Below are 57377 nucleotides of genomic sequence, written 5' to 3'. Positions count from 1 at the left end.
CCATCACTCCCGGCGGCTACACGGTGCACCGCCCCGCGCAGGGCCCGGTGAGCCGCCCCGTGAGCCACGTGGACTGGGACCTGAGCGAGGTGGAGCGCGGCGGCTACCCGCACTTCATGCTCAAGGAGATCATGGAGCAGCCCAACACCCTGCGCGAGACGATGCGCGGGCGCCTCCTTCCCGAAGAGGGCGGGGTGAAGCTGGGCGGCCTCACGGGGATGGACGAGGAGCTGCGCGCGGTGGAGCGCATCATCATCCTGGGATGCGGCACCTCGTGGCACAGCGGGCTGATCGGCGAGTACATGCTGGAGGACATCGCCCGCATCCCCACCGACGTGGAGTACGCCAGCGAGTTCCGCTACCGGCGGCCGGTGGTGGAGCCCAACACGCTCACCATCTCGATCTCGCAGTCCGGCGAGACGGCGGACACGCTGTGGGCGATGCGCGAGGCGAAGCAGCAGGGCGCCACCACGCTGGGCGTGGTCAACGCCGTGGGCTCCACCATCGCGCGCGAGACGGACGCGGGCATCTACCTGCACGCCGGCCCGGAGATCGGCGTGGCGTCCACCAAGGCGTTCACCAGCCAGGTGCTGGTGCTGGCGATGCTCACCGTGCACCTGGGCCGGCTGCGCGGCACCCTGTCGCCGGCGCGCGGCCGCGAGATCGTGCGCGCCATGCAGCAGATCCCCGAGCAGGTGTCGCACCTGCTGGAGATGGACTCTGCGATTCAGAAGCTGGCCGAGGAGTACGTCGATTCCAGGAACTTCCTGTACCTGGGGCGCGGCTACAACTTCCCGGCGGCGCTGGAGGGTGCGCTCAAGCTCAAGGAGATCAGCTACATCCACGCCGAGGGCTACCCCGCCGCCGAGATGAAGCACGGCCCCATCGCCCTCATCGACGAGGACATGCCGGTGGTGGTGATCGCGCCCAAGGACGCCGTGTACGACAAGGTGCGCTCCAACATCGACGAGGTGAAGGCGCGTGGCGGCTGCATCATCGGCGTGATCAGCGAAGACGACCACGAGCTGATCGACGTGGTGGACCACGCCATCTGCATCCCCCGCACCCACGACGCGCTCACGCCAATCCTGGCGAGCGTGCCGCTGCAGCTGCTGGCCTACTACATCGCCGTGCTGCGCGGGACGAACGTGGACCAGCCGCGGAATTTGGCGAAAAGCGTTACAGTCGAGTAATTCGGCCCAGGCGCTTCGAAGTCGTCGTCATGGCCGGTGGAGAAGAGACGCGCGGGCGCGACCGAATTGTCGCGCCCGCGTCGCATGAATGCGGTGCGCGATACTGGATCCGCGTGCCCGCGAGCTTCAGCGCCGTAGCTTCCCGGGCGAGCGGGGGTGCCCGGGAAGCCGGGACACGATCCTGTCGACGATTTGTATGGAACACACTTCCACTCTGGACGTGCCACAGCACCGACCACGTTCAGGGGTGGCGCTCAAGACCGAGATCGTGGTCATGGGGGCGGGGCAGGCGGGGCTCTCGGCGGCGTACCACCTGAAGAAGCGAGGATTGGCCGCGCACCGGGGCTTCGTGGTGCTGGACCAGTCGCCCGCGCCGGGAGGGGCGTGGCAGTTCCGGTGGCCGTCGCTCACGCTGAGCACCGTCAACCGCGTCCACGATCTGCCCGGGATGCCCTTCTCAGAGGCGGTGGACACGTCAGACCCCGAGGTGCAGGCGAATGTGGCCGTGCCGCGGTACTTCGCCGCATATGAGAAGGCGTTCGATCTTCCGGTCTACCGGCCCGTGGCGGCCAGGGTCGTCTGCGACCGCGGCGACCGGCTGCGGGTGGAGACGGATCGCATCGAGGTCTCGGCGCGCGGGATCATCAACGCGACGGGGACGTGGGAGACGCCGTACATCCCCGAGTACCCGGGCGCGGAGCGGTTCGGCGGGCGGCAGCTGCACACAAAGGATTTCCGCACCGCCGATGAGTTCGTGGGGCGGCACGTGGTGGTGGTGGGCGCCGGCATCTCGGCGATCCAGCTGCTGGACGAGGTCTCGCGCGTCACGACCACCACGTGGGTCACGCGCAAGCCGCCCGAGTTCCGCTCCGGCCCTTTCGACGAGGCGGCGGGGCGCGCCGCCGTGGCAATGGTGGAAGACAGGGTGCGCCGCGGCCTCCCGCCCGTCTCCGTCGTCTCGGTGACCGGTCTTCCCGTCACTTCCGCCGTCGAGGCGATGCGCGCGCGCGGCGTCCTGAACCGCCTCCCGATGTTCAGCGAGATCACCGAGGACGGCGTCCGCTGGCCCGACGGCACCGAGCTGCGCGCCGGCGTCATCCTGTGGTGCACCGGCTTCCGCAGCTCGCTCGACCACCTGGCGCCGCTGATGCTGCGCGAGCAGGGCGGGGGGATCACGATGACCGGCCGGCTCGCGACGCAGGTCGCCCGGGACCCGCGCATCCACCTGGTCGGCTACGGCCCCTCCGCCTCCACCATCGGAGCCAACCGCGCCGGCCGCGCCGCGGTGGACGAGCTGATGGCGTTCCTCGGGCTTCGCTGAGCGGCCGCGTGTGAGCCCGCGCCGGGCGCTACCGCAGCAGCGGATACGGGTTCTGCGCGACGCCACCCCAGTACTTGGCCGGGTCCTTGGTGGTAGAAACTTCGAAGTGCAGGTGGTAGTTGCCGGGGCCGGCGTCCCCGGTGTTCCCCACGTACCCCAGCACCTGGCCGCGGCGCAAGGGACGCCCCTCCGCGATGCCGGCGGCGTAGTGATCCAGGTGCGCGTAGTAGTAGATCGTGCGGCGGTCCGGCGCCAGCTGGTACAGCGTGATGCCGCCGCGGGCGCTCTGGAACAGCTTCATCACCACGCCGTCCGACACCGCCACGACCGGTGTGCCCTGCGCGGCCATGATGTCGATGGCGTCGTGGCGCCGGCCCTGTCCGCGGGCCTGGTCGTAGGTGTCCACCAGCTTCGCCGCCGCGACGCCCTGCACGGGGATCATGAGTCCCAGCGCCCCCACCGCCGTGGGTGCCACCACTACAGGCAGCTCCACGCCAGCGGAAGGAACGACGGCGACCTGCGCGGGCGTAGCAGGCTGCGCGACGCCGGGCACCGCCACGGGCGCGACGGCGACCGGCACGGACTCCTCCGGCCCGAGTGCGACCTGCACGCGGTCCAGCGTGCCGGGAGAGGCGCGGTCGACGGCAAGCACGGTCGCCAGCATCGCGACGGCGCCAAGGGTGAAGGTGAGGAGATACCGGAGGATTCGCATCGGAGCACCGCCCGCGTGGAAGGCTGCCGGCAACGGTGCCCGGCGGGCGGGGGCGTGTTCGCGCCGCTGCCACGATCAATCTAACGGCGTAGAGCGTTGCAAGCGAATCACTTACGATCGGCCCTGGCGAGATGGGTCGCCAGGGCCGCTGTTCTATCGTGCCCATCGACACCTGGATGGCTTCGGCCCGGCTGCACTTACCTCAGCGGTACTCCAACCTTCTCAGGCAGGGCTACGCTCACCTCGTCGAACCGCCGATGCAGTGGTGGCAGTTGTCGTAACCGTCGTCATTCGCCTTCTTCTGCGAGGTGTACGGCTTGTCGTGATCAGCCTCGATGATCTCGTCGATCTGGCAGTCTTTTTCCTTCTCGTTGTCGAGATCATGAACTTCCATCTTGCTCGGGCTGGTGTTCGCGAGATACCGCTCCCCATTCATGTTGCCCGTGTATCGCCTGGCCATTGGTCCCTCTAGCGCTGCAGATGAAGTGAACCTCCCGCAGAGCTCTGTCGGACGTAAGGCGAGGTTTTCTCACGAGATGTGTATTTCGTCGGAGAAAGCCACCGCGCACGTGGGGCGGAGTTCCCACTCTCTTGCCCTTTGTTACGGACGATTGGCGGCGCGCGGTGTCGCCTCGTAGCTTGGTCGCTGCCTTCCGCCGCCAGGAGGCGGACCCACTCCCCCCGCACACCCACGAACATGCGCAACCGACACTTCGTTCTGCTGCTTCTCCCGCTGCTCGCCGCCTGCCAGCCGCAGACGTCACCCGCCCCCTCCCCGGCGCCGGCCGCGACGGCTGGCGCGCGCGAGACGACGGAGCAGGACCGCGCCGCGGTGCTCGCGTCCATTCAGAGCTTCATGGACGCGCTGCGGACCAGGGACACCACGGCGATGAACCTGCACGTGGACTCGCTCACGCGCCTCACACTCATCCGCCCCACCCGCGACGGCGGTACGCGCGTGATGGTGATGACGGGCGCGCAGTTCATCCGCGCGGTCACGCAGCCGGGCCAGCCCGGGATCGACGAGCCCATCCGCAACCCGGTGGTGCACGTGAGCGGCGACCTGGCGTCCGTGTGGGCCGAGTACCAGGTCCGCCGCGACACCACCGTCACGCACTGCGGCTTCGACGCCTTCCACCTCGCCCGCCGCGACGGCCGCTGGAAGCTCCTCAACATCAGCGACACCTACCAGCAGACGGGGTGCGGGCCGGCCTGGCCGCGCTGACACCAGTCCGCCGACGGGCACCAATCAATTGGGCGCTCCGGCTTTCCGGAGCGCCCGATTGATTTGCGGAAGGGCCCGGCGAACGGGCGAACGCCGATCTTGCCCGCACGCTCGGCGCGGAGTAGCCTTCGGTCGACGCGGAATCCGAGCGGCGGCTCGGCCTCACCCACCCGCCTGCATCACGCCGACCCCCCCCGACGCACATGCCCGAACTGCTGCGCTGCCCCACGTGCTCCGCGCCGCTGAACGCGCCCGCAACGCTGGACACCACCGCGCGATGCCCCTACTGCGGCGGGAGCGTGCTGCTGGCCGGCCGCGCCGACGGTGCCGCTGGGCCGCAGGCCGCCGTCGCGGAGGTGCTGCGGCTGCTGCGCGCGGGGGACAGGGTCGCCGCCGCCAAGTTGTACCGCGACCATTTCGGGGGCGGGCTGAACGAGGCCGTGGACGCGGTCCTCCGCCTGGAGGCGACCCTGCCGCCGGGCACCGTGGTCCGGAAGAACGCCGCCGGTCGCGTGGCCGGCTGCGCGGTGCTGCTGGTCGCGCTGGTCATCGGGGTGGTGGTGGTGGCCACGCGGAGCGGATCGCCGCCGCCCGCCCCGGCCGACCAGCCGCGGGCGGTGGCCGGGAGCGCACCGTTGAGCACGCCCGCACCCAACACGCCCCCCGCGTTCGCGGACGTGGTGCTCCGCTTTGGCAGCGAGGGCACGGGCGCCGGGCGGTTCGAGGACGCGCGGAGCGTGGCGGTGGACGGCGCGGGGCGGATCTACGTGGCCGAGTACAGCGGAGGCCGGGTGCAGGTGTTCGACTCGCTGGGCACCTTTGTCACCCAGTGGACGGCAGACCCGCGGATGCCGCTGGTGGACCTGGAGGCCGACCGCGGCGGCACCGTGTACGTGGTGCAGAGCGGCCGCATCCGCCGCTATGAGGGCGCCACCGGCCGCCCGCTGGGCACGGTGGCCGGCGCGGGCCAGAACGTGAACGACCTGGTGCTGGCGCTCGATGGAACGCTGTGGGTGGCCAACCACTCGGCCGACGTGGTGCACCTCTCGCGCGACGGCAAGGTGCTGCGCCGCGTGGACCTGCGGCAGGCGGTGCAGGAAAACGCCGCGCCGGCACGGCTGGCCGTGTCGGGAAAGGGCGAGGTGTACGCGCTGGACCAGTGGACGGGCGAGATCTACCGGCTGGATGCCTCGGGGAGGTTCGTGGACCGCTTCGGGGGGAAGGGCGACGGGCCCGAGCAGTTCCGTTGGGCCGTGGGGCTCGCCATCGACGGGCGCGGCCGCGTGTACGTGAGCGACGTGGGGCGCGGCATCCGCGTGTTCGACGCCGCCGGCCACTTCGTCGACGCGTTCGGCGAGGGCACAGTGGGGTTCGGGCTGGCCTTCGACGACCGCGACGGCCTCTACACCGCCCAGCGCAACAGCCACGAGATCGTCAAGTTCCGCGTGAAACGCTGACGGCGAGCCTCGCATGGGTGCCTTCCAGCGCGCCCGCCGCGGCGGCCGTTGGAAGCTCCTCAAGTCTCACGCAGAGGCGCAGAGACGCAGGAGAGAACCGCAACCGCATGGCTCCCACAGAGACACAGAGCAAACCGCATCAAGGTTTTTTCTGTGGCTTTCAGTTCCTTCCGTGGCCTCTGTGTGAGGCTTTTCTCTGTTGTTCTCTCCCTGCGTGTCCGCGTCAGCGATCCACGTGCGCCTGCTGGGCGGGGTTATAGCGCGGGCCACTGATCTTGTCGGGGGCGAGGGCGGCGTCGAGGGTGGACATCTCGTCGCTGCTGAGCGAGACGTCGGCGGCGGCCAGGTTTTCTTCGAGGTAGGGGCGGCGCTTGGTGCCGGGGATGGGGACGAGGTCCGGGCCCTTGTGGAGGAGCCAGGCGAGGGCGATCTGGCCGGGGGCCGCGCCCTTGCTGGCGGCCAGCGCGCGCACCGACTCGGCGGCGCGGAGGTTGGCGTCGAAGTTCTCGCCCTGGTAGCGCGGGTCGCCGCGGCGGAAGTCGCCCTGCGGGTACTCCTCGGCGCGCTTCACGGCGCCGGTAAGGAAGCCGCGGCCGAGCGGCGCGAAGGGGACGAGGCCGATCCCCAGCTCGCGCAGCAGGGGGATGATGCGCGGCTCCAGGTTGCGCTCCCACAACGAATACTCGCTCTGCAGCGCCGAGATCGGGTGCACGGCGTGCGCGCGGCGGATCGTCTGCTCGCCCGCTTCGGAGAGGCCGAGGAAGCGCACCTTTCCCTCGCGCACCAAGTCGGCCATCGTGCCTACGACGTCCTCGATGGGCACGGCGGGGTCCACGCGGTGCTGGTAGAGGAGGTCGATGCGGTCCGTCTCCAGCCGGCGGAGCGAGCCCTCCACCGCCTCGCGGATGTGCTGCGGCCGGCTGTCGAGCCCCGCCATGCGGCCGTTCTCGATCCTGAAGCCGAACTTGGTCGCGATCACCACCTGTTCGCGCCGGCCGCGGAGGGCGCGGGCGAGCAGCTCCTCGTTGGCGAACGGGCCGTACACCTCGGCCGTGTCCAGAAAGGTGCATCCGAGCTCGATGGCCCGGTGGACGGTGGCGATCGACTCCGCTTCGTCGCGCTCCTCCGCGGTGCCGTAGGCCTGGCTCATCCCCATGCAGCCGAGGCCTAGCGCGGAGACGGCGAGGCCCTGCGTGCCGAGTGTGCGGGTGGTCAGCATGAGTGCTATTTGATCATCGGGTGGATGAGGTTGCGGCCGCGGCGTCCAGTAATCGGATGCCGCGGCCGTTTGCACGTCAGATTCGTACCGCGCCAGGCGCAGCCTTCCGGCGAACACGATCCTTCCTGACACGCTCCCGGAACTACATCTTGCCAGAGACCGGTCGAGTTAATGTCCAACAGGAGCGGGTGCGATGACGTTTACGCCTTCCACGTACGCGAACTTCGTTTCGGAAACGAGTGCGGCCCAGGAGCGGCTCTTCCTCCGCTACATCGGGCCCAGGGACGACTTCGACATCGTGATCGTCGGGTCGGGAATGGGGGGCGGGATCCTGGCGGACGATCTGGCGGATCGCGTCGGGAAGGAGAAGCGCATCCTGGTGCTGGAGGCCGGGTCGTTCATCTATCCCACGCACGTCTACAACCTCTGCCGCTTTCCCAACGCGAAGATGGCGCAGCACTTCGCGTGCGACACCTTTTGGCAGGACGGGAATTCCGGAACCCAGAACTTCATCGGCGAGAAGCCGCAGATGAACTTCGGCGGGCGGTCGATCTTCTGGTCCGGCCTGATCCCGACCGTGCAGGACTGGGAGCTCGGCTTCTTTCCCGAACGGGTGCGGCGGGATCTGGCGTCGGGGGGCCTGCTGCGGGTGGCGGGCGAGGTGATGAGCGAGTCGCGGTCGATGGGGTCCAGGGCGAAAGCCGTCGTCGAGCGGCTGCGGCAGTCGCCGCTCGGCGAGGACTTCGACATCCATGAGACCCCGCGCGCGCTGCATCAGCCTTACCTGAAGCCAGACGGCACGGCGAACGACGAGTTCTTCACCGAGCCGACCGGCGTCTTCAACACGGCCGAGCTGCTGGTGAACCAGGTCGGCCTTACGCCGGGAGTCAGCCACGGCGACTGGGCGGGGCTGCAGCTCCTGCTCAACCACTTCGTGGAGGACGTGCAGAACCACGGCGACCACATGCGGCTGGTGGCCCGCAACACCCTGACCGGCCAGGCACGGACGTTCCGGGCGGGAACCGTGGTCCTGGCCGGCGGCTCCATCGAGAGCCCCAAGCTCCTGCGCCGCGCCAGCATGTACCCCTGGCTGCCGCAATCCACCAAGGATCTGCTCGGCCGCGGGCTGACGGATCACCCCACCTCCGACGAGATCACCACCTTTGCCCGCGGGATCGGCGACGTCCGGCTGGACCGGGGCGACCACGCCAAGATCGTCTTCTACTCCAGGGGCAGGCGAGACGGGGGCCAGATCCGCTTCCCGTTCAACGTGGAGATGAACATCAACCACGAGTACTGGCACCTGCGGGAGAACGACGAGGGCGCGGCGGGGACCCGGGCCGCGGACGACCCCGCCCGGATCGACATCAAGTTCAGCTTCGGGAACTGCCTGGACGAGAACAACGTGGTGAAGCCGGCCCGGCCGTTCGAGTACGTGCCCGAGATCGCCTTCCGGAATCAGAAATGGGTCGACTACCTCGCCCAGGAGCGCTTCCCCGCGCTGGCCGGATGGCGCAGGAGCGCCGGCGAGGTGTTCGAAGTGCTCAACGGCGTGACGGACCGGATCTTCTCGCAGTTCCACAACGACGGCCAGCCCGCGCGCGCCGGGGGCCGGTACGGACAGGGTGGCAAGGGCTTCGGCTGGGGGACGGTGCACCACGCGGTCGGCACCCTGCGGATGCCGTACAGGCCCGGGCTGGATGCTCCCTTCGCACCGCATTCGGTGGTCGATGAAGACCTTCGCGTGGTGGGCACCGAGCGCCTTTACGTCTGCGACATGTCGGTGCTCCCGTTCAGCTCCGCCGCCAATCCCGTGCGGACGCTGGCAGCCCTCGCCCTGCGCCTGTCGCATCGTCTCGGCTGACAGGCGGGAATGGGGCGGGTGCTTGGGGACTCCAGGGCGATGCGACCGTACCGCATTCGGCCGCTAGGGTACGCCTGACGCTCATTGCACGCCACCCGGGAGAGGAATTTCGAGGTGCATGGCCGACTAGTCGGCTGTGCACCTCTCATCTTCCCGGGCGAACATGAAGAAAACCAAAGTCCTCTTTTTCGCGGCCGATCCGATGTCGGTGCTTCCGGACAGGCCGCAGCCGCTCCAGCTCGGTGCGGACTTTCGTGGGATTCGCAAGCGGGTGGAGGAAGACGGCCGCCTCTCCGTGATGGACTTCGACTGCCAGTTCGACGCGCGTCCGGAGGACCTGATCGATCGGTTGCGCCTCACGCGCCCGCAGATCCTGCACTTCAGCGGACACGGGAACGTCCAGGGACTGAAGTTCACTTCGCCGCACGGGGCCGGCCCGCAGCTGGTCACGGGTGCCGCGCTGAAGCAGATGTTGACGGTGTTCCGGCACGAGATCCGGCTCGTGGTCCTGAGTGCCTGCTTTTCGAGGGACCAGGCCGCGGCCATCGCCCAGGTCGTGGGCTGCGCTATCGGCACTTCCGGCGGGATCGCGGACGAGGATGCGATCCGGTTCGACGCCGCGTTCTACGGCTATCTCGCCGGCGGGGAGTCCGTGCAGACCGCCTTCGACATGGCCAGCGCGGAGCTGGAGGTGCACGGTTTGAGCGGAACGCGCCCCGAGTTGCTCGCGCGCAAGGACGTGAACCCCGCCAAGCTGTTCCCGGTGCCGAGGTTTCGCCGCGCGAAGCAGCGCGGAGCGGTCGGCGGGATTCTGGCGATCTCCGCGTTGGTCGTCGCGAGTATACCACGGGATACCGCTCCTCTTCCGTACGTTCCAGCGGGATTGCAGTCGATGGCATGCGCGCCGACGAGTGCGTTCTCCTCGCCGGCTGAGGCATCTGCGCCAGAGGCCGTCACGTTTTCCTCCGCGGGTTCGTCGACGGCGGATCTCGACGAGGCGAAAGCGCTCTGCGCCGCGGGGGCCGCGGACAGTGCGTTTCATCTGTTCAAAGAATTGGCTCAGGCTGGGAATGCCGAGGCGCGGGGCCTGGAGGCGATTGCGTACATGACTGGCCGGGGCGCCCAACACAATCCGGAGCTGGGCTTCAAGAAGCTGCGCGAGGCGGCGGGCAAGGGCGACCTCCGCAGCATGACCGCGCTGGCTACCGCGTACGAAACCGGGTACGGAACGACGCGGGCGAGCAAGTACCACGCGCGGCTCTGGCTCAACAAGGCGGCGAGGCGGGGCGACGCGGAGGCGATGCGCAGGCTCGGCGTCGTCCACCGCCAGGCGGAGAGCGACTCCGCGCTGTACTGGCTGACCCGCGCCGTGGCGGCCGGCTCGGCGGATGCGCGCGTGGACCTGGGCTACATGTACGACGCCGCCATCCTGGTCGCGCGGGACACGGCGAAGGCCGTCCAGCACTACGCCGCGGCGGCAAGGGCCGGCTCGGCGCGGGGGATGTACGCGGTCGGACGCGTGTACCAGGCGGGCATGGGGGTGAAAAAGGACCCGGTGCAGGCGCATCGCTGGTACCGCAAGGCAGTGTGCGCGGGCTCCCCGGACGCCATGGCCGCGATCGGCGAGCAGTTTCTGCACGGCGACGGCGTTCCCGCGGACAGCGGCATGGCTACACGATGGTTCCGCCTGGCCAGCGCCGCGGGCTCGCCGTCCGCGGCGGGGAAGCTCCACGCGCTCAAGGCGCCGGAGCAGCCGCGGCAGTGGAGGGGCCTCGTGGGCTGGGGGCTGGCGCGGCTGGGGTTGGCGGAGACGCACCCGCAGCTGTCCTGCTCCTCGGAGGTAGGCGCGGGGCCAGCCTGATCGGGCACCTGCAGCCGAGCGGGAGCACCACATTGGTGCCCAGGGTGCGGGCGTGCACTACTCTGGGACGCACCGCCGCGGGGCGAAAAACGCGCAACGACAACCCGCGCAACGACTAAGCGGCGGACGCCCCGTGGTCCGCCGCGTGCCTGCACCGGGGTAGTTGTACGCCTTCCTTCCCCACGCCCCGGAGCACCCATGGCACGGAGCACCCCATCGTGGCTTCACGCGCTCACCCTAACGGCCGCGCTCGCGGCCGGGGCGTGCGGCGAGGTCACCGGCACCGGCCCCGCCGGCGAGCCGCGTGCCAACGTCGGCATCACGGCCACCACCGGCAACCCGATGCTCCCGGGCGACAGGCCCGATCCCCACATCGCGGTCCTCGACGGCAAGTACTGGCTCTATCCCACGGGGGGCGGGGCGTTCCGCGCCTACTCGTCGTTCGACCTGACCAACTGGGTGGACGAGGGCGTCGTGCTGGACCTCGGCCCCGGCGTGAGCTGGACGGACCGCAACGGGTGGGCGCCGGCCATCGTCTTCCGCAACGGCAAGTACTACTTCTACTACTCGGCCAACGGGCCCGCGCCGGACAGCAAGATCGGCGTGGCGGTGGGGAATTCGCCGCGCGGGCCGTTCGTGGACAAGGGCGTGCCGCTGGTCCACAGCACCTCCACGGTGGAGGCGATCGACCCGATGGTGTTCGTGGACGACGACGGGCAGGCGTACCTGTACTACGGCGGCTCGGCGGGAAGCAACCTGGCCATCGTGAAGCTGAACTCCGACATGACTTCGCTGGCCGGCACGCCCGTGGTGCGCACGCCGTCGTACTTCACCGAAGCGCCGTTCATGCACAAGCGCAACGGCATCTACTACATGACGTACTCCAACGGCCGCTGGTACGACGCGAGCTACAACGTGCGCTACGCCACGGCGACCGGACCGATGGGGCCGTGGACCTACCGCGCGCAGATCCTCTCCTCCAACACCGAGGACAAGGGCCCCGGCCACCACTCCGTGCTGCAGCGCCCCGGTACCGACCAGTGGCACGTCGTCTACCACCGCTGGGAGAACGGCAACTTCAGCGCGGGGCGCAGCACCGCCATCGACCGCCTGACCTACGCCACGGACGGCCTTCTCCAGCGCGTGGTGATGACCAACACGGGCGTGGGCGCATCGCCGCTGGTGGTGCCGGACGGGCGCTACCGGCTGATCGCCAAGCACAGCAACAAGGCGCTGGACGTGGCGGGGTGCTCCAACGCGGACGGCGCGGACGTCATCGTGTGGCCGTACGCGGGGCGCCTGTGCCAGCAGTGGGACTTCGTGAACCTGGGCACCGGCTACTACAAGATCACCGCGGCCAACAGCGGCTTCGCCCTGGAGGTGGCCGGCTGCTCCGCCGCCGACGGCGCGGACGTGGTGGTCGGCGCGTACTCGGGCGCCGGGTGCGAGCAGTGGCAGGTGGTGGCGACGGGTGACAACGCCTGGCGCCTGGTCGCGCGCAACAGCGGCAAGGCCCTGGACGTCGGCGGCTGCTCCACTGCCGACGGCGCCGACGCCATCCTCTGGCCCTACTGGGGCGGCGACTGCCAGCGGTGGAGGATCGAGAAGCCCTGACCGGCGGCGCCCAGGCCGAGCTGGGGCGCGAACGACCTACAGGAACGAGAGAGGCGCTCCCTGCTGGGGGGCGCCTCTCTTCCGTTCCACTCATGCTAAACGCCTCCCATGATGCGGCGAGCGCCTTGATCAAATCAGGGTTTCTGCATGCATCTTCCTCGGCTCGCAGCGATGCTTCGTTGAATGCCAGCGCAGCCGTCGTCGGTGCCCGCCGATGCACGGCCGCCGCCGGCCCACGCCCGGAGCGCGTCCCCGACCCCGCCGCGCGCGCCGAACCACGCCAGCACCGGTTCCCGCTCGTCGGCGAGCAGCTCCAATGCGCGGCCGGGGAAGAGGAGGACGCCGGGCGTTCCCGCGACGCGGGCCCTCAGGAAGAGGAGCTCTTCGTGCCGAACCACCTCCACCCGCAGATCCGCCCTGAGGTGCTCAGTCGCCGGCATCGCCCCCTCCTCCTCCCCCTGCCTTGGGACGGTAGGTGTCGAGGAGCGAGCCCACGCCACCGAAGGTGGCGAAGGCGTCGGTCCCTACCTTGTGCAGCCCCAGCCCCCAGAGAAACGCCGCGATCACGTCCTTGAACGAGCCCCAGATGAGGTTGTCGACCCAGAGGAGCGAGAGGCCGAGGAGCACCGCGATCCCGGCCGCCAGGGCAGAGACCGCCATGTCGCCGCGCCCGATCTCGCGGGTGCGGGCCGCCACGCCGCGCCGCCACCCCTTCGCCTCCGGGGTCCACGGAAGGTCGGTGTACCCGCCCCCGCCCGGGACGCCGCCGGGGAGCGCAGCGCCCGCCGCCGTCCGCGAGCCGTCGGGCGCCACGATCGCGGCGACCCTGCCGCCCACTCCACCGCCGCCAGGCTGCACGGGGAAGCGGGTCTCCACCTCCTGGAAGTCGGCCTGGGCCGTCTCCAGCGCACCGGAGGCGGCGTGCGCGTCGCCCAGCTTCACCAGGCGCAGCACGCCGTCCAGCTTCTCGGTCACGGACACCAGCGCGTCGCGGTGCTCCTTGGCAAGCGCCGGGTCGGCCGCACGCTTGCGGACCTGGGCGCGGAGCGCCGACGCCAGCTCGTGCAGGTAGACCGCGCGCGCCGCGCCGTACGCCGCAATCGCCTCCGCGGGCGTCGCCGCGGCGGTCACGCGGGCCAGCTCGGCGCGCACCCGCGAGGCGAACGCCTCCCAGGCCGCGGCTTCCATCCACGCCGGCGCGTCGTCGGGCTCCAGGCGCGTCCCCAGGTCGGCGGCCAAGAGGCGCGCGTACGCCCCGCGCGCGGCGTCGAAGGCCTCGCGCGCGGCGGCCAGACGGCCGGCGTCGGCGTGGGCGCCGGCCCCGGCGGCGCGGGCCTCCACCTCGTCCTGGAGGAGCTTGAGGAAGGGGGCGTCGGAGGGGCGGGCGTCGCGCTCGGCCTTCACCTCGCCCGTGAAGGCGTCGATCACCCGCCTCAGCTCCTTCGCCTGCGCGGCGTCGATGGCGGCGGGGAGGCCGTTCAGCGAGATCTGCACGGCCTTCCGCTCCTCGTCGGTGCTTCCCGTGCCCTCCAGGTAGGCGCGGACGGCCCGCAGCGTCTTCGCCGGCTCGTCGCGCAGGGCGGGCTCCAGCGCGGCCACCCGCGCGGCGAGCGCCGCCCAGCGGGGGAAGAGCTCCAGCTTGCCCTCCACCTCACCCAACACGGCCGGGGCTGTCGTGCTCGTCCCCAGCTCGGGGTCCGCTGACAGCGTCTCGACCCGGGCGCGGAGCGCGGCCAGCACCTCGAGCTCGTCGGCCGTGGCGCCGGGGCGCGCCGCCAGGACGTCGGCACGGTCCACCAGGCGCTCGGCGTCGCGCAGGCGCTCCAGCCGGGGGCGCCGGTCCCGCAGGTACCTGCGCAGCCACTCGGAGAGCGCCACTCCGGCCAGAATGGCCAGGAGCGCCAAGAACCACGAGCGGCGGACGTAGACGGCCACCTTGTGCGCCGACGCGGCCACGTCAGGCCCCGCCACGCGCACCTCGCCGGTGTAGCGCCCCGCCCGCGTGAAGCCGCTCAGACGCACGGTGCAGCGGAGCGTGGAGTTCGCCTGCACCGTGAACCCGCCGGCGCACTCGGAGCTGACGACCTTGTGGGGCGCCTGGAACGCGGTGTCGCCGTTGCCGGCGCGGGTGAGCGAGACCATCGCGGGGGCGTAGATCTGCACCGGGAGGCGCGTGCTGTCCTGCACCGTCAGCAGGATCTCCAGGCCGCCACCCAGGAACAGCTGCTTCTCCAGCGCCCCCGGCGCCTTCACCACCAGCGCCCGCCCGGGAGTGGTGTCCCAGACGACGCGGTACCACCAGAGCTCGCGCCCGCGGTTGGTGACCAGGGCGACGTTTCCGCGGTAGGTTCCCGGGTTGGGGAGGCTGGCCGCCAGCTCCATGCGCGCCCGTCCGTGCGCCGCGACCTCCGCCTGTACGGTGCTGTCGCCGCCGTTGAGCCGCACCGGGACCTCGCTCCCGTCGGCGTTCGTCAGCGGCGAAGCCGTGACCGCCACCACGCGCGCGGTGTCGCCCGGCACCTCGAAGTTCAAGGCGCGGCGGAAGGACGCGCCACGGACGGGGAAAAGGGTGTCGGCGCCGATCACCTGGACGATGCGGGCGGACCCGCCCTGCTCGTCCTGTGCGGCGGCGCTCCGCGCGGCAAGCGGCGCACTTGCCAGGAGGAGAAGCGGGAGGATGGACGCGCCGCGCATGAACGGTGGGAGCATGATGCATCCTGGGAAGCGGGACAAGAAGGAGGTGCAGCCTCAGAAATTGCGGGGCGATGATCGGGCGGCGGATAGGGGTCGCGCCGGCGCAAGCTAAGAGCACCTCCCGGCTCCAACAAGAAACCTCGCGCGTCCCGCGGACGCAGCGCCATCGGTTAGAGGGACACCGCGCGGGAAATTCACGCCACCGGCCCGCGCCGGCTGAGCTGGGAACCCGAACTCCTCGGACAGGAACGGCGCAGCCGAGGACGGTCTCCCGCGGAAAGAGACCGGTGGAGCGGGAGATCGTACGGGTGCCGGTCGACTGAGCGGCGCCGAGAGCGGACCGGGGCGGGGAGAAGCTCGCGATAGGGTGCCGCGCGGCTCGCGTGTCATAGGTGCGACGGCTGCCGTGCAGCACGCGGGAAGGACCCGCGAGGCCGGCGCCGCGCAACCTCATGCGGAGAAGCTCCCATGGCCCGGATCGTACCCCTCGCACTCATCGGAGCGATCGCCGTGCTCGGTGCGGCCTGCTCTGACTCCACCAGCACCACGCAGGACGCGCTCGACGTGGACGCGGCGTTCGTCTCCACGCCCACCGGCTTCGCTTCCACCAGCAACAGCTTCTCCTCGGACACTTCCGGCTTCTCCTCGGACACTGTGCGCCGCGACTCCGCGCGCCGTGACTCGGCACGCGGCGACTCCACGCGCGACGGCTACCGCCACGGCGGGCGGCGCGGGGGCAGGGGCGGCGACCACGGCCGGCGCGGTCCCAATGGCCTCCTCCACGGCTTCGACTTCATGGGCGGCGGGCTCCGGCTGGACTTCCTGGGCGGGCCGCGTGACGGCCGGCGCCCGTTCGACTTCGGCGGAAACTCGGGGAACTGCGCGACCGCCGGCGGCGTGACCACCTGCACCAGCACGCACCGGGGCCTCACCGTCACCCGCACGCTGGCCTTCACCAGCGCGAGCGGCGCAACGCAGACGGCGTTCGACAGCTCCACCAACACGGTGCGGGCGCGCACCACGGTGAGCGGCACCACCACCCGGCGCGACAGCGTGACCGCCGTCGTGAGCCACGCGAGCGATCAGACGGTCTCCGGGCTGGCCCGCGGCAGCACGCAGCGCACGGTGAGCGGGACCTCGGCCGGCACCGAGAACCTGGCGGGCAAGGACTCGGCGGGCGTCGCGTTCACCGCCATCCGCGCGATCGGCGACACCATCGTGGGGATCGTGATTCCGGTGCAGACCGGCCGTCACAGCTACCCCACGGCCGGCACGGTGACGCGTTCGCTGCGCGTGAGCGTGACCTCGGCGGGGACCACGAAGAGCTCGTCGCGGCGTGAAGTGATCACGTACGACGGCTCCAGCACGGCCAGGCTGGTCATCACGCAGGACGGCACCACGCGCACCTGCACCCTGCCGCTTCCGCACGGGCGCCCGACCTGCCAGTAGAACGGATGGCCTCACACAGAGCCACAGAGGGAACGGAAAGAACAGAAAAGAGGTTCTCCGTGCCCTCGCCTTACCCTCTGTGTCTCTGTGTGAGGCTTTTTACCACCCGCCTCCGGTCGGGAGCCAGGGTGCGAGGCGGTCGCGGAGGGAGCGGAGGGCGCGGCCCATGCGCGCCTCCACCGTCTTTACCGACACACCCAGGGTGCGGGCGATCTCCGCGTAGGTGAGGCCGTCCACGCGGCTCATCTGGAACGTTTCCCGCACATCGTCCGGAAGCCCGCCCACCGCGGCTTTCATGGCGATGTCCAGTTCGCCGGTCAGCGCGGCGGCGTCGGCGGGGTCGGAGGCGGTGGGGAGGGGGAGGTCCGGCTCGGCGCGGCGGGCCACGCGCAGGTGGCGGATGTGGTTGAGGGCACGGTTGCGGACGGACTGGTAGAGGTAGGCGCGGATGCGGGTGTCCGCCGGGAGCGACTCGCGGCGGCGCCAGAGCTCCAGCATCGTCTCCTGCGCCACGTCCTCCGCCGCCGCCCGGTCGCCCAGCATCCGGTCCGCGGCCACCACGAGCGCGGCGTAGTGCGCCCGGAACGCTTCCGCGAACGCCGCGTCGTCGCCTCGCCGGAGGCGGGCCAGGATTTCCGGATCGTCGGCCGTCAACGTAGCTTTGCCGGTGTGCTCGGGCGGTGGCGGAGTGTTTCCGTCCGGATCAGCATGGCAGATAGGGTGCCTGCGCCGTGGAGTGTCTATAGATCATGAGCGACGTGAACCGATCCTCCAGCTCGTCCGGCGAAGCCGACTGGGACGCCATCGCCCGCGCGATGACGCACGAAGGTGCGCCCGAAGAGCGCGAGGCGCTGCGCAGCTACCTGGCCGATCACCCGGAGCACGCGGAGCTGGTGGAAGCGCTTGACCACGCCACCCGCCGCATGGCTGCCGATGCGCACGCAGGGGTGGACGTGGAGGCGGCGCTCGCGTCGGTCATGGCGCGTCGGGACCTGGCCGCGGCGGGCACACCGGCGATCCCCTTCCGCGCGCGAAAGCCCGCCCCGGCGCGCCGCTGGACGATGCCGGCGCTCTCCGCCGCCGCCATGCTGCTGCTCGCGCTGGGTGGGGCGCTCGTCTGGCGCACGACGACCCGCGTTCCGGAGGCGCGGTACGCCACCGCCGCGGGTGCGCTGCGCGACGTGCGCCTGGCGGATGGTACGCGCGTGAAGCTGGGAGGATCGAGCGTGCTGACCGTCGCGGCGGGATACGGTGACGCGGCGCGCGAGGTGGCGGTGCAGGGCGACGCCTTCTTCGAGGTGGTGCACGACGAGCGGCGTCCCTTCGTGGTGCGCACCCACGACGCCCGCGTGCACGACCTGGGGACGGCGTTCACGGTGCGCGCGGACAGCGCGGCGGGCACCCGCGTCGTCGTGACCGAGGGCGTGGTGACGCTCGGACTCGCGGGCGGCAGGCAGGACACGCTCCGCGCAGGCGACCGCGGCCACACCGCGGGCCGGCGCGTGCGGGTGGAGCGCCGCGCCGCCACGGGCGACGACGTGGCGTGGACGCGCGGGGAGATCGTCTTCCGCGACGTGCCGCTCGCCACCGCCGCCGCTGAGCTGCGCCGGTGGTACGGCGTGATGGTGATCGTCGACGATCCGGCGCTCGCGCGGCGCCGCATCAACGCCACCTTTGAGAGAAGCCAGAGCGTGGACGACGTCCTGCGCGTGCTCGCCGCCACCACGGGCGGGGCGGTGGAGCGCCGGGGCGACCGGCTCTTCATCGCGCGCGCGGGGCCGTGACGCCCAGCGCGTGGTTCGGGAGGATGATGGCCGCCGCCGGGCTACTTGCCTGTGCGGCGGCCGCCGCGCATGCGCAGGCCCCGTGCGCGGCGGCGGGGCCGTCCGGGCGCTCGTGGGCGGCGCCGCTGGACCGCGAGGTGACGCTCCGCGCGAGTGACGTGCCCCTGCGCGACGCGCTGGACCGCGTCTCGGCGGCGGCGCGGGTACGGCTCTCGTACGCGTCCGACCTGGTTCCGCTCGACCGGCGCGTGTGCGTGCAGGCGTCGCGCGCCCCGCTCGGCGACGTGCTTGCGGCGCTGCTGGCCGGCTTCCGCGCGGAGCCGCGGGTGGTGACGGGGCAGGTGGTGCTGGCGCCTTCCGCGCGCGCCGACACGCTCACGCCGATGCAGGCGCGCGTCAACGTGCTGGAGGGGATCGTGGCGACGGGGAGCCCCGCGGGCGCCTCCCGCCGCTCCGTGACCGTCGCGCTGGACGCGGTGAGCGGGCGTTCGCTGGAGCGGCGCGACGCGCGCACCATCGCGCAGGTGCTCAACGCCGCCGCGCCCGGCGTGTGGGCGTGGAGCGCGTCGCCCTCCAACCTCCTCGCGCAGTACGGGAGCGTGCGCGGGGCAAGCTCGTTCGGCGCCACGTATCCCAAGGTGTACGTGGATGGAGTGGAGGCCGCCAACCCGCTGCTGGTCACCGAGATCGACCCGGAGGGTGTGGAGCGCGTGGAGGTGATCCGCGGGCCGCAGGGCGCGGCGCTCTACGGATCGGATGCCATCAGCGGCGTGGTCAACATCGTCACCCGCCACCCGGGCGCGGAGGGGGAGGGCGCGCGGGTGGAGGTGCGCAGCCGCGGCGGGGTGACGGCGAGCGACTACGCGCCGTCGCCGCCCCCCACGCACGAGCAGCGCGTCGCCGTGCGCACTGGCTCCAACCTGCGCTCCGCGGGGGCCGCGCTCACCGTCGGGGGGACGGGCGAGGTCTTTCCGGGGGCCGATTCGAGGCGCGTCTCGGCGGTGGCGGACGGCCGCTGGGTGGCGCGGAGCGCGATCGCCACGGCGACGCTGCGCTTCACGGACCGGCGGGCGGGGAGCGGAGAGAACCCGCTGGTGAGCGCGATCGTCACCGCCCCGGACAGCGCCGGCCTCACCTCGGCGGGGCAGTCGCTGCAGCGCTACACCCTCGGCACCACGGCGGTGCTGACGCCGGACGGCCCGTGGACGCACACCTTTCTCGCGGGGGTGGACGGCTACCGGCTGGACCACGTGGAGGACGCGGTGAATCCCTTTCCGCTCACCACGGACCCGGCGCTTCGTTCCGCGGCGGGGAGCGGGCACCGGGGCAGCCTGCGCGCCAGCAGCACCCTGCGCCTCGGCCGCGGCGACGACGCGCAGGGGACGCTCACGCTCGCGGCCGAGCACTCGGCGCTGCGCCAGCGCACCGACGCCGGGGTGGCGGCCGATTCCGCGCTCGGCGGACGCCTCCCCACGCGCCTGCGCAGCGAGATCACGGAATCGTGGCGCCACAGCACCGGCATCCTGGCGCAGTCCAGCGGCGCCTGGCGCAACACGCTGTTCGGGAGCGCGGGGGTGCGCGTGGAGCGCAACGACGCATTCACCGTCAACACCGTCGCCGTGCTCCCGATGCTGGGCGCGGCGTGGGTGCAGGGCGTCGCGGGCGCCGAGGTGAAGCTGCGGGCGGCGTACGGGCGCGGCATCCGGCCGGCGCGGAACCCCGTGCGCGCTCACATCCGCCACGACGGGCGCGGCGGCATCGTCAACGTGCTGGAGCCGGAGACGCAGTCCGGAATCGAGCTGGGGGCGGAGCTGTACGCGGGGCGCGGGTTCTCCCTCCAGGTCACCCGCTTCGACCAGCGGGCGAGCGGGCTGATCCAGGACGTGGCCGTGGGGGTGGACACGATCGCGCGCGACGGGCCCGCCCCGCCGGAGCGCCGGGTGCGCTTCGCGCTGCAGAACGTGGGCGCCATCGACAACGCCGGATGGGAGATGCAGGGTGCTCTCACGCGGGGCCCGCTCACTCTCTCCGGCACGATGGCGCTGGTGGACAGCCGCGTGCGCCGCATCGCCGCGGGCTACCTGGGCGACCTGCGCCCCGGCGACCGCGTGCTGGCCGTCCCCGCGCGCACCGCTACCCTCGCCGCCGAGTGGGAACGCGGGCGGTGGACGGCGGGGCTCACCGCGGCGCGGGCGTGGGACTGGATCAACTACGACCGCCTGGCGCTGGCCCGCGACTTCAGCGAGCAGACGCGCATCCCGCGCGAGATGCTGGGCGCGGCGCTTCGCCAGTACTGGCGCGAATACGACGGGAGCACGGACCTCCGCATCACCGCCACCCGCCAGGTCGGTGCGCGCCTGTGGATCACCGCCGCGGCCGACAACCTCCTCGGCGGCCAGCTCGGCGAGCCGGACAACGCCACGATCCGGCCGGGCCGCTCGTCGATGATCGGGCTGCAGGCGCGCTTCTGATACCGATTCTCACGAATCCGAGTGCAGCGGAGAAAATTGTCTCACGCGAAGGCGCGAAGACGCAAAGAAAGTGTTTCCGTGTCTTTCCTTCGCGTCTTCGCGCCTTTGCGTGACATCCTGTTTCTTTCCCCCTGGCGCCTTCGCCTCGCGCCGGCCCGCCCCAGATCCATCCGCCGATTCCGCGACGTATCTCGATAGGGTCTCGCCGCGCTGCGGTGTCCTGGATGTGAGAGCCCGTGCAGCCCCGTTCCGGGCGAAAAGATCCGAACCACAAGCGAGCCGATGAACCCGATCTCCATCCCCGCCGAAGCTCCCGGGCTCGTGGCGGAGTTCCTTTCCGTGACCGCCCGCATGCCCGAAGACCGGGCGGCGGGGCTCGCCGGCGTCTCCATCCCTACGCTGCAGCGCTGGATCCGCCAGTCGCCGCGCATCCTGCGCCCGCCCGTGCGCGAGCGCATCACCCGCTTCCTTGCGGACCCGGCGAAGCACGGCTGACTACGAGTATATGGCGGTGCGCGCTCCCATCGGGAAGTCGTTCGACGAAATAGACACAGCACCCCCCGTCGCGCAAGGAGGAACAACTTTTCCCGAATTAATTTCTGGTTCCAGGCACCTGCAATCTTGATGCGCATTGGCTGTTACTCCAGCGCAGGCTTCATCGAAGGAGTCACAGGCGCATGATGCTTCAAGGAAATACCGGTGGACGAAAATCGTTTTAGGACGTTTTCATTGACAAAGAGCCCCGGCGCGGGTACAGTGCGATAGCCGTGTTTCTGACCGGAAGCGCGCGCTAGGCACTCTTTTCGGGATGGTGGATAATGAGGCACACGTTCCAGATCTGGTATATGCTCCCGGCCCTTGCGATTTTCGCCGCCGCGTGCGGCGACTCGCCCGCGGGCCCGGTGGACGCTGCACCGGAAGCGCGCGCGAGTGCCGAGACGTCGGAAACCGCCCGGCATGCGGGCGTAGCTGTGCGCACCGGGTCGCTCGCCGAAGCCGTTCGGCAGGATGCGCGCTCGTACGCGGCGCAGTTCAACGTAGGCATCGACGAAGCGGTGCGCCGCCTCCACGCGCAGGAGCAGCAGGGAGAGGTCGTATCGCGGCTGAGGGCGGCCAACCGTGGCCGCTTCGCCGGCCTGTGGGTGGAGCACCAGCCCGAATTCCGCATCGTCGTACGGCTGACGGGCAATGCTCCCGCCGGGCCGGAGTTCCGGAATCCCGCCGCGAGCTCGCCGACCCCGGTGGTGTTCGTCACCGGTGCCGCCGCAACGGAGTCGGAGGTTCTCGGCCGCATCCAGGCGTCGCTGCCTCGGTTCGCCGCGGCGCTCCCGCGGCTGATGGGCACGGACCACGACGTGCGGACGGGCGAGATCGTGCTGACCGTGCACGCCACCGGCGCCGCGGCTGACGCGGCGAGGAGCACGGCCGCGGCTCTGGCACGCGAGGCGGGGCATCCTGTGCGGGTCTCGTTCATCGACACACCGCTGCAGAACCAGCACACGCGCGGAGGCGCAAGCCTGAGCACCTGCACCGCGGGTTTCGTGGTGGCGAACAGCGGTGGCACCCGCGGTGTCACCACGTCCGCGCACTGCGGGTCTACGCAGACCTATTTCGAGTTTGGCGGAACGAGCTATGCAGCCACGTTCGTCGCGGAGCGGTTCGATGCCGATGAGGACGTGCAGTGGCACACGACCACGCACGACGAGTATCCGGAGTTCTACGCGGATCTCACCACCAGCGCGCGCGTGCTCACCGGCCGCAGGCTCCGCAGCAGCACGGCCGCGGGCAACACCACCTGCCATCGCGGTATGACGACCGGCTATAGCTGCGGCTCAGTGCAGAGCACGACGTACCAGCCCACCTACGCCGGCGCGTGCAACGGATTCACCTGCACCGCGACGTACATCACCGTCACGGGGGCGGGCCTGGCATGTGCGGGTGGCGACAGCGGCGGGCCGTGGTTCAACGGGCAGACGGCTTTCGGCATCCACAAGGCAGGCGCGAGCTCCGGCACCGGTGCGGGGCAGTGCAGCCTCGCGGTGTACATGTCCACGGACTACCTCACCGGACTCGGGGTCTCGCTCGTCTATGGCGTCTAGCTTCGCGCGGCCTCCGCTGTTCGGCGCGCTGTTCCTCGTGGCCGCCTGCACGCCGTCGAAAACCATCGAGCCGCTCGCGCTCTACCCCGCAAGTGCGGAGTCACACCAGGCGCGGCTCCTGGGCAAGCTCTCGATGGAAGGCTCCTGCCTGTACATCATCGGCGAGGGAGGGGAGCGCTGGCTGGCCGCCTTCCCGTCGCCGGGGTCGCGCTGGGATGCCGGCGAGAACGGTGTGTGGGTGGGAGCGCGGCTGCTCCGCGTGAGTGAGAGGGGAGCGTTCGTGGGTGGAGAAGTATCGAACTCTCGTGGTACGCTTCAGTGGGTGCAGGCGCCCGCCGCCTCGTGCGACGACGCGAAGCTCTGGATCGTAAGCGCCCTCACAGATCTGTAGCCCACGAAGTCCTCGCCTTCGCCGTCAGGTAAATCACTCGACGAAAGACGGCCGCGTTCAGCAACGACGCGGCCGTCTTTCTTTGGCGCCCGGCGGAGGCGGGGGATGCGGCGGGGCGGGGGATGCGCGGAGCGGCTTGGATCGGGCCCCGCCGAGCAACCCGCTATCCGGTATTCGATCTGGGCTGCCGATGCGGGCGGGTGTGCGGGTTTGTCGCAAGATCCGGAAATCTCCCGTCCGCGCCCATCCTGTTGCTCTCCGCCCGCATGCCCCGAGAACGGGCGGCGGGCCGGGCCGGCGTCTCCATCCCCACCGCTGCAGCGCTGGATCCGCCAGTCGCCGCGCATCCTGCGCCCGCCCGTGCGCGAGCGCATCACCCGCTTCCTTGCGGACCCGGCGAAGCACCCATGACCGGAGCCGAGGCTCGCCGGGAGCGATCGTTGCACCCGCGTACTCCTCTGCGAGTAGGACATCACCGATTACAGCGAGGTGACGTCATGCCGGAGCACGATGCCTCATCACCGGTCGAGGTCGAGGGCGCGACGCCGATCCTGAGCGTCGCGAGGATCGAGGCGAGTCTGCGCTACTACGTGGATGCGCTGGGATTCCGCGTGCTGTGGCAGCACGGCGACTTCGGGGCCGTGGAGCGCGGGGATGCGTCGCTGATGCTCTGCGAGGGAGAGCAGGGGCATGCCGGCACCTGGGTCTATCTCGGCGTGAGCGACTCCGACGCGCTGCACGACGAGCTGCGCGCACGGGGTGCCCTCATCCGGCATCCTCCCACCAACTATCCCTGGGGCTCGCGCGAGCTGCACGTGACCGATCCAGACGGCCACGTGCTGCGCTTCGGCTCGGAGCTGCGGGAGGGCGAGCCGATGGGTGAATGGCTGGACAGCAAGGGCGGACGCTGGATGCCGGAGCCGGATGGCGGCTGGCGACGTGTACCTTGAGATGCGGTTCGCCGCCCTCCTGGCGTTCGTGGGCCGGGTGGTGCTGTCGCTGCGTGGCGTGCGCTGGGCGCACGCCACGTTCGTCGTGCTCGGCCTCCTCTACTTCCCAGCCAAAGCGGGCTTCCGCCTCGACCACAGCTAGTCCCGATGGCGCCGGCCCCCCTTCGGGAGGCCTGATCGCGCCGCTCGGGGTGGGATTACGGAGTGCGCGCTTCGGGCGACATCCACTTCACGGGCCCTACCGGGTCGCGGGCGACCTCCACGTCCGCGAGGGCGAAGGCGGGGACACCGGCCACGCTCAGGCCCACGCTGCGCAGGGCGTACGGCGTGCCGCGCGCGAGCACCGGCATCACCACGATGCGGTGCTGGCCGTGCGCCACCGCCAGTTGAAGGCACCCGTACTTCTTGCACCACGCGTCGTCCGCGCCGGCCAGCCGTGCCGGATCGCCCTGCTGCAGGGTGAGCTGCAGCGGGCCGCCGCCGGGGCCCGCCAGGTGCGGCGGGTTGGGCACGTCGACCGGCGCTCCGGTCGAGGTGCCGCCGTCCACGCGCGTGGTGCCGTGATACACTTCCCAGCGGAAGCCCGCACCGCCGGGCGCCTGCAGGCGGATCGCGCGCCCGTTGCACTGGAAGCCCATCACCTCGCTGCCGTCCAGCGACACGCCCAGCCTGTGCGGGCGATCGTGGGGGACCAGGAGCGTGGCACGCACGCGGTACGTGGCGGTGATGGTGACCGGCCCGCCGGCCGCGACCCCGCTCCGCGCGGTCGGGTTCCCGCGCACGGAGCCGTCGCCCATCCGGATCGACACCCCCGGCACGCTCCCGGCCGACCCCTGCGCCACGATGCATCCGCCGCCGGGGCCGACGCCCGCGCAGGCGGTGCCCTGCTGCGCGAGCTGCGTTCCCGGGCTCGGGTCTACCGGGACGTCGTAGACCGCCGTCCGTGCCGCGCCTTCCGCGGTGAAGCGGACCGGGACGCTTCTCAGCCGCACCGAGTCCAGTGCGGCGCGGATGACCGGGGCGGCGGCTGGCGGACGCTGCTGCGCCCAGAGCGAGGAGGTCGTGAGGAGCGCCGCCGCGACCAGCGCTGAGTGGATCGCCTTCATGGCACCTCCGGGGGAGGGGGAAACGATGGTGCCGCAGTATAGGCCGTTCCTGTGGACGCTCCAAGATTCTCGTGCACCCGGCGCGGGCACGTCGGAGGGTGCGCCGCCGGGGTGTCGCGGGTACTATGATGCGGCGTGGCACTCCATCACCTTTTACAAACCAGCCATCGTGGTCCGACCGCGCATCCTCATCGTCGACGACGAGCCGCAGATCAGGCGGGCGGTGAAGAACGCCCTCGATCCGCTGGTGGGCGACGTGGTGGAGGCGGGGGATGCGCGGAGCGGCGTGGACATGGCCGCCGCCGGGCGCCCCGACCTCGTGGTGCTCGACCTGGGGCTGCCGGACGCGGCGGGGGTGCAGGTGTGCCGCGAGATTCGCAAGTGGTCGACGGCGCCGATCCTGGTGCTCTCCGCGCGGCACTCGGACCAGGAAAAGGTCACGCTGCTCGACGCCGGCGCGGACGACTACATCACCAAGCCGTTCAGCACGCCGGAGCTGGTGGCTCGCGTGCGGGCCCAGCTCCGGCGCGCGAACATCCACCCGGAGAGCACGGAGGCGGCGCTGAGCTTCGGCGGGCTGTGCGTGGATGCCGCGCGCAGGGTCGTCACGCGTGACGGCGCCACCGTGCACCTGACGCCCACGGAGTGGGATCTGCTGCGCGCCTTCGTGCGGCACCGGGGGCGCACGCTGACGCACGACCAGCTCTTCCGCGCCGTCTGGAACCGCTCGGACGGCGACCCGCAGCAGTACCTGCGCGTCCACGTGGCCAACCTGCGCCGCAAGATCGAGGGTGATCCGCTGCGGCCGCGGCTGATCGTGACCGAGCCGGGGGTCGGCTATCGCTTCGACGGCGCCTGACGTGGAGACCGTGCGTACGCAGAGCCGCCGCGAGGGCGCGGTGTGGATCGCGGCGGCGGTCGTGGCGACGCTGGCGCTGCTCCAGTATCCGGGGAGCATCGGCGAGGCGCCCGTAGCGCTCACCTACCTGCTGGTGGTGCTCGGCGCCAGCGCGCGCGGGGGACGGCGGCTGGGGCTGGTGCTGGCGCTGCTCTGCTTTCTCGCCTTCAACTTCTTCTTCCTGGAGCCCCGCTATACGCTCGCCCTCCGCGACCGCTCGGCGTGGCTGGTCCTGCTCGCCTTCGTGGTGACCAGCGCGGTGGCCACCATGCTGCTCGCGCGCGCGCAGTCGCAGGCCGCCGCCGCGGGGGAGCGGGCGCGCGAGATCGACCGCCTCGCCACGCTGGGCGCGGAGGCGCTGAACGCCGGGCGCGCCGAGGACGCTGTGGGCGCCATCGCGCGGGTGGTGCGTTCCGGGCTGGGTGTGGCGGCGTGCGAGATCTTTCTGGGCGATGGAGAGGGCCGTCACGTACAGCGGGTGGCGCGCGCCACCGAGGGCGGAACGGAGACGCGGCCCGTTTCGTGGGATGGGGGCGCGCCGGGCGACACCGCGGGTTGGGGCGCGGACGGCTCGATGACGGAGACGCAGCTCATGGTCTCGGGCGATGCGCGGTCGCTGCTGATTCCGCTACGCGTGCGGGAGCGCTCCGTGGGCGTGCTGCGGCTGGAGAGCGGGCGCGCGATCCACCTGGACGCGGCGCAGCGGCGGTTCACGGAGGCGCTCGCTTACTACGCCGCGCTCGCCATCGACCGGGTGCGGCTCGCCGCTGCCCAGGAGCACGCCGATGCGTTGCGCGAGGCCGACCGCCTCAAGGATGCGCTGCTGGCCTCCGTGTCGCACGACCTGCGCACGCCGCTCACCACCATCAAGGCGCTCTCGCAGGCCATCGCGGACGAAGGGGACGAGCGGGCGCTGGTGGTGGTGGAGGAGGCGGACCGGCTGAACCGCTTCGTGTCTGACCTGCTCGACTTCTCGCGGCTGAACGGGGGCGCGCCGCTGGTGCGCGCGGAGCTGGTGGCGGCGGAGGACGTGATCGGCGCGGCGCTGCAGCAGGTGTCCGGCACGTACCCGGACCGCCCCATCGACGCATCGCTGCACCCCCCGCACGACCTCCTGGTGGGGCGCTTCGACTTCGACCACACGCTGCGCGCCCTCGTCAACCTGATCGACAACGCGCTCAAGTACTCGCCCGCGCACGCGCCGGTGCGGGTGGTGGCCGCGCGCGAGGGCGGCCAGGTGGCGTTCAGCGTCGCGGACCGTGGCGCCGGGATCGCGCCCGAGGACGGCGAGCGCATCTTTGAGCCGTTCTACCGTGCGCGCGGAACGGCGGACGCGGGCGGCACGGGGCTGGGGCTCTCCATCGCGCTGCGGGCGGTCGAGCTGCAGGGCGGGGAGCTGCGGTACGCGCCGCGGCCCGGCGGCGGCAGCGAGTTCGTCATCCTCCTCCCCGCCGTCGATCCCGCGGAGCTCGCGGCGATGTGATTTCACACAGAGACACAGAGGAAACGGCAAGAACGGAAGAGGGTTTGGCGCGGTTCCTCCGTGTCCTTGTTGTACCCCTCCGCGGCTCTGTGTGAAACTGCCGTTCTTTGTGACTTCTTAATGTAGACGCGCCCGATCTTTGTGCGTTCTTGATGCTCGGGGGGTGATCTTGGATGGTCCGGGAATGGGGCCATCTTTGAAGCGAGCGTCAGATGAACCGCACGAATGCCAATCCGCGCGGGGCATACCTCGCGGCGCTGTCGCTGGGCGCGCTGGGGGTCGTCTACGGCGACATCGGCACCAGCCCGCTCTACGCGATGAGGGACGCGTTCCTGGAGGAGCACGGGGTGCAGCCCACGCCGGGGAACGTGCTGGGGGTGCTCTCGCTGATCTTCTGGGCGCTGATCCTCATCATCTCCATCAAGTACCTCGTCTTCATCCTGCGCGCCGACAACCGCGGCGAGGGCGGGATCCTCGCGCTCACCACGCTCGCCGCGCGTGGGGGTGGGGGGCGCGCGATCCTCCTGCTGGGGCTCTTTGGGACGGCGCTGCTGTATGGCGACGGGATGCTCACGCCCGCCGTGTCCGTGCTCTCCGCCGTCGAGGGGCTGGAGGTCACGACGCCGTTCTTCAAGCCGTGGATCGTCCCCATCACCATCGCCATCCTGGTGGCGACGTTCTCCATCCAGAGCCACGGCACGGCCAGGGTGGGAAAGGTGTTCGGGCCGGTGACGATGGTGTGGTTCGCCACCATCGCGGCGCTGGGGGTGCGCTGGATCGCGCGGGAGCCGGGGGTGCTGTGGGCGGTGAACCCGCTCCACGGCGTGCGCTTCTTCGTGGAGAACGGGTGGAACGGCTTCCTGGTGCTCGGCGCCGTCTTCCTGGTGGTGACCGGCGGCGAGGCGCTCTACGCGGACATGGGGCACTTCGGCAAGAAGCCGATCCGCCTGGCGTGGTTCTGCGTGGTGCTTCCCGCGCTGCTGCTCAACTACTTCGGGCAGGGGGCGCTGCTGATCCACGACCCGGCGGCGGTCGTCAACCCGTTCTACCGCATGGTGCCGCCCTGGGCGCTGTACCCGGTGGTGCTCATCGCCACCGCGGCGACGGTGATCGCGTCGCAGGCGCTGATCTCCGGCGCGTTCTCGCTGACGATGCAGGCGGTGAAGCTGGGCTACGTGCCGCGCATGCGCATCGAGCACACCTCCGAGCGCGAGGCGGGGCAGATCTACATCCCGGCGATCAACTGGGCGCTGATGCTGTCGTGCATCGCGCTCGTCGCCGGCTTCCAGTCGTCCAGCCGGCTGACGGCGGCGTACGGCGTGGCGGTGACCACCACCATGGTCATCACCACGATCCTCTTCTTCATGGTGGAGCGCGCGATCTGGAAGTGGAGCCTGCCGCTCTCCATCGCCGTCGCCGGCTTCTTCCTCGTGATCGACCTGGGCTTCTGGGGCGCGAACATCATCAAGGTTCCGCACGGCGGATGGTTCCCGCTGGTGGTGGGCGCCGTGGTGTTCACGCTGCTGACCACCTGGAAAAAGGGCCGCCGCATTCTCGCCGAGCGGCTCCAGGAACGGACGCTGCCGCGCGCGCTCTTTCTCCGTGAGGTGGAGGCGAGCCCGCCCGCGCGCATCCCCGGCACCGCCGTCTTCATGTACAGCGATCCGAACGGCACGCCGCCGGCGCTGCTGCACAGCCTCAAGCACTACAAGGTGCTGCACCAGACGCTCGTCTTCCTGTCGGTGGAGACGGGCGAGGCGCCCTATCTCGATGCCGAGGAGCGCGCGAGGGTCACGCGCCTGGGCGACGGCATCTTCCAGGTGGTCCTGCGCTACGGCTTCATGGATGACGTCGACATCCCCGCCGCCCTCCACGATCTACACCATCCGGATCTGCCGATGCGGCCGATGGAGACGAGCTACTTCCTGGGCCGCGAGACGCTGATCGCATCCAAGCGCCGCGGGATGGCGCGCTGGCGGGAGAGGCTGTTCGCGCTGATGGCGCGCAACGCGGGGAGCGCGGGCTCGTACTTCCGCCTGCCGCCCAACCGCGTGGTCGAGCTCGGCGCGCAGATCGAGCTTTGAGCGGAACCCTGGAACCTCAGACGACTCCTCGCTGTTCAGACCCCTCCACCTGTCCGGTATCACCCGCCTGGCGCGCTTCTCAACTCCGGGATGCGGCGCACCCGCGGAGGTGCGGAAAACCACCGTCACTTGCAGGAGGGGATCGATGAGACGTCGCGTTGCCGGTATGGCCGCGGTGATCCTGACGCTCGCCGCGTGCGATCAGGACCGGGTGGTGGGTGCGGATGATTCCGGACGGCCCCCGTGTACACGGGTCGCGGGCACCGCCGCGGTCACCTTCACCACGAACGAAGGCGCCACTCTCGCTCCCACGGCGGGGGAGCTCACCGGCGTCAAGTACACACGCGGGCTGGCCGCGCTCAGCGGTTCCACCCTCCTGGCGGTGCACGATGGCGCCCTGCTGAGGTCGACCGACGCGGGGTGCAACTGGACCCGGGTCGGCACCCTTCCCAACAGGTACGTCGCGCTGGTGGCGGCCTCCCCCACGCTGGCGTACGGCTACGTGGAAGGCTCGGCCGGCCTCTATCGTGTGGGGGTCGATGGGGCGGTCCAGACCGTGGCCTCTCCCGTTCGACGGCTTCGGGAGCTGGCGGTTCGCGCGGGAAGCCCCGAAAACCTCCGCGTCGCGGGAGAGACGGGGCAGATCCACGAATCGGACGACGGGGGCGCCACCTGGCGCAGCGTGGGCGTTCCGGTACCCGGGGGCAGCGTGTACCACGTCGCGTTCGACCCGGCCAACTGGGACCATGCCGTCGCCGGGGCGGCGAACTCGGGCGCGTGGACGACGGAGGACGGGGGCCGGAGCTGGTCGCGGGCGCAGATCGCTTCTTCCACCACGCAGCGCAACCAGAACGTCTTCCGCCTGGCGATTTCGCCGGTGGATCCGAACATAGTCTGGGCGGGGGGGATCGACCTCGCGGAAGAGGAGAGGAGCCCGCTCTCGGGGCGGCACACGTACCTGTCGCGCGACCGCGGCCGGACCTTCGCCCCCGTGCTGTCCGCAAGCGAGGGGAGCCCGGGCGGGCCGGTCGCCATCACCAGCGCTTTCATCATGGAGCCGCACCCCCGCGATCCGCTGGTGCTGTACTTCGTTCTCGGCACCGGCACCGGCACGGACATCGTACGGCTCGACGCCGGCTCCGGGACTCACTCCGTGCGCCACACCTCCTATGACCGCATCAGCGAGATCACCTTCGCCGCGGGCCGCCCCGGCGTGATGTATCTGGGCCTGGGCGTCGAGCAGCACTGCGACCCCGGGCCCTGCCCACAGTACCGGCGGGCGGCCGAGTGATCTGAACGCAGCCCGGCTGCCGCGGCGGTCAGCCGGGCTCGCGCGTCGCGGCGGGAGCGGCCCCTGCGCGCACCAGCAGCAGCAGCATTCCGAAGCTCCACGCGAACGCGACGAGCGCCGCAAAGGGCCCGACGTTCCGGTCCGCGTTGACGGTGCCGTAGAGGTGCACGACGATCACCAGGAGCGCCGCGGTGCGCACGAGGGCGTTCGCCGCCGCGCCACGCCGCCAGCGCGCCACGACCGCCAGCAGCAGCAGCGCCGTGCTCGCCGCGCCGAAGACACCGACCCAGAACGGCTGCACCTCGCCGCCCTGGATGCCACGGATGTACAGCTCCTGCACGCCTCCAAAGATCAGGAGCGCGGCGGCCACCAGGCTGAAAACGAGAGCGGGCATGAGTCACCAGGGGTGAGAGTATCAGCGCACGATACATCGTCACGTGATATATCGTGTGCTGATGTATATAGCGGGATTCTTCCCCGGTCAAGTGCCACACTTGCCCACGGCCTCACGGTCGGCTATACATCAGCAGCCGATATACTCGCCCGTCCCTCGACGCCGCATCCATGCCGCCCGCCCATCCAGCACCGGAGCAGTTCCTGCCGCTCACGCCGGCCACCTTTCACATCCTCCTGACGCTGGTGCAGGAGGAGCGGCACGGCTACGGGATCATGCAGGAGATCACGCAATCCACCGGGGGCGAGCTGCGGATCGGTCCGGGGACCCTCTACGGCTCGCTGAAGCGCCTGGTGGCGGACGGGCTGGTGGAGGAGGTGGGCGACCGCGCTCTGGAGGACCCGCGCCGCCGCTACTACCGGCTGACGGCGCTGGGAAGGTCGGTGGCGCGCGCCGAAGCCCAGCGGATGGTGTCGATGGTCCGTACCGCGCGCAGCAAGAAACTCATTGGCCCGGCGGGCGCATGAACGGACCCCCGAACGCGCTGCCCGCGCTGGTCCGCATCCTCACGGCCGCCTTCCCCCGCGAGTTCCGCCAGCGCTTCGGTGAGGACATGCTCCAGTGCATCCGCGACGCCAGGGACGCTCTCGGCGATGCATCGGCGACGGCACGCGCAAAGTTCTGGCTCCGCATCGCGATCGACCTCGCGGGCACGGGCATCCTCGAGCACGTGCGCTCCCGCCGCGCCCTTTCGCGCTCCCGTGCGCTCCGGCTGCTGGGGTTCGCCTCTCTTTCAGCCGCCATCGGCAACGTCCTCGTCGACCTGCTCTCCGCCGAGCTTCAGATGGGAATCGGCGCGCTGCTCCTTACCGCCATCGGCACGATTCTCGGCGCCATTCTCGCACGCCCCGACGCGCGTCCAGCTCCCTAAACAGCAATCTCGCACAGAGACACAGAGCCACAGAGAGGTTTTCTCTGTGGCTTTTCAGTTCGCTCCGTGTTCTCTGTGTGAGGCTGTTCAGGACTCCGACGCCCCACCCTCCTCCGCATGCGCGAGCGCCGCCCGCAGGTGGCGTACGGCCTCCGAGACGGCGCCCGCGCGCGCATCCTCGGCGAGCTCGTGCGATTCGCCCAGCAGGCGGACGGCGGCGTTGAGCGCGTGCGCGACTTCGCGGTCGCGCGCCAGCCCCAGCCCGTGCAGCTGCCGACCGAGCTGGTCGATGCGAAAGGCGGCGCCATTGAGGCGCGCGTGCGTCGGCGCCCCTTCGCGCAGCACCTCCAGAACCGTCCGCAGTGCTTCCGTGAAAGACGATGTTGCGGTCAAGCTCCCCCTCCCGTGGACCCGGTTCGTGCGGCGAAGCCCACCCGCCATGCACATTCCGGGCTGCATCGCGCCCGCCCTCGCTCTTCCTCGATAATCGCGAGGCGCACCGATCCGGTAGGGGCCGCCCCACGTGGCTGCCCGTGCCCGCCCAACCAACGTCCCCCGCCGCCCCGCACCAACGCACGCCAAACGCCCCTCCCCCAGGTAGTAATTGGGAGAGGGGCCGCGAGGTGACGAGCGGGGGAGGGGGCCCGCTCCTACTCCGCCGCCTCCGTCACCAGCGCGTGCACCTTGCGGCGCAGCTTCTGGATGCGGTTGGGCGCCTCCGTGTTGTACACGCGGTTGGTCAGCAGCACCGCCCACGTCTTGTGCTCCGGATCAACCCAGAGCGAAGTGCCCGTGAAGCCGGTGTGCCCGAACGCGCGGTCGCTCATGGAGCGCCCCACCGGCCCGGTGCCGTTGGCGGACGGCGTCTCCCAACCCAGCGCGCGCGTCCCTTCCTGGCGCACCGCAAAGGTGTCGACGGTCGCCGCGTCCAGCACGTGCACACCATCCAGCTCGCCGCCGCTGGCCAGCATCGCCGCGTAGCGCGACAGGTCGCCGGCGGTGCTGAAGAGGCCCGCGTTCCCCGCCACGCCGTCCAGCGAGCGGGCAATGGGATCGTGCACCACCCCGGCGACCGGCTTGCCCGCGGAGCTCCGGTAGGTGGGGGCGCAGCGCACGCAGTCCGCGCCCGGCGCGTAGCCCGTGGACGCCATCCCCAGCGGCTCCCACACCCGCCGCTCCAGCAGGGCGGGGACGGGCTCGCCCGCCGCGCGCTCCAGCGCCGCAAAGAGCACCACGAAGCCCACGTCCGAGTACTCCACCTTTGCGCCGGGCGACCGCTCCAGCGGCGTGCGGATCAGCGAGGCCAGACGCGCATCGGGTGTGGCGCCTCGCGGAGTGGCGCCCGCGGGGAGGCCGGCGGTGTGGGCCAGCAGGTGGCGCACCGTGACCGCATCCTTGCCGCCACCCGAGAACTCCGGGAGGTAGCGCGAGACGGGCGCGTCCAGCTCCAGGCGGCCGTCCTCGTACAGCAGCATCGCCGCCGTCGTGGTGGCGACCACCTTGGTGAGCGAGGCCAGGTCGTAGACGGTGCGCTCGGCGTCCACCCCTTCGCCGGCGCCGGTGGTGGCGCCCACGCCCTTCACCAGCTCGGCGCGGCTGCCGCGCCCCAGCGCCAGCGCCGCGCCGGGGAACGCGCCGCGCCTCACCTCCGCCTGAACGGCGGCCATCGCGCCCTCCAGCGGCCGGCGGGCGAGCTTGGGGAGGAGGTCGTCGGCGCGCACCGTGGGCACCGGGACGGCGTGCGCCGCGGCGATCACCGCCGGCGCCAACACGTGCGGGTGCGTCTCTCCCCACGCGAGCGCGACGGCCGCGGGGGTGGCGCTCGCCATCAGCACGGCGGCGGCCTGGCGCCACTGCCGGGGAATCGAGCCAAGACGTATCTGCATCGTGAGATCCTCCTCGTCGTGCCAAAGGACGGCCGCGGGGCCGCCCTCCGGCGTTCGGATGGGTGAGCCCGGACGGCTCACCCACCGATCAGGTCAGGACTGGCGGCCGCCGCCCCGCCGTCCAGCGCGGCGGCCCGCCTGCTCGCCGCGCCGCGCTTCCTGCTGCGCCACGTTACGGTCGAACTGGGCGCGCTGCTCCGCCGTCAGCACCGCGCGGATGCGGGCGAGCTGCTGCTCGCGGCGCTGCTGGAGCTGCGCGCGCTGCTCCGCCGTCAGCCGCGGACGCTCGCCGCGCTTGCGCCCCTCCGCGCCCTGCCGGCCCTCGGCGCCCTGCGGACGAGCCGCGCGAGCCGGACGGCCCTCCTGAAAGATTGCGTGGATCTGCTGCTGCTGGACGGCGGTGAGCTGGACGCCCTCGAAGAGGCGCTGATGGCGGCCCTGGCCCGGCTGGCGGCGCGCCTCGCCGGCGTGCTGCTCGTGCCCCTGCTGCGCGGCCACGTCCTGCGCGGCGGTCGCCGCGGCCAGCGCCAGTGCGAATACAAACACTTGATTACGACGCATGGTTCCTCGCTCTCGGTGTCTGGGATGCGGGGGACCCGTCCGGGCCGTTCCCGCCTGCCAGGGGCGCCGGACCAAAAGGTCACGCCCCGCCTACGCATTGAAGGTAGCGGGGCGATGCTAAACGCAGGATTAACAACGAGATGAGCGAAAGATTAGGACGGCGGCGGCTCGGCCGGCGGGGCGGGGAACGACGCCTGGAAGACGCTGCCACCGGGCCCGGACTCGGCCAGCTCCAGCCGCCCGCCGTGCGCCACCGCGATCCAGCGCGCGATGGGGAGCCCGAGTCCCGCGCCGGCCGCGCCACCCTCCGCGCGTGCCCCGCTCCCGCGGAAGAACGGCTCAAAGATCTTCGCCTGCACCTCGGGCGGAATGCCCGGGCCGCTGTCACACACGCGCAGCCGGTACTCGCCTTCCTCGCGCACGGCTTCCACCCCGACGCGCTCCCCGGCGGTGCCGTGCTTCACGGCGTTCTCCACCAGGTTGATGACGAGGCGCCGCAGCAGGTCGGCGTCGCCCTCCATCGGCAGCTCCTCCGTGCTCCCGGCGGCGAGCTCCACCCCCTTCATCGCGGCGAGCGAGCGCAGGGATCGCGTGGCATCGGCCGCCAGCTCGCCCAGGTCGATTCGCGCCATCCGCAGCGGATACTCGCCGGCCTCCGCGCGCGAGTAGGTGAGGAGATCGTCCACGATCCGCCCCAGCCGCTCCGCCTCGCCGCCGACGATGGAGAGCGCCTCGCGGTATTCATCGGCCGTGCGCTCGCCGGAAAGGGCCAGCTCCGTCTCCGCGCGCACCACGGCCACCGGGGTGCGCAGCTCGTGCGCGGCCTCGGCCATCAGGCGGCGCTGCTGTTCGAAGGCGCCCTGCAGCCGGTCCAGCAGCTCGTTGAAGACCAGCGCGAGCGACCCCAGCTCGTCGCGCGGGTTGCCCACGGCGAGCCGGTCGCCCAGCCGCGCCGCGCCGATGCGGGCCGCGCGCCGCGTCATGTCGCCGATGGGCGCCAGGCTCCGCCGCACCAGCAGCGACCCGGGGATGACCGCGATGGCGAGCGTCACCAGCACCGCCAGCACCAGCGCCGCGCGCGCCTCCTCGCGCAGCATCCTCTCGGCGCGGGTGGAGCCGACCACCGCCAGCATCGTCCCGCGGCCGCGCCGCACCCGCATCCCGGTGACGCGCACCGGCGGGTCGACCGCGCGCAGCCGCACCAGCGCGCCACGCCGCGGCGCCGCCCGCACGGCCACGAGGATGGTGCCGGCCGAGATGGGCGCGAACACCTCCTCCGCCACCCGCGGCCCGAAGCGCGGCGCGACGGAGAACGCCCGCAGCTCGCCGCGCGGGCCGAAGAGGAGGATGCGCCGGTCCGGCGCGCGGAACTGCCTCACGACGTCTTCCAGCTGCTCCCCCCGCCGTCCGCCGGTGGCGAGCAGCGTCGCGGCGGTTTCCATCTGCGACCGGGCGGCACGCCGCGTCGCCATCCGGTCGAGGAGCGAGTAGGTGGCCCCCGCCATCGACGCGAGCGCCACGGCCAGCAGCGCCGCGTACCAGAGCGACAGGCGGACGCGGATCGAGTCAATCGACAGCCGCATCGTCGCCCCCGGCGTCGGTGAGCACGTAGCCGGCGCCGCGCCGCGTGTGGATCAGCGGGTGCTCCGAGCCCGCGTCGATCTTGCGCCGCAGCCGGTTGATGTAGACCTCGATGGAGTTGGAGGCGGGGTCGTACCGCTCGTCCCACACCTTGTCCGAGATCTCCGCGCGCGCCACCACGCGCCCCGTGTTGCGCGCGAGGTACTCCAGCAGCGAGTACTCCTTGGTGGTGAGGATGACGTGGATTCCACCGCGGGTGGCGGTCTGCGCGTTGGTGTCCAGCTCCAGGTCCGCCACGCGCAGGACGGCCGGCGCCAGCGTCTCGCCGCGGCGCAGGAGGGCGCGCAGCCGTGCCCGCAGCTCGCCGAGCGCGAACGGCTTCACCAGGTAGTCGTCGGCGCCCAGCTCCAGCCCGTTGATGCGGTCGTCCACGGAGTCGCGCGCGGTCAGGATCAGCACGCGCGCCGCGTTTCCCCGCTCGCGCAGCCTGCGCAGCACCTCGAACCCGTCCGGCTCCGGGATGCCGATGTCGAGCACGATGGCGTCGTACGGGTTCACGTTGGCCAGAAAGAGCGCATCCTTTCCCGCGTGCGCCACGTCCACGGCGAACGCGTTCTCGCGCAGGTACCTCTCCACCGCGCTCGCCAGCCGCGCCTCGTCCTCCACAACCAGGATGCGCATTCAGTTCCGCGCGGTAAAAGGCGTCACACAGAGAACACGGAGAGGAACGACAAGCCGCGGAGAACCCCTTTTCTGTTCTTGCCCGTATTCTCTGTGGCTCTGTGTGAGGCCCGCCGTTCCTTCGCGCTCAGTCGATGGGCTTGAGGTTGGCGACGATGGCGGCGCGCCGTGGCTCCAGGAACGGCGGCAGCACCACCTTTTCGCCGAGCGTCGCAGCGTCCTCGTCCACCCCGAATCCCGGGCCGTCCGTGGCGATCTCGAACAGGATACCGTTCGGCTCGCGGAAGTACAGGCTCTGGAACCAGAAGCGGTCCACCTCGCCGCTGTTGGGGATGCGCAGCGCGGTGAGGTGTCGCGCCCACGCCTCGTAGTCCGCGTCCGGAATGCGGAAGGCGACGTGGTGCACGCCCCCCGCGCCCCCGCGCGCCACCGGCAGATCCGGCTGCTCCGCCACGTGGAGCTCCGCGCCCGCTCCTCCGGGGCCCATCTCGTACACGTGCACGGTATGCTTTGCGCTCTCCGGGTGCGGATAGGTGCGCACGGGGCGCATGCCGAGCGCGTTCCGCAGCAGCGCGTCCGTAGGCGCCAGAGAGGGCACGCTCAGCACGATCGGCCCCAGCCCGCGGATCTGGTGCTCGGCGGGCACGGGGCTCCGCTCCCACGGGTGCGCCTCGCCGGCGCCGCCGTCGTCGACCAGCGAGAGGCGCTGCCCCTCGGGGTCTTCCAGGTCCAGCGTCAGCCGCCCGTCCCGCTCCACCAGGTCGCCTGATGTGACGCCCTTTTCGCGCAGGTAGGCGGCCCACCACTGCATCGACTCCGCACCCGCCACGCGCAGGTGCGTGCGCGTGATGGAACGCGTGCCGCGCCGCTCGCGTTGCACCGGCCAGTCGAAGAAGGTGAGGTCGCTCCCCGGGCTCCCCACCGCGTCCGCGTAGAAGAGGTGGTACGCGCTCACGTCGTCCTGGTTCACGGAGCGCTTCACCAGCCGCATCCCCAGCGTGCGCGTATAGAAGAGGTGGTTCCCGCGGATGTCCGCCGAGACCGCCGTCAGGTGGTGGATGCCAGTCAGCTCCATGCGATCCTCTCGTGGTGTGCCCACATCGGGCGGTGATCTCCGGACGGCGCCTGCATGAACCCCGCCTGCGATCCACGACCCATGTAGTACAGTTAAAGAACTTACACCGCTTAACTAAATGTGTCTAGTGCACCCGTCCGGGAGCGGGATCACGCATCGCTCGCGGCGTGCAGGCCAACGCGGCGCAGCAACTCGGTCGCCGTGGCGCGCTCGGCGGGGTCGAGGACGGAGAAGGCTTCCTCGATGGCGGCGGCGTGCTCCGGGAAGATGCGCTTCACGAAGGCGGTGCCGTCGTCCGTGAGGTGCGCGTAGTAGGCGCGCCGGTCGCGGTCGCAGCGGCGGCGCTCCACCAGGCCCCGCGCCTCCAGCCGGTCCACCAGGTAGGTGACGCCGGCGTTGGAGACGAGGATCTTCTCCTTGAGCTCGCTCAGCAGCAGCGGGCCCTTGTGGTGCAGCGCCTCCAGCACCCCGAACTCCGCCACGGTCAGCCCGTGCCGCGCCACGTCCGCCTGCGCGCGCGCCGCGACCGCCGCGTGCGCCCGGGCGAAGACGACCCAGAGGCGGAGGGACTCGGCTTGTGCGTCGCGTGGCGGCATCGGCATCCCCGGTTGAATTTTCAGAACTAAAATGTCAAGCGACGCCGGGAGTGTCAAGGTGGCGCGGCGGCCGGGTGGCCGCCGCGCCCGTACCGTCAGGCGGCCAGCTTGGCCGCGACCTGCACCAGGCGCCGCGCCTGGTGGCGGATGGTGGCCTCGTCCTCGGGGCCCACGGTGCCCGACTGGGTGACGCTGGCGCCGTACGGGTTGCCGCCGCTGGCGAAGATCGCCGGGTCGGTGTAGCCGGGCGGCACCAGGATGGCGCCCCAGTGCATGAAGGTGGTGTACATCCCGATCAGCGTCGTCTCCTGCCCGCCGTTGTTGTTCTGGGCGCTGGTCATGGCGCTCACCGCCTTGTTGGCCAGCCCGCCGCGGCCCCACAGCGGCCCCAGCTGGTCGATGAAGGCGCGCATCTGGCTCGCCGACACGCCGAAGCGGGTGGGGGCGCTGAAGAGGATGGCGTTAGCCCAGTCCATGTCTTCCAGGGTGGCCTCGGGTACGTGCGCGGTGCGCTCCGCCTGCGCCTTCCACGCGTCCTGCCCGTTGACGACGCCCTCGGGCGCCGTCTCGCGCACCTTGAGGAGCCGTACTTCCGCCCCCTCGGCCTGCGCCGCTTCCGCGGCGATCTCGGCCATCCGGTGGTTGGTGCCGTAGGTGCTGTAATAGACGATCGCCAGCCGCACGTTTGCCATCTTTCCTCGCTCTGCTTTCCCCGTTGGCCGCCGGCGCCACTCCGAGGGCTCCGGCAAGAAGTGTTTCAGCGCTTAAGCAAGTGATGGGCCACGCCGGGACGCGGCGGGGCTCACGCGTGCGGCGCCCCCGGGGCGTGTGCCTGGGCGCCTCACGGCACCGAGCGTGCAAGGGGCGCCCGCGTTCGCGAAGTTCCGCTACTGCCGTTTGCAATCGAGGTAACTCTTTGTCATCGCAACCGATCGACGCCGCCCGGAGCGGCACCTTCATGCTGGGCGGCGACCTTCCGGTCAACCGGCTGGGCTTCGGCGCCATGCGCATCACGGGGACGGGGATCTGGGGTCCGCCCGCCGACCGCGCGGAGGCCATCGCGGTGCTGCGGCGCGCGGTGGAGCTGGGGGTGAACCTGATCGACACCGCCGAGGCGTACGGCCCGCACGTGAGCGAGGAGCTGATCCGCGAGGCGCTGCACCCGTACCCCGACGGCCTCGTGATCGCCACCAAGGGCGGGTTCGACCGCCCCGGCCCGGACCAGTGGGAGACGAACGGGCGCCCGGAGCGGCTCCGCGAGGGGGTGAAGGGGAGCCTGCGCCGCCTCGGCCTGGAGCGCATCGACCTGTACCAGCTCCACCGCATCGACCCCGACGTCCCCGCCGACGAGCAGTTCGGCGCCCTCGTCGAACTCCAGCGCGAGGGGAAGATCCGGCACATCGGCCTTTCCGAGACGACGGTGGAGGAGATCGAGGCGGCGCGGCGCCACTTCCCGGTCGCGTCGGTGCAGAACCGCTACAACCTGGGCGACCGCGAGTGGGAATCGGTCGTGGACCACTGCGACCGCGAGGGGATCGGCTTCATCCCCTGGTACCCGCTGGCCGTGGGCAAGCTGGCGGAGGACGGCGGCCCGCTGGCCGAAATCGCGGCGCGGCACGGTGCGCGCCCGGCGCAGGCCGCCCTCGCCTGGCTCCTGCGGCGCACGCCCGTCATGCTCCCCATCCCCGGCACCTCCAGAGTCAAGCACCTGGAGGAGAACGTCGCCGGGGCGGGGATCGAGCTGTCCGAGGAGGACTTCACGAGCCTGGCCTCCTGAGCGTCCAGCGCTCCTCCCGCGTCCTGGCGTGCACGGATTGGTGGCCTGGAACCTGCTCGCTGCGCCCAAGAACCGGGGTTGAAGCCGAGGCGGTGAGCGGGGACCATCCCGCTGTTGCCGACGATCTTCACCGCCGGCTTCCCCTATGCAGGCGTCCCGGAGCGGGACCGGTGCACACGGACGTGATCCTGAGAGCCACCGATGCAGGCGTGCCGATTCAAACTCGCGAGGTGGGCCGCCGCGCTGGGCGGCGCGATCCTGTCAGGGGCGGCCATGCGGTGTAGTCCGCCGCCGGGCCCGCCCCCGTCCGCGCAGCGGAGTCCGTGCCGCCCCGTGAGCGGCCTCGCCGAGCTGCTGCGGCCGGGCGGCGCGGTCGTGCTGCTCGGCGAGTTGCACGGCACGGAGCAGTCGCCGGCGTTCGTCGCCGACGTGCTCTGCGCTGCAGCGCGAGAGGGCATCCCCGTGGCGCTGGGGCTGGAGATCCAGCCCGCCGAGCAGGCGCGCATCGACCGCTACCTGGCCTCCGGCGGGGGGGCGGAAGACCGGGCGGACCTCCTGGCGGGACCCTTCTGGCGGCCGTCGCTCCTGGACGGGCGGACGAGCGAGGCCATGCTGCGGCTCATCGAGCGCGCCCGCGCCCTGCGCGCCGCCGGATCGGCCGTTCGCATCCTGGCGTTCGCGCCGGACCTTCCCGAGCCCGGGGCGCGCGATCGTGCCATGGCCGACATCGTGGCCGCGGCCGCCCGCGAGCGTCCGGGCGACCTGCTGGTGGCCGTAGCCGGCAACGTGCACACCCGCCTCACGGTTGGCACCTCGTTCGACAGCACCTTCGTCCCCATGGGCTACTACCTGGCCCGCGACCTCGCCGGCCGGCGCCTCGTGAGCCTCAGGATGTCGTACGACGGCGGCAGCGCCTGGACGTGCCGGCCCGCGGAAGACGACGAGAACAAGATCGTGTGCGGCCCGCACCCGCTCGGACCCCAGCCGGGCGCCGCGGCCTGGTCGGTGAGCCTGGACGCCGAGCCGGGCGGCCCGATCAGCGGCCACTACGGAGTCGGCGCCCTCACGCCGTCGCCCCCCGTCACGCCTCCGGCCGCGAGCGACTGACCCCCGCGCTCGCGGCTCCTGCCCCCCGCGACCCACCCATCCGCCGCCCCCTTCTTCCCGCCCGGGGGTGAAGCGCTCGCTGCCCTCCATTCGCACGACGGGCGAGATGCTTGACCAGCTCTGCACCTCGCTGTAATATATTTGCTGACGGCTAAAGAGAGTGCGTCGAAGGCTGCTTGCATCCTCCTCCCGGGTTTCTCCGGCAGGCCTCAAGCCTGCTCCTGATGTCTTCCACTTCGTCCCGCGGCCAGGAGTATCGAGGTGAACACCTGCTGTCCGTTGGGAAGATCGAGGCCTGGAACGTGAGTTCGCTTGAGTGCTGCATCCGTTTGTGCAAGGAGCTTTTCGTTTGCAAGACATAGTATACGCCAAAGTATATTACATCAGGAACAATCCGCCTGGTGTATCCCGGGCCGCATGCCGGCCCCCTTCACGACTCACCGCAAGGAGTAGAGACCATGTCGATTGAACTGGAAGGCCTCGGTCAGCGTCTCATCCCGATCCGCTCCCACGAAGCACAGGAAGTGCTCGGGGGGACCGCTGAAGAATCGGGTGAATCCCAGGGCGGCTACACCTATGTCTATGGGACGACGACGGTACCCGGCGGCGGAACGGAGTCGGACAGGTATATCGGCGATGAATGGAGTTGACGAGGGGCGCGCGCACTCGTCGTCCGCGTGATCGGAGGGGAATGGCGGGGGGAGAGCCAGCGGACCGCGAGCCCCGATTCGGCCAATCTCAACCCGTCATCCCGTCTGATCCTGCACCCATTCCCTATGTACAATTCACCGCGCGTTTTGAGACAACGTACATGACACTTGACGAATTATGAACCGCGGTTTAATCATAGGAAACAAGTGACGGATATCGTGTGAGAGACACTCGCAGCTCGCCCGGCGCTCCGGCCCATCTGGGACCGGGACGAGGCACCGGGGCCGAAGAGCGCGGATGCCGGATGTTTGCCCTCCAGCGCGGGTCGATCCATCCCGTTCGCTACCGCACGGTGGCAGAATGGGGACGGTAGTCTCTTGAGAGCTGGAGCCGAAGAGGTGATGGGTCCCACAACCCTGTATCACTTGGAAGCTGCATCGCCCGACCGGGCGATCCTCCAGCGAGATGCGATGAGAATAACCCGGGGGACGACCGAAACCGTCCTCCCCCGTGACATTGGGCCGCTCCCGGCAAACTACACCACATCCTACACTACTGGAGAGAATCATGACCAATCAACTCGAGCGCCTGGACCAGTCCTTCGCGATGGTGAGCACCGACGAAGCACGCGAGATCCTCGGCGGCATGGCCGAAGAGTACGACGCCGTGGGCGGCGGATCGACCTTCTCCGGGTCGGACGTCAACACCACGTCGGGCGGCACGACCACCCCCGACAAGACTGTCGACGACTCCTGGAGCTGAAGCACCGCAGTGAAGCTGGCTGTAACCTCCGACTGAACTGAATGCCGCCGGGAGCGGCCCCAGACAGTCCGGGTGAGCCGATTCACACGGAGCGGGAGTTTCAGGTAAACGGCGAGCAGAAAGGCGCGGAGACTCCGCACCGCGCCAGCCTCCGCATCCCAACACCGAAGCATGCGCATGCCGAGCTGGACTCCACTTCCCGGGGGCGCGCAGCCGCCGGGCTCGCCCGAGCTGTTGGTGCTGAGCCAGGGCGCTGGCGAGTCGACCACTGAGCAGGTACTCGACTGGCTAAGGCACGAAGGGGTGCGCGCCGTCCGCCTGAACGGCGACGACTTCAACGGCACCCTTCCCTTCGCCCTCCGCCTTGGCGGCAGTACTCCCGATTCCTTCCGGGTGTGGATGGACGGCGAGCCGATCGACCTGGTGCGGCTCCCGTTCGGCTGGTTCCGGCGCTGGCACAGCCGCTCAAATCTTCAGTATCTGCTGGAGGGCCACGAGACGGTTGAAGAGGCTTCGATGGGGCGCCAAGTCTTCGACTTCCTGACCAGCGAGCTGCGCGAGCTCCGGCAGGTGGTGGTCGAGACCTTCGCGGGGGAGCGGGGGCTGTCCACGCCCGGGAGGACGGGGAGGAACAAGCTCTCGGTGCTGCAGCTTGCGGCAGCGCAGGGGCTTCGCATTCCCGCCACGCTCGTCACCAACGACCGCGACCACCTGCGGAGCTTCCTGGGCGAGCACGGGCGCGTTGTCACCAAGCCGATCGGCAACTGCATGTCCGTCGACGTTCCGGACAGCAACTTCGTGATGTTCACCTCGGCCGTGGAAGAGGAGCTGGTGGACCGGCTCCCGCCGCGGTTCTTCCCCTCGCTCTTTCAGGAGCGGGTGGAGAAGGCGTACGAGCTGCGCGTCTTCGTACTGGACGGGCGTTGCTGGTCGATGGCGATGTTCTCCCAGCGCAGCGAGCAGACCAGCGTCGACTTCCGGGGAGACTACGGCAGCGGGACGAGCCGCAGCGTCCCCTACCAGCTTCCGGCCGAGGTCGAGCAACAGTTGCTCCGGACGATGGAGGCGGTGAAGCTGCGGACGGGGTCGGTGGACCTGATCCGGACGCCCGAAGGGGAGTACGTCTTTCTCGAGATCAACCCGGTGGGGCAGTTCGGGATGGTGTCCATCCCCTGCAACTATTACCTCGAGCGCCACGTCGCCCGATTCCTCCGCGCGGAGTGCCGTCATGAGCAAGCTTGAGCCCCTGGCCACCTGCCTTCCGCCGCGGATGCAGGTGGACGAGCAGACGCCGGTCATCTACTGGCTCACCCACGACCACCCGCGGATCCTGACGTGGGTGTGGGTACCCAGCGAAACCCATCGCAGCACCGGATCCTACTGCACGCCGCCCGTGAAGCCGATCTCGCGCTGCTTCCAGCCCCGCGGGTAGGTTCGCCGCGCACACGGAAAACGAAAGGCCGCCGTCCATGCCATTCCGACTGTACGCAAACTGCATCGCCGTGCGCGGGGCGCGCCGGGGACTGATCTGCGATCTTCAGCGCCGCCGCTACTACCCCGTGCCCCTGAGCCTGCTCGACACGCTTGAACGCCACCGCGACCATGAGCGCGACGAGGTGTACGCCGGCTACTCCCCGGAAGCGCGCGGCGTGCTCGACGAGTACTTCGCCGCGCTCACGGGCCAGGAGCTGGGCTGGTGGTGCGACGAGCCCGACCGCTTCCCGGAGATGGAGCTGGCCTGGGACTACCCGGGCAGCGTGTCCAACGCCATCATCGACACGGGGCCTGAGAGCGACCACGACTACGGCGAGATCTTCCGGCAGCTGGACGACCTGGGGTGCCGGACGGTGCAGCTGCGCTTCTTCGCGCCGGTGGCGCTGGCGCGGATGGACGAGATTCTGGCGGAGACCGACACCAGCGGCTTCCGCTCCATCGAGCTGCTCCTTCCCTTCACCCACGAGACCGATGACGAAGGCCTGGGGGGCCTCATAGCCCGGCACCCGCGGGTGCTCTCGCTGTTCTGCCACTCCGCTCCCGAGCGGCGGCTGGGCCCGGCTCCCTTCATCACGGCGACCATCGCGTACCACACCGAGCGGCTAGACTCGTCCGCGCACTGCGGGCAGGTGCACCCGGCGTACTTCGTGGTCTCTCTCCCCCTCTTCACCGAGTCGCAACGCCACAACAGCTGCCTGAACCGCAAGGTATCGGTGGACGAGCACGGCGAGATCCGCAACTGCCCCTCGATGCCGGGAAGCTACGGCAACGCGCGCGACACCTCGCTGCACAGCGCGGTGGCGCGGGCCGACTTCCGCGAGGTGTGGGAGATCAACAAGGACCAGATCGAGGTGTGCAGGGACTGCGAGTTCCGCCACATCTGCACCGACTGCCGCGCCTTCGTGCGCAATCCGGACGACCGGTATTCGAAGCCGTCCCGGTGCGCCTACGACCCGTACACGGCTACCTGGAAGGCCGAGCCCGCTCCCGGCCAGCTGACCGCGGCCCCCGCGATGGCTGCCGCCGCGGGCTGACGTCCATGTCCACGAGCACTCCCACGCGACCCCGGCTGCGGGCCAAGTTCCCTTTCTACAAGCAGCACGACGCCTTCGACTGCGGCCCCAGCTGCGTGCGGATGGTGGCTCGCCACTACGGGAAGACGGTGGGGCTGCAGACGCTCCGCGACCGCATGTTCCAGGACCGGCAGGGCGTGTCGCTGCTGAACGTGAGCTACGTGGCCGAGTCCATCGGCTTCCGCACCGTGTCGGCGAAGACGGACTTCGAGTCGCTCGCCGAGAAGGCGCCCCTCCCCTGCATCGTGCACTGGAACCAGAACCACTTCGTGGTGGTGCACCGCATCGCGAAGGGGCGCGTGTACGTGGCCGACCCGTCGCGGGGGCTGACCAGCTACCCGGCCGAGGAGTTCGTGCAGCGCTGGGCCTCCATCCCGTCCAACGGAAAGCAGCTGGGGATCGTCCTGCTGCTGGAGCCCACCGCCACGCTCTATTCGCAGCAGGACGATGGCGAGGAGGACCACCGCAGCCTCGGGTTCCTGCTGCGCTACGCCAGCGGCTACCGGAGCTACTTCGTGCAGGTGGTGCTGGGGATGCTGCTGGTGAGCATGCTGCAGCTCCTCTTCCCCTTCCTCTCGCAGGCGCTCGTCGACCACGGCATAGGGCGGCAGGATCTCAACTTCGTCAACGTGGTGCTGGCCGCGCAGCTGATGCTCATCTTCAGCCGCACGGTGGTGGAGTTCCTGCGCAACCGGCTCCTGGTCTACGTCGGCACGCGGGTCTTCATCTCCATCACCGCGGACTTCCTGCTCAAGCTCCTCCGGCTCCCGGTCTCCTTCTTCGACCAGCGCCAGATCGGCGACATCACGCAGCGGATCAGCGACAACCAGCGCATCCAGCAGTTCGTCACCACCACCACGCTCAACGTGACCTTCTCCACGATGAGCCTGGTGGTGTTCAGCGCGGTGCTGGCCTGGTACAGCCTGGCGATCTTTGGGGTGTTCGTGCTCGGAAGCGCCCTGTACGTGGGGTACATCTTCCTCTTCCTCTCCAGGCGGCGCGACCTGGACCACCGGCGCTTTTCCGAGCAGGCCAAGAGCTACAACGCCGTCGCCGAGATCATCACCGGGATGCCGGAGATCAAGGTGGCCAACGCGGAGCAGGTGAAGCGCTGGGGGTGGGAGCGCATCCAGGCGCGGCTCTTCCGGGTGCAGCTGCAGTCGCTCTCGCTGGACCAGGCGCAGGACGGCGGCGCGATGCTCATCAACGAGGTCAAGAACGTGCTGGTGACCGTCCTGGCCGCCAAGCAGGTGATCGACGGCACGATGACGCTGGGGATGCTGCTGGCCATCCAGTACATCATCGGGCAGATGAACGGCCCCATCGCCCAGCTGGTGGCCTTCGTCCACTCGGTGCAGGACGCCAAGATCAGCCTGGAGCGCCTGGCGGAGATCCACGAGAAGCCAGACGAGGAGCAGGTCGAGTCCACGATCCACCTCCTCCCGGAGCGCCGCGACCTGGAGCTGCGCGGCGTCACCTTCAGCTACGGTGGCCCCGGGGCCACCCCGGTGCTGGAGGGGATCGACCTGACCATCCCCGCGGGAACGGTCACGGCCATCGTGGGGCCGAGCGGGAGCGGAAAGTCCACACTGCTGAAGCTGCTGCTGAAGTTCTACGAACCCACTGCGGGGGAGATCTCGCTGGGGGGAATCCGCCTGGGGCTGGTGGCGAACCGCGTCTGGCGGGGGAGTTGCGGCGTGGTGCTGCAGGACGGGCAGATCTTCTCCGATACCATTGCGGGCAACGTGGCCTTCGGCGCAGAGACGGTCGACCTGCGCCGGCTGGTGGATGCGGCCCGGGTGGCGAACATCCACGAGTACGTGGAGCGTCTCCCCATCGGCTACAACACGCGGATCGGGCGCGAGGGGGTGGGGATGAGCGAGGGGCAGAAGCAGCGGCTGCTGATCGCCCGGGCCGTGTACAAGGACCCCGCGTTCCTCTTCTTCGACGAAGCCACCAGCGCGCTGGACGCCAACAACGAGCGGGTCATCATGGACAACCTGCGCAGCTTCTTCCGGGGGCGCACGGTTCTGGTGATCGCGCACCGGCTCTCCACCGTCCGCGACGCCGACCAGATCGTGGTGCTGGAGCAGGGACGGGTGGTGGAGCGCGGGACGCACGACGACCTGACGGCGCTGCGCGGGCGCTACTATACGCTGGTGAAGAACCAGCTGGAGCTGGGCACGTGAGCGACCCCACCGGCCCGGCGCCCGCCCCCGGCGCGGAGCCCCCGCCGCAGGAAGGCCACTTCGTAACGCTGCCGAACGGCAGGCGGGTCTTCGTGCGCCCGGTGAAGCCCTACCTGGTTGCCGTCGGCGAGGAGAGCACGGCCCAGCCCCACGCCAACGGCGGCGATCCGCCCCCCGCTTCACCCCCGGAGCGTCCCGCGCCCGCCGCCGATCCCGGCGCATCGCGGGGGATGCCGGAGCTCCCGGAGGGGGAGCTGCAGGAGATCGTCTCCATCGTGCCCGGGGCACTCGTCCGGTGGGGGATCACGGCCATCGCGGCGGTCACCGTGGTCCTGCTGTCGATCGCCGCGGTGGTGCGCTACCCGGTGGTGATCGGGGGAGCGGCCACGGTGACCACCCCGGAGGCGCCGGTGCGGCTCGCGGCGCCCGCGGGCGGCGAAATCCAGAGCCTGCTGGCCCGCGACGGCCAGGCGGCCCGTGCCGGTGACGTGCTGGCCGTGCTGCGCAACCCGGCCGACTACCGCAGCGTGCTGGCGATGCGCGGGGCGCTGAAGGCGTCCGCGCAGGGTGAGTTCCCCGCATTGGGCGGCACGGGAACGGGCCTCGGCGCCCTGGGCGACATCATGCTGCCGCTGGCGGCCTACGAGGCCGCGCGCGCCGAGCTGGCCGCCCATGCGCGCGACCCCCTCGGTCCCGGGCGCGCCGCCTCGCTGCAAACCCAGATCGAGCGGCAGCGGGCGCTCTACACCTCAGCCGTCGCCCGCATCGGCCTGCTGGAGACCGATACGGCTCTGGCCGGGCGAGAGCGGATGCGCAGCCGCGAGATGGTGGCCCGGCAACTCCTATCGCCCGCGGAGGGAGAGAAGGCGGAGACCGCGTATCTCGCCAAGCTGCAGGCGTTGGAAAGCGGCCGCAACGAGGTCCTGTCACAACAGATGCGGGTCGCGGAACTGGAGCGCTCACTTCTGGAGGCCAGCCAGTCGCGCATCGACGTAGGCCGGAAGCTCCGCCAGGACGCCGAGAAGGCGCTGGCGGCGCTTCAGGAGGCGCTCGCCCAGTGGGAGACGCGGTATCTGCTGCGGGCCCCGGTTGCGGGACGCGTGAGCTTCTTCCGCCGCCTGGCCGAGGGGCAGTACGTGGCCCCGGGCGATCCGGTGATCGCGGTGGTCCCCCACACGGGACGTCCGGTTGCGCTGGTGCGGGTCTCGGACCATGGGATCGGGCGGGTGCGCCCGGGGCAGCGCGTGATCTTTCGGTTCTTTGCCTACCCGTACCAGGAGTTCGGAACGGTGGAGGGGGTGGTGCGTGGGCTCTCCCTGGTCGCCAACGAGCCGGCCGCCCAATCGGAGGGGCGCCCCGAGTACCTGGTCAGGGTGGATCTGCCGCGCGGGTTGATCACCAACCAGGGGACGAGGCTGCCGCTGCACCAGGAGATGGGGGCGCGGGCCGAGATCGTGGCCGAGAACCAGAGCGTGCTGCAGCGCCTCCTGGCCCAGTTTACCCGCGGCGCGCGCTGAGATACGCTCGCTGCAACTGCATGGCTTACACAGAGACACAGAGCCACGGAGAGAACCGCAAAAGGTTTTCCCTGTGGCTTTCAGTTCTTTCAGTGGCCCCTGTGTGATGCTTTTCTCTGTTGTTCCCTCCCTGCGTCTCTGCGCCTCTGCGTGAGACAGGAATGGTATGACACACCCGACCCGGAAGGAACCGCAAGCCACAGGGAAAACCACCTCTCTGTGGCTCTTTCGTCTGCTCTTCTCAGAAACCTGATGCAAACCTTGCGCGGGGGAACGGCTCTTGCTCGCGTGGATCACGGGCCGACGAGGGAGCGGCGTTGCACGGGAGCGCGGGAAAGGAAGGTGGCGGATGAACGAGCGGATGGCGGCGCTGGTGCTGGCGGAGGGGGTGGCGGCGCGGCGCAGCGCCGGGGGTGAGATGCTCCTCTTCCGCAGCGGCGAGCCGCGGGGGCGCACGGTTGCCGAAGCGATCGCGGCCGGGTGGGCCAGCGTGGACAAAGAGGAGCCGCGCAGGGCTCCGGGCACGCCGCGGCGCGAGAACTGGACCCTTTCGGACACCCAGACCGCCGCGCTGGGAAGGCTGTTCAGAGAGGCGCTCGGCGCGACGCGGCAAAGCGGGGGAGTGGCACGCCAGGGGCGAAGGGTGTAGCTTCCAAACATTCGGCGCGCCGATCCTCCCCTCGCATCGGCACGGCGGCCCGAGCCATCGGCGCCGCGCCGCCGCGGAACGTGGCCTTTACGTGGCCCGTCCCCTTCCGCGCGCACCTTCCCCAGCATCCCCGCTCCAAGCCCCACCGCATGGATCCAGGTATTCCCTCCACCGCACCCCCGTCCGCGGGGCACTCGCCGCTCGTGTCGGTGGAGTGGGACGCCGACGGGCGGGTGACGCGCTGGCCCGCCGAGGCCGAGGCGCTCTTCGGGTGGCGCGCGGACGAGGTGCTGGGGAAGCGCTCTGCCGACTGGCCCTTCGTTCACCCCGACGACCGCGCGGCCGTCCGCGAGCGCACCCTGGAGATGGTGCGCGGGACGGCGCGCCAGACGCTTTCCATCAACCGCAACGTCACGAGCGACGGGCGCATCCTGCACTGCGAGTGGTACAACACCGCCGTGGTGGATGCGGCCGGCGAGCTGGTCGCGCAGCTCTCGCTGGTGCTGGACGTAACCGCGCGCGAGCGTGCCTTCGCGGAGATGCAGGATGCGCGCGCCGCCGCCGAGCGCGCCGCGGAGCGCACCCGCGGCCTGCAGTGGGTGACCGCCGCCCTGTCCGAGGCGCTGACCCCCGCCGAGGTGACGCGCGTCGTGATGGAGCAGGGGATCGCGCTGCTGGGCGCCGCGGCCGGCGTGGTGGTGCTGCTGGACGCGGAAGGCGAGCGGCTGGAGCTCGTGGAGCACCGCGGCTATCCGGAGCACATGATGGAGGGGTGGCGCAGCTTTCCGGTGGCCGTGCGCGTGCCGCTGGCGGACGCCGCGCGCACCGGGGAGCCGGTCGCGCTGCGCTCGCTGGCGGAGCGCGCGCGCCTCTATCCCGCCCTCGCGAATACGCCGACCCCGTACCCGGCCATCCTCTCCGTTCCCCTTTCGGTGGAGGGTGAGGTGCTGGGCGCGCTGGGGCTCAGCTTCGCCGCCGAGCGCGAGCTGGGTGAGGAGGAGGTCGATCTGGCGATGGCGCTGGCGCGGCAGTGCGCGCAGGCCGTCCACCGCGCCACGCTCTACCAGCGCGAACGCGAGGCCCGGCGCGAGGTGGAATCGCTCGGCGAGCGGCTGCACCTCGCCCTCGATTCCGCGAACATCGGGACGTGGGACTTCGACCCCGTCTCTGGCAAGCTGAGCTGGGACAGGCGGTGCAGGGAGATCTTTGGCGTGGGACGCCGCGTGCGCGTGGACTACCGCTCCTTCCTCGCCGCCATCCACCCCGAAGACCGCGCGGTGACGGACGCGGAGGTGCAGCGGGCGCTGGACCCGGCCGGGACGGGCGAGTACATCGTGGAGTACCGCATCCGCGGCGGCGAGGGCGCGGTAAGCTGGGCGCTGGCCCGCGGGCGCGCCTTCTTCGAGGGCGAGGGAGAGGCGCGCCAGGCCACCCGCTTCATCGGCACCATCCTGGACGTCACCGAGCGCGTGCGCGCTCGCCGCCGCACGGAGCTGCTCGCCGACGCCGGGACCGCGCTCGCCGTGTCGTCCGACGCGGAGGGGGTGCTGCGCGCGCTGGCCCGCATCGGGGCGACGCGGCTGGCCGCGGGGTGCGCCGTCTTCCTGGCGAGCCCGGACGGCGCGCCCGAGCAGGTGGAGTCCGCCGTGCGCGAGCGGGGCGAGGTGCGCTTCCTCGGTCGCCCGGCGCCGTCGCTCCTCCCGGCGGGACACCCGGTGGCGCGCGTCCTCCTCACGGGCCAGGCCGAGCTCATCCCCACCGATGAATTGCTGGCGGGGCTCTTCGGGGCGGGGGAGTGGGGGCGCGGCGCGGTGGTGCCGATGCGCGTGGACGGGCGCATCATCGGCGCCATCGTGCTGGCGGGCGGGGCGGAGGAAGGGTGGGGCACCGAGGAGCTGGCGATGGCCGAGGAGCTGGCCCGCCGCGCCGCGCTGGCCGTGGAGCGGGCGCGGCTGTACGAGCGCGCCCTCGCCGCCAACGTCGCCAAGAGCCAGTTCCTGGCGACGATGAGCCACGAGATCCGCACCCCCATCAACGCCATCATCGGCTACGCGGAGCTGCTGGAGATCGGCATCGCCGGGCCGCTCACCGAGGGGCAGGCGGGGTACCTGGAGCGCGTGCGCTACAGCAGCCGGCACCTGCTGGGGCTGATCAACGACATCCTCGATCTCGCCAAGGTGGAGGCGGGGGAGATGCGCTTCGCCCGCGAGCGGGTGCCCGCGGAGGAGGCGGCCGCCTCGGTGGTGGCGATGATCCTTCCGCAGGCGGAGGCCAAGGGGGTGCGGCTGGCGGCGGAGGTGTGCCAGGCCGGCGCCGAGCTGCTGGGCGACGGCGACCGCATCCGCCAGGTGCTCCTCAACCTCGTCTCCAACGCGGTCAAGTTCACGCACGCGGGCGGGCGCGTGACGGTGCGCTCCGGCACCTCCTCCGCCCCGCCGCCGGGGACTCCGCTCCCCGGCACCGGCCCGTGGGGCTTCGTGGAGGTGGCGGATACGGGGATCGGCATCCCGGGGGAGCAGCTCGCGCGCATCTTCGACCCCTTCACGCAGGTGGACGGAACCCACACTCGGCAGCAGGGCGGCACCGGACTGGGGCTGGCGATCTCGCGCACGTTCGCGCGGCGCATGGGGGGCGAGGTGTCCGTGTGGAGCATGCCGGGCGAGGGCTCCGTCTTCACCCTCTGGCTCCCCGCCGCCGAGCTGCCCGTGGCCGAGGCGCCCGCCGCCGCCGCCGTGCCCAGCGAGGTGCCGGGGCTGGCCAGCGTGGGCCGCGTGCTGGAGGAGCGGGTGGAGGAGGTGCTCGCCGCCTGGACGCAGCGCATCGGGCGCGACCCCGCGCTTCCCCACGCGCGCGGCGTGGAGTGGGTGCAGCTGGAGTACGCCCTGCTCTTCGAGGAGGCGGAGCGCGTCCTGCGCCGCCACGTCTCCGCCCTGACCGACGCGGACCCCGGCCCGGCGCTCGAAGTGGTGCGCGGGGTGATCGACCGCGCGGCGGAGCTGGCGGTGGAGGGGCACGCCGTTCCCCACGAGATCGTCGCGGCGATCGCGGAGGCGGACCGCGTGATCGGCCGCACGCGCCAGGCGGTGCGCCGCCTGCACGGGCGCGTGGAACCGCGCAGGCGGACGGACGCCGGCGAGGGGCGCTAGCGGCCCCCCGCCCGGCGGGTGCATATTGAACGCTCACCCGCGCTCCCGCCTGGACGACCATGGCCTACAGAGAGTTCACCGATTCGGCCGGCGTCGTGTGGCGCGCGTGGGACACGTATCCCAGCTCCGCGTCCAACGTGCGCTCGGTGTACGCGGCGGGGTGGCTCGGCTTCGAGAGCCCCACGGAGCGCCGCCGCCTGCACCCCGTTCCCGACGGCTGGGCGGAGGCGGAGGACGACACGCTGTGCGCCTGGCTGCGCGCCGCCGTCCCCGTCAAGGCGCGGCAGACTGAGGAGTACCTCAACCAGGTGCGCGGCGGCGCCACCCCCTCCGAAGCACCCGCCGAGCCCCCGACCACCGACGAGTCCCAGAACGCCCAGACCCGCACCGCCCTCATGGACGCCACCCGCGCCGTGGTCGAGCGTGCGCGCTCGGTGATCCGCGTCGTGTCCAACACGCTGGGGCACCCGGACGACGACAAGGGCGGGGGGTGAGGGGGGGCCGGTGTAAGCCCGGCGGTTGAAACCGCTGCAACAACCGCGGGAAACCTGCCTTCGCAGGTTCCGGTGAGCGGTGGCGGTCCGCTGGGCGGGCGCCGGGGCCGCATCGCCGGGGGATGAATCCCCCGGCTGGAACGACGGGAAGGCGGCTGAAGCCGGCTCGAGAAATACGATATCAGGCCCGGAGTCCGCGCAGGCGGACTTTGTGCTTTTGTTGCCGCGAGTTCACTCGCCCCAGGCCCCACAGGCCAACCCCGCCCTACGCCTTCCCCCACCCCCGCAGCGCGAGCTCCTCGGCGCGGTCAAGGAGGCGGCCGAGGATGGAGAGGGCGGTGTCCACGTTGTCGGGGGTGCGGGCGGGGGCCTCGCGGCGCACGTGGGCCTCCACGATCTCGCGGAGCAGGGCGAACTCGGCGCGCAGGGCGCCGGTGCTCCATTCCAGGCGGCGGCGCTGGTCGCCGTGGCGCTCGGAGATCAGGCGCTGGATGTCCGAACCGTCGCGCATCAGCGCGGGCTCGCCGCCGCCCTCGTCCAGCGTCACCAGCGACTTGCCGATGTCCAGCAGGAAGGTGGAGATGTGGTCCTCCAGCTGGGCGCGGTCCAGGTCGCGCGCGCCCGGGATGCGCGGGTCGTCGCGCAGGCGGTCGGCGAGCGACTGCACCAGCTCGTCCGCGCCCTCGGCCACGATGCGCCCCACCTCGCCCAGCCCCGCCACCTCGCCGGCGCGGTCCGGCCAGCGCAGCACGTCCGCGGGGACGGCGGAGACCGACTCGCGGGTGGCGGGGAGCCAGAGGGTGAAGCGCGAGCCCTCCCCCGGGGTACTGGCGACGACGAGGTCGCCGCCCATCAGGCGCGCCAGGTGGCGGCTGATGGCGAGCCCCAGCCCGGTGCCGCCATGCGTGCGCGTGTAGCCGCCGTCCACCTGCGTGAACGGCTCGAAGACGCGCACCTGCTGGTCCGGCGCGATCCCGATCCCCGTGTCGGCCACCTCCATGAGCGTCCAGGGACCGGGGCCGTGCAGCCGCACCTCCTCTGGCGGGGCATGCGCCACGTCGCAGCGGATGGTGACGCTCCCCCCCGCATCCGTGAACTTGATCGCGTTGGAGAGGAGGTTGAGCAGGATCTGCCTCACCCGGTCCTCGTCGCCCACGAAGCGCACCTCGCGGCCGCATTCGGACGCGTCGGAGAGGGTGATCTGCTTGGCGGCGGCCTGTGGCTCCACCAGCTCCAGCGCGGCGCGCGCGGTGGCGCGAAGGGGCGAGGGACGCGCTTCCACCGACATCTCCCCCGCTTCCACCTTGGAGAGGTCCAGAACGTCGTTCACCAGCCCCAGCAGGTGCTGGCTGCTCCGCTGGATGCGCTCCACCTGGTCACGCTGGCCCGGCGTCAGTGACCCTTTCAGCTCCATGTCCAGCAGGTCCGAGTACCCCAGGATGGCGTTGATGGGGGTGCGGATCTCGTGGCTCATCGCGGCCAGGAACTGGGTCTTGGCGCGGTTGGCGGCATCCGCCTCGGCGCGGGCGCGGCGCTCCTGCTGCAGGTAGGTCTCGCGCGCCAGCTCGGCGCGGTGCCGGTCGGTGAGGTCGCCCGCCACGTCCACGAAGCCCAGCAGCTCCCCCCGCTCGTCGCGGATGGCGTTGATCACCACGTGCGCCCAGAAGCGCGTCCCATCCTTTTTGACCCGCCAGCCGTCCTCCTCGAAGCGCCCCTCGCTCGTCGCGATGCGCAGGTGCGTCGCCGCGTGCCCGGCCTCCTCCTCCGGGTAAAAGATGGCGAGCGGCGAGCCCACCACCTCGGCGGCGGTGTAGCCCTTGATCCACTCCGCGCCCTGGTTCCAGCTCGCCACGCGCCCCTCGGGGTCCAGCATCACGATGGCGTAGTCCTGCACCGAGTCCACCAGCAGCCGGAAGCGCCCCTCGCTCTCCTCCAGCGCCGCGCGCCGCCGCTCCGACTCGGTGTAGAGGATGACGCGGCGGAGCGCGATGGCGGCCAGATCGGCCAGCGTGCGCGCGCGGGTGATCTCGTCCTGGCGGAAGGGGGGATGCCCCGCCTCCTGAAGGAGCACGAGGGCGCCCAGCGCGTCCTGCTCGGAGATCAGCGGCACCACCAGCGCCGCGCAGCGCCCGCACGACTCCTCGATGGCCGGGGCGATGGCGCGCGGCTCCTGCGTCACGTCCGGGATCCACTCGGGCTCGTCGCGCTCCAGCACGTCCTCCGCCAGGGAGCCGGCGTACGGCACCGAGGAGCCCAGCGGTGGAAAGCCCTCGCCCGCGCCCGCAACCAGCTTGACGCACGTGCGGCCGTCATCCACCCGCTCCACGAAGGCTGCGCGCGCCTGCGTGGCGGTGAGCGCACCGACCGCGATCCGCCGCAGCACTTCTTCGACCTCGAAGGTCGTCGTGAGGCTGCGCGCGACTTCCGACAGCGCGGCCTCTTCCACGGCGCGGCGGCGGAGCTGGCCGCTCTGCATCTCCAGCAGCGACGCGCGCTCCTGGAGGAGGCGGTTGACCCCTTCCAGCTCGCCCGCCGCGACCTGCTGCGCCCGCGCGTGGCGAGCGAAGAGAACGCTGATGAGGAGCGCCAGCCCCGACGCCAGGAGACCGCCCCCGCCGAGCACCCACATCACGATGGCCCGCCGCCGCCTCTCCTCCTCCCGTTGCGCGTGCAGGATGCGCTCTTCCTCGGCGCGCATGTCGGCGACGATGCCGCGCACCTGGTCCATCAGCACCTTGCCGCGTCCGGTGCGCGTGAGCGCGAGCGCCGGCTCCATCCCGCGCTCCGCGCGCACGCGCACCAGCTCCGCCATGAACGCCATCTTCTCCGCGCCCACGCGGCGCAGCGCCTCTATACGCCGCTGCTGCGAGGGTGTCTCGCTGGTCAGCTCGCGCAGCCGCTCCAAATCACGGCCGAAGCGCTGCGTTCCCGAGCGGTACGGCTCCAGGTAGCGTTCCTCGCCGGTGAGGAGAAAGCCACGCTGCCCCGTTTCGGCGTCGCGCACGTCGGAAAGGGTGGTCTCCAGGCGGATGATGACTTCGTGCGTGCGCGTGACCGCGGCGGTGCTCTCGCGGGAGCGCTGCACGGCCTGGTACGTGAGCGCGCACAGCGCCAGCACCAGGAGGGCGGAGCCGTACGTGGCCAGGAGGCGGACGGGCGTCGACAGTCTCATCGGCAGCAGCGTGGTGCCGCGCGTGGATCTCGGGGCTTGCTCAAAACGGGAGCGCGGTTCGCCGGACGGGGTTCAGCGCGGCGGATGCGCCGCGTGCGCCTTGAACGCAAGAACCGGGGCGTCGCCCTCACCCCCGTCTCGTTACACTCGACTGCCCCCTCTCCCGATAACAGGAGAGGGCTGCGCCCTCCGTCATCGAGAGAGGGGGCTGAACATCGCGGGTTGCACAGGTCCCGTAGGGGCGCGATCTATCGCGCCCGTGTCTCGGGAATGCACCGCAGCCCGCGGCACCCAAGACGGCTTCAGCCGTCTTCCCGTCGTTCCAGCCGGGGGCTTCAACCCAAATCCTGCAAACCAGAGTTTGGGTTGAGCCGCACCACCAGGTTTTCGCTGGTGTGGCGCTTCGCGGCGTGGCGCAGGGGCTCACCACGGCCGCAATTCGACCTCGGAGGGCTCATCCGCACGCGCTCAACAC

The 57377-nt window shown here is 71.0% G+C and carries 50 protein-coding genes (1 of these 50 running past the window's edge); 33 read left to right on the top strand and 17 right to left on the bottom strand.

Annotation, left to right across the window (positions count from 1 at the left end):
- On the top strand, nucleotides 1-1193 hold the 3' portion of the coding sequence (gene glmS, locus VF584_09055; GenBank protein HEX8210325.1) for a glutamine--fructose-6-phosphate transaminase (isomerizing). The gene continues 661 nt to the left of window position 1, outside the view; only the last 1193 of its 1854 coding nucleotides appear in the window; its start codon lies beyond the left edge, outside the window; it ends in the stop codon at nucleotides 1191-1193.
- 247 nt (nucleotides 1194-1440) lie between these two features.
- The gene (locus tag VF584_09050) at nucleotides 1441-2514 is read left to right on the top strand and encodes an NAD(P)-binding domain-containing protein (GenBank protein ID HEX8210324.1); all 1074 of its coding nucleotides are present in this window, start codon (nucleotides 1441-1443) and stop codon (nucleotides 2512-2514) included.
- Nucleotides 2515-2542: 28 nt separating this feature from the next.
- On the opposite strand, the gene VF584_09045 is transcribed toward VF584_09050, so the two are convergent.
- On the bottom strand, nucleotides 2543-3226 hold the full coding sequence (locus VF584_09045) for a M23 family metallopeptidase (GenBank protein ID HEX8210323.1): 684 nt from the start codon (nucleotides 3224-3226) through the stop codon (nucleotides 2543-2545).
- Nucleotides 3227-3464: 238 nt separating this feature from the next.
- The gene (locus VF584_09040; protein HEX8210322.1) at nucleotides 3465-3686 is read right to left on the bottom strand and encodes a hypothetical protein; all 222 of its coding nucleotides are present in this window, start codon (nucleotides 3684-3686) and stop codon (nucleotides 3465-3467) included.
- Nucleotides 3687-3923: 237 nt separating this feature from the next.
- On the opposite strand from VF584_09040, the gene VF584_09035 reads away from it, so the two are divergent.
- Both VF584_09035 and VF584_09030 read left to right on the top strand, forming a co-directional pair.
- Nucleotides 3924-4451: a hypothetical protein gene (locus VF584_09035; protein ID HEX8210321.1), complete on the top strand. Its 528-nt coding sequence runs from the start codon at nucleotides 3924-3926 to the stop codon at nucleotides 4449-4451.
- A 203-nt stretch (nucleotides 4452-4654) separates the two neighbouring features.
- Entirely contained in the window at nucleotides 4655-5908 is a 1254-nt protein-coding gene (locus tag VF584_09030) for an NHL repeat-containing protein (GenBank protein ID HEX8210320.1), read from the top strand.
- 223 nt (nucleotides 5909-6131) lie between these two features.
- On the opposite strand, the gene VF584_09025 is transcribed toward VF584_09030, so the two are convergent.
- Nucleotides 6132-7127, bottom strand: a complete 996-nt coding sequence (locus VF584_09025; protein ID HEX8210319.1) for an aldo/keto reductase — start codon at nucleotides 7125-7127, stop codon at nucleotides 6132-6134.
- A gap of 193 nt (nucleotides 7128-7320) precedes the next feature.
- On the opposite strand from VF584_09025, the gene VF584_09020 reads away from it, so the two are divergent.
- The 3 genes from VF584_09020 to VF584_09010 all read left to right on the top strand — a co-directional run bounded on the left by VF584_09020 (nucleotide 7321) and on the right by VF584_09010 (nucleotide 12466).
- The gene (locus VF584_09020; GenBank protein HEX8210318.1) at nucleotides 7321-8991 is read left to right on the top strand and encodes a GMC oxidoreductase; all 1671 of its coding nucleotides are present in this window, start codon (nucleotides 7321-7323) and stop codon (nucleotides 8989-8991) included.
- Between the two features lie 163 nt (nucleotides 8992-9154).
- Nucleotides 9155-10852, top strand: a complete 1698-nt coding sequence (locus tag VF584_09015; GenBank protein ID HEX8210317.1) for a CHAT domain-containing protein — start codon at nucleotides 9155-9157, stop codon at nucleotides 10850-10852.
- A gap of 198 nt (nucleotides 10853-11050) precedes the next feature.
- Entirely contained in the window at nucleotides 11051-12466 is a 1416-nt protein-coding gene (locus tag VF584_09010; GenBank protein HEX8210316.1) for a family 43 glycosylhydrolase, read from the top strand.
- Nucleotides 12467-12600: 134 nt separating this feature from the next.
- Here VF584_09010 and VF584_09005 read toward each other — a convergent pair whose 3' ends face one another.
- Both VF584_09005 and VF584_09000 read right to left on the bottom strand, forming a co-directional pair.
- A complete protein-coding gene (locus VF584_09005) occupies nucleotides 12601-12906 on the bottom strand; it encodes a hypothetical protein (GenBank protein ID HEX8210315.1) in 306 nt (101 codons plus the stop codon).
- Complete coding sequence (locus VF584_09000) at nucleotides 12893-15175, bottom strand: hypothetical protein (GenBank protein ID HEX8210314.1); 2283 nt, start codon at nucleotides 15173-15175, stop codon at nucleotides 12893-12895. Before VF584_09000 ends, VF584_09005 begins: the two co-directional genes overlap by 14 nt.
- A 453-nt stretch (nucleotides 15176-15628) precedes the next feature.
- Between VF584_09000 and VF584_08995 the strand changes: the two genes are divergently transcribed.
- A complete protein-coding gene (locus VF584_08995) occupies nucleotides 15629-16609 on the top strand; it encodes a hypothetical protein (protein HEX8210313.1) in 981 nt (326 codons plus the stop codon).
- 99 nt (nucleotides 16610-16708) lie between these two features.
- Here VF584_08995 and VF584_08990 read toward each other — a convergent pair whose 3' ends face one another.
- The gene (locus VF584_08990; protein HEX8210312.1) at nucleotides 16709-17263 is read right to left on the bottom strand and encodes an RNA polymerase sigma-70 factor; all 555 of its coding nucleotides are present in this window, start codon (nucleotides 17261-17263) and stop codon (nucleotides 16709-16711) included.
- A gap of 95 nt (nucleotides 17264-17358) precedes the next feature.
- On the opposite strand from VF584_08990, the gene VF584_08985 reads away from it, so the two are divergent.
- From VF584_08985 to VF584_08955, 7 genes are all read left to right on the top strand, one after another.
- Nucleotides 17359-18393, top strand: coding sequence for a FecR domain-containing protein (locus VF584_08985; protein ID HEX8210311.1), 1035 nt, complete (start codon nucleotides 17359-17361; stop codon nucleotides 18391-18393).
- Nucleotides 18390-20864 carry a TonB-dependent receptor plug domain-containing protein gene (locus VF584_08980; protein ID HEX8210310.1) on the top strand — a complete coding sequence of 825 codons (2475 nt, stop codon included), beginning with the start codon at nucleotides 18390-18392 and terminating at the stop codon, nucleotides 20862-20864. Before VF584_08985 ends, VF584_08980 begins: the two co-directional genes overlap by 4 nt.
- A 282-nt stretch (nucleotides 20865-21146) precedes the next feature.
- On the top strand, nucleotides 21147-21359 hold the full coding sequence (locus tag VF584_08975; GenBank protein HEX8210309.1) for a hypothetical protein: 213 nt from the start codon (nucleotides 21147-21149) through the stop codon (nucleotides 21357-21359).
- 323 nt (nucleotides 21360-21682) lie between these two features.
- Entirely contained in the window at nucleotides 21683-22963 is a 1281-nt protein-coding gene (locus VF584_08970) for a hypothetical protein (GenBank protein HEX8210308.1), read from the top strand.
- On the top strand, nucleotides 22953-23354 hold the full coding sequence (locus tag VF584_08965) for a hypothetical protein (protein ID HEX8210307.1): 402 nt from the start codon (nucleotides 22953-22955) through the stop codon (nucleotides 23352-23354). The genes VF584_08970 and VF584_08965 overlap by 11 nt, the downstream gene beginning before the upstream one ends.
- A gap of 497 nt (nucleotides 23355-23851) precedes the next feature.
- Nucleotides 23852-24304, top strand: coding sequence for a glyoxalase superfamily protein (locus VF584_08960; GenBank protein ID HEX8210306.1), 453 nt, complete (start codon nucleotides 23852-23854; stop codon nucleotides 24302-24304).
- The gene (locus tag VF584_08955) at nucleotides 24279-24446 is read left to right on the top strand and encodes a hypothetical protein (protein ID HEX8210305.1); all 168 of its coding nucleotides are present in this window, start codon (nucleotides 24279-24281) and stop codon (nucleotides 24444-24446) included. Before VF584_08960 ends, VF584_08955 begins: the two co-directional genes overlap by 26 nt.
- A 55-nt stretch (nucleotides 24447-24501) precedes the next feature.
- On the opposite strand, the gene VF584_08950 is transcribed toward VF584_08955, so the two are convergent.
- Complete coding sequence (locus tag VF584_08950) at nucleotides 24502-25410, bottom strand: hypothetical protein (protein HEX8210304.1); 909 nt, start codon at nucleotides 25408-25410, stop codon at nucleotides 24502-24504.
- Nucleotides 25411-25579: 169 nt separating this feature from the next.
- On the opposite strand from VF584_08950, the gene VF584_08945 reads away from it, so the two are divergent.
- The 4 genes from VF584_08945 (at nucleotide 25580) to VF584_08930 (ending at nucleotide 31166) form a co-directional block, all read left to right on the top strand.
- Nucleotides 25580-26269, top strand: coding sequence for a response regulator transcription factor (locus VF584_08945; protein HEX8210303.1), 690 nt, complete (start codon nucleotides 25580-25582; stop codon nucleotides 26267-26269).
- A 10-nt stretch (nucleotides 26270-26279) separates the two neighbouring features.
- Entirely contained in the window at nucleotides 26280-27791 is a 1512-nt protein-coding gene (locus tag VF584_08940) for an ATP-binding protein (GenBank protein ID HEX8210302.1), read from the top strand.
- Between the two features lie 212 nt (nucleotides 27792-28003).
- Nucleotides 28004-29875 carry a potassium transporter Kup gene (locus VF584_08935; GenBank protein ID HEX8210301.1) on the top strand — a complete coding sequence of 624 codons (1872 nt, stop codon included), beginning with the start codon at nucleotides 28004-28006 and terminating at the stop codon, nucleotides 29873-29875.
- 145 nt (nucleotides 29876-30020) lie between these two features.
- Nucleotides 30021-31166, top strand: coding sequence for a hypothetical protein (locus VF584_08930; protein HEX8210300.1), 1146 nt, complete (start codon nucleotides 30021-30023; stop codon nucleotides 31164-31166).
- A 28-nt stretch (nucleotides 31167-31194) separates the two neighbouring features.
- Here the strand turns inward: VF584_08930 and VF584_08925 are convergent, their stop codons facing one another.
- Nucleotides 31195-31560, bottom strand: a complete 366-nt coding sequence (locus VF584_08925; protein HEX8210299.1) for a hypothetical protein — start codon at nucleotides 31558-31560, stop codon at nucleotides 31195-31197.
- A gap of 170 nt (nucleotides 31561-31730) precedes the next feature.
- Here VF584_08925 and VF584_08920 point away from each other — a divergent pair, with 170 nt between their 5' ends.
- Nucleotides 31731-32087 carry a PadR family transcriptional regulator gene (locus tag VF584_08920; protein ID HEX8210298.1) on the top strand — a complete coding sequence of 119 codons (357 nt, stop codon included), beginning with the start codon at nucleotides 31731-31733 and terminating at the stop codon, nucleotides 32085-32087.
- Nucleotides 32084-32491 carry a hypothetical protein gene (locus tag VF584_08915; GenBank protein ID HEX8210297.1) on the top strand — a complete coding sequence of 136 codons (408 nt, stop codon included), beginning with the start codon at nucleotides 32084-32086 and terminating at the stop codon, nucleotides 32489-32491. Before VF584_08920 ends, VF584_08915 begins: the two co-directional genes overlap by 4 nt.
- A gap of 87 nt (nucleotides 32492-32578) precedes the next feature.
- Here the strand turns inward: VF584_08915 and VF584_08910 are convergent, their stop codons facing one another.
- From VF584_08910 to wrbA, 8 genes are all read right to left on the bottom strand, one after another.
- Nucleotides 32579-32884: a hypothetical protein gene (locus tag VF584_08910; GenBank protein HEX8210296.1), complete on the bottom strand. Its 306-nt coding sequence runs from the start codon at nucleotides 32882-32884 to the stop codon at nucleotides 32579-32581.
- 257 nt (nucleotides 32885-33141) lie between these two features.
- Entirely contained in the window at nucleotides 33142-34377 is a 1236-nt protein-coding gene (locus tag VF584_08905) for a serine hydrolase domain-containing protein (GenBank protein HEX8210295.1), read from the bottom strand.
- A gap of 93 nt (nucleotides 34378-34470) precedes the next feature.
- Nucleotides 34471-34938, bottom strand: a complete 468-nt coding sequence (locus VF584_08900) for a Spy/CpxP family protein refolding chaperone (protein HEX8210294.1) — start codon at nucleotides 34936-34938, stop codon at nucleotides 34471-34473.
- 152 nt (nucleotides 34939-35090) lie between these two features.
- Nucleotides 35091-36521 carry an ATP-binding protein gene (locus VF584_08895; protein HEX8210293.1) on the bottom strand — a complete coding sequence of 477 codons (1431 nt, stop codon included), beginning with the start codon at nucleotides 36519-36521 and terminating at the stop codon, nucleotides 35091-35093.
- Complete coding sequence (locus VF584_08890; protein ID HEX8210292.1) at nucleotides 36505-37200, bottom strand: response regulator transcription factor; 696 nt, start codon at nucleotides 37198-37200, stop codon at nucleotides 36505-36507. Before VF584_08890 ends, VF584_08895 begins: the two co-directional genes overlap by 17 nt.
- Before the next feature lie 127 nt (nucleotides 37201-37327).
- Nucleotides 37328-38275 carry a ring-cleaving dioxygenase gene (locus tag VF584_08885; GenBank protein HEX8210291.1) on the bottom strand — a complete coding sequence of 316 codons (948 nt, stop codon included), beginning with the start codon at nucleotides 38273-38275 and terminating at the stop codon, nucleotides 37328-37330.
- A gap of 149 nt (nucleotides 38276-38424) precedes the next feature.
- On the bottom strand, nucleotides 38425-38871 hold the full coding sequence (locus tag VF584_08880; protein HEX8210290.1) for a MarR family transcriptional regulator: 447 nt from the start codon (nucleotides 38869-38871) through the stop codon (nucleotides 38425-38427).
- Between the two features lie 95 nt (nucleotides 38872-38966).
- Nucleotides 38967-39563, bottom strand: a complete 597-nt coding sequence (gene wrbA, locus VF584_08875) for an NAD(P)H:quinone oxidoreductase (GenBank protein ID HEX8210289.1) — start codon at nucleotides 39561-39563, stop codon at nucleotides 38967-38969.
- 224 nt (nucleotides 39564-39787) lie between these two features.
- Here wrbA and VF584_08870 point away from each other — a divergent pair, with 224 nt between their 5' ends.
- The 12 genes from VF584_08870 (at nucleotide 39788) to VF584_08815 (ending at nucleotide 53730) form a co-directional block, all read left to right on the top strand.
- On the top strand, nucleotides 39788-40648 hold the full coding sequence (locus VF584_08870) for an aldo/keto reductase (protein ID HEX8210288.1): 861 nt from the start codon (nucleotides 39788-39790) through the stop codon (nucleotides 40646-40648).
- 333 nt (nucleotides 40649-40981) lie between these two features.
- A complete protein-coding gene (locus VF584_08865; protein ID HEX8210287.1) occupies nucleotides 40982-41755 on the top strand; it encodes a hypothetical protein in 774 nt (257 codons plus the stop codon).
- Between the two features lie 458 nt (nucleotides 41756-42213).
- Entirely contained in the window at nucleotides 42214-42405 is a 192-nt protein-coding gene (locus VF584_08860; protein ID HEX8210286.1) for a hypothetical protein, read from the top strand.
- A 568-nt stretch (nucleotides 42406-42973) separates the two neighbouring features.
- Nucleotides 42974-43168, top strand: coding sequence for a hypothetical protein (locus VF584_08855; GenBank protein ID HEX8210285.1), 195 nt, complete (start codon nucleotides 42974-42976; stop codon nucleotides 43166-43168).
- A 177-nt stretch (nucleotides 43169-43345) separates the two neighbouring features.
- A complete protein-coding gene (gene gwsG / locus VF584_08850) occupies nucleotides 43346-44410 on the top strand; it encodes a grasp-with-spasm system ATP-grasp peptide maturase (protein ID HEX8210284.1) in 1065 nt (354 codons plus the stop codon).
- Nucleotides 44397-44600 (top strand): hypothetical protein, encoded by a 204-nt coding sequence (locus VF584_08845; protein HEX8210283.1) that lies wholly within the window; start codon nucleotides 44397-44399, stop codon nucleotides 44598-44600. Before gwsG ends, VF584_08845 begins: the two co-directional genes overlap by 14 nt.
- Before the next feature lie 37 nt (nucleotides 44601-44637).
- The gene (gwsS, locus tag VF584_08840) at nucleotides 44638-45696 is read left to right on the top strand and encodes a grasp-with-spasm system SPASM domain peptide maturase (protein HEX8210282.1); all 1059 of its coding nucleotides are present in this window, start codon (nucleotides 44638-44640) and stop codon (nucleotides 45694-45696) included.
- A gap of 5 nt (nucleotides 45697-45701) precedes the next feature.
- Nucleotides 45702-47924 (top strand): peptidase domain-containing ABC transporter, encoded by a 2223-nt coding sequence (locus tag VF584_08835; GenBank protein HEX8210281.1) that lies wholly within the window; start codon nucleotides 45702-45704, stop codon nucleotides 47922-47924.
- Entirely contained in the window at nucleotides 47921-49441 is a 1521-nt protein-coding gene (locus tag VF584_08830; GenBank protein ID HEX8210280.1) for an HlyD family efflux transporter periplasmic adaptor subunit, read from the top strand. The genes VF584_08835 and VF584_08830 overlap by 4 nt, the downstream gene beginning before the upstream one ends.
- A 349-nt stretch (nucleotides 49442-49790) precedes the next feature.
- Complete coding sequence (locus tag VF584_08825) at nucleotides 49791-50090, top strand: hypothetical protein (GenBank protein ID HEX8210279.1); 300 nt, start codon at nucleotides 49791-49793, stop codon at nucleotides 50088-50090.
- A 149-nt stretch (nucleotides 50091-50239) separates the two neighbouring features.
- A complete protein-coding gene (locus VF584_08820; protein ID HEX8210278.1) occupies nucleotides 50240-53236 on the top strand; it encodes an ATP-binding protein in 2997 nt (998 codons plus the stop codon).
- 59 nt (nucleotides 53237-53295) lie between these two features.
- The gene (locus tag VF584_08815; protein ID HEX8210277.1) at nucleotides 53296-53730 is read left to right on the top strand and encodes a hypothetical protein; all 435 of its coding nucleotides are present in this window, start codon (nucleotides 53296-53298) and stop codon (nucleotides 53728-53730) included.
- A gap of 265 nt (nucleotides 53731-53995) precedes the next feature.
- Here the strand turns inward: VF584_08815 and VF584_08810 are convergent, their stop codons facing one another.
- Complete coding sequence (locus VF584_08810) at nucleotides 53996-56902, bottom strand: CHASE3 domain-containing protein (protein HEX8210276.1); 2907 nt, start codon at nucleotides 56900-56902, stop codon at nucleotides 53996-53998.
- Nucleotides 56903-57377: the final 475 nt, after the last annotated feature.

Origin of the sequence: Longimicrobium sp. (assembly GCA_036389135.1) — a bacterium.
Classification (GTDB): Bacteria; Gemmatimonadota; Gemmatimonadetes; order Longimicrobiales; family Longimicrobiaceae; genus Longimicrobium.
Note: the sequence above shows the minus strand (reverse complement) of the source record. Positions and strands in the feature narration are given on the sequence as shown.

Excerpts from the sequence above, each read along its gene's own strand:
- VF584_09045 (HEX8210323.1), bottom strand. The coding sequence starts at position 3,226 with ATGCGAATCCTCCGGTATCTCCTCACCTTCACCCTTGGCGCCGTCGCG.
- VF584_09040 (HEX8210322.1), bottom strand. The coding sequence starts at position 3,686 with ATGGCCAGGCGATACACGGGCAACATGAATGGGGAGCGGTATCTCGCG.
- VF584_09035 (HEX8210321.1), top strand. The coding sequence starts at position 3,924 with ATGCGCAACCGACACTTCGTTCTGCTGCTTCTCCCGCTGCTCGCCGCC.
- VF584_09030 (HEX8210320.1), top strand. The coding sequence starts at position 4,655 with ATGCCCGAACTGCTGCGCTGCCCCACGTGCTCCGCGCCGCTGAACGCG.
- VF584_09025 (HEX8210319.1), bottom strand. The coding sequence starts at position 7,127 with ATGCTGACCACCCGCACACTCGGCACGCAGGGCCTCGCCGTCTCCGCG.
- VF584_09020 (HEX8210318.1), top strand. The coding sequence starts at position 7,321 with ATGACGTTTACGCCTTCCACGTACGCGAACTTCGTTTCGGAAACGAGT.
- VF584_09015 (HEX8210317.1), top strand. The coding sequence starts at position 9,155 with ATGAAGAAAACCAAAGTCCTCTTTTTCGCGGCCGATCCGATGTCGGTG.
- VF584_09010 (HEX8210316.1), top strand. The coding sequence starts at position 11,051 with ATGGCACGGAGCACCCCATCGTGGCTTCACGCGCTCACCCTAACGGCC.
- VF584_09005 (HEX8210315.1), bottom strand. The coding sequence starts at position 12,906 with ATGCCGGCGACTGAGCACCTCAGGGCGGATCTGCGGGTGGAGGTGGTT.
- VF584_09000 (HEX8210314.1), bottom strand. The coding sequence starts at position 15,175 with ATGCTCCCACCGTTCATGCGCGGCGCGTCCATCCTCCCGCTTCTCCTC.
- VF584_08995 (HEX8210313.1), top strand. The coding sequence starts at position 15,629 with ATGGCCCGGATCGTACCCCTCGCACTCATCGGAGCGATCGCCGTGCTC.
- VF584_08985 (HEX8210311.1), top strand. The coding sequence starts at position 17,359 with ATGAGCGACGTGAACCGATCCTCCAGCTCGTCCGGCGAAGCCGACTGG.
- VF584_08975 (HEX8210309.1), top strand. The coding sequence starts at position 21,147 with ATGAACCCGATCTCCATCCCCGCCGAAGCTCCCGGGCTCGTGGCGGAG.
- VF584_08970 (HEX8210308.1), top strand. The coding sequence starts at position 21,683 with ATGAGGCACACGTTCCAGATCTGGTATATGCTCCCGGCCCTTGCGATT.
- VF584_08965 (HEX8210307.1), top strand. The coding sequence starts at position 22,953 with ATGGCGTCTAGCTTCGCGCGGCCTCCGCTGTTCGGCGCGCTGTTCCTC.
- VF584_08960 (HEX8210306.1), top strand. The coding sequence starts at position 23,852 with ATGCCGGAGCACGATGCCTCATCACCGGTCGAGGTCGAGGGCGCGACG.
- VF584_08955 (HEX8210305.1), top strand. The coding sequence starts at position 24,279 with ATGGCGGCTGGCGACGTGTACCTTGAGATGCGGTTCGCCGCCCTCCTG.
- VF584_08950 (HEX8210304.1), bottom strand. The coding sequence starts at position 25,410 with ATGAAGGCGATCCACTCAGCGCTGGTCGCGGCGGCGCTCCTCACGACC.
- VF584_08935 (HEX8210301.1), top strand. The coding sequence starts at position 28,004 with ATGAACCGCACGAATGCCAATCCGCGCGGGGCATACCTCGCGGCGCTG.
- VF584_08930 (HEX8210300.1), top strand. The coding sequence starts at position 30,021 with ATGAGACGTCGCGTTGCCGGTATGGCCGCGGTGATCCTGACGCTCGCC.
- VF584_08925 (HEX8210299.1), bottom strand. The coding sequence starts at position 31,560 with ATGCCCGCTCTCGTTTTCAGCCTGGTGGCCGCCGCGCTCCTGATCTTT.
- VF584_08920 (HEX8210298.1), top strand. The coding sequence starts at position 31,731 with ATGCCGCCCGCCCATCCAGCACCGGAGCAGTTCCTGCCGCTCACGCCG.
- VF584_08915 (HEX8210297.1), top strand. The coding sequence starts at position 32,084 with ATGAACGGACCCCCGAACGCGCTGCCCGCGCTGGTCCGCATCCTCACG.
- VF584_08905 (HEX8210295.1), bottom strand. The coding sequence starts at position 34,377 with ATGCAGATACGTCTTGGCTCGATTCCCCGGCAGTGGCGCCAGGCCGCC.
- VF584_08900 (HEX8210294.1), bottom strand. The coding sequence starts at position 34,938 with ATGCGTCGTAATCAAGTGTTTGTATTCGCACTGGCGCTGGCCGCGGCG.
- VF584_08895 (HEX8210293.1), bottom strand. The coding sequence starts at position 36,521 with ATGCGGCTGTCGATTGACTCGATCCGCGTCCGCCTGTCGCTCTGGTAC.
- VF584_08890 (HEX8210292.1), bottom strand. The coding sequence starts at position 37,200 with ATGCGCATCCTGGTTGTGGAGGACGAGGCGCGGCTGGCGAGCGCGGTG.
- VF584_08885 (HEX8210291.1), bottom strand. The coding sequence starts at position 38,275 with ATGGAGCTGACTGGCATCCACCACCTGACGGCGGTCTCGGCGGACATC.
- VF584_08880 (HEX8210290.1), bottom strand. The coding sequence starts at position 38,871 with ATGCCGCCACGCGACGCACAAGCCGAGTCCCTCCGCCTCTGGGTCGTC.
- wrbA (HEX8210289.1), bottom strand. The coding sequence starts at position 39,563 with ATGGCAAACGTGCGGCTGGCGATCGTCTATTACAGCACCTACGGCACC.
- VF584_08860 (HEX8210286.1), top strand. The coding sequence starts at position 42,214 with ATGTCGATTGAACTGGAAGGCCTCGGTCAGCGTCTCATCCCGATCCGC.
- VF584_08855 (HEX8210285.1), top strand. The coding sequence starts at position 42,974 with ATGACCAATCAACTCGAGCGCCTGGACCAGTCCTTCGCGATGGTGAGC.
- gwsG (HEX8210284.1), top strand. The coding sequence starts at position 43,346 with ATGCCGAGCTGGACTCCACTTCCCGGGGGCGCGCAGCCGCCGGGCTCG.
- VF584_08845 (HEX8210283.1), top strand. The coding sequence starts at position 44,397 with ATGAGCAAGCTTGAGCCCCTGGCCACCTGCCTTCCGCCGCGGATGCAG.
- gwsS (HEX8210282.1), top strand. The coding sequence starts at position 44,638 with ATGCCATTCCGACTGTACGCAAACTGCATCGCCGTGCGCGGGGCGCGC.
- VF584_08835 (HEX8210281.1), top strand. The coding sequence starts at position 45,702 with ATGTCCACGAGCACTCCCACGCGACCCCGGCTGCGGGCCAAGTTCCCT.
- VF584_08825 (HEX8210279.1), top strand. The coding sequence starts at position 49,791 with ATGAACGAGCGGATGGCGGCGCTGGTGCTGGCGGAGGGGGTGGCGGCG.
- VF584_08820 (HEX8210278.1), top strand. The coding sequence starts at position 50,240 with ATGGATCCAGGTATTCCCTCCACCGCACCCCCGTCCGCGGGGCACTCG.
- VF584_08815 (HEX8210277.1), top strand. The coding sequence starts at position 53,296 with ATGGCCTACAGAGAGTTCACCGATTCGGCCGGCGTCGTGTGGCGCGCG.
- VF584_08810 (HEX8210276.1), bottom strand. The coding sequence starts at position 56,902 with ATGAGACTGTCGACGCCCGTCCGCCTCCTGGCCACGTACGGCTCCGCC.